We start from the raw sequence: 56,907 nt of genomic DNA on the forward strand, positions 1-56,907 counted from the left end.
GGTGAGGAGGCGGCTACCGATGCCAGACAAGGTCGAGTATCCGGTTCAATTGGTCCAGCCCGACGGTCGCCGCGTCCTCGATCGAGAGCATGCCGCGCTGGTCGCCGACGTCGGACCCGAGCAGCTACGCGCCCTATACGAGGACATGGTCGTCACCCGGCGGATCGACACCGAGGCGACCGCCCTGCAACGACAGGGCCAACTCGGGCTATGGGCCCCGCTACTGGGGCAGGAGGCCACTCAGGTCGGTTCCGCGCACGCCCTGCACCCGGACGACTACGTGTTCTGCAGCTACCGCGAGGCAGCCGTCGCGTACTGCCGCGGCGTGCATCCCACCGAGATCACCCGGCTCTGGCGCGGCGTCGCGCACTCCTGCTGGGACCCGAACGCGGTCAACATGACCAACCCGAACATCATCGTCGGCTCGCAGGGCTTGCACGCGACCGGCTACGCCTACGCCGCGCACCTGGACGGCGCCGAGATCGCGACCATCGCCTACTTCGGCGACGGCGCGAGCAGTCAGGGCGACATCGCCGAGGCGCTCGGCTTCGCCGCGAGTTGGAGCGCGCCGGTGGTGTTCCTGTGCCAGAACAATCACTGGGCGATCAGCGAACCGGTCCGGGTGCAGAGCCAGACCCCGATCGTGCGCCGGGCCTACGGCTACGGCATCCCCGGCGTGCAGGTCGACGGCAACGACGCGCTCGCGGTACTCGCCGTGACGCGGCAGGCGGTGGCGCGCGCCCGCGCCGGCGGCGGACCGTCCTTCATCGAGGCGCTCACCTACCGGATGGGCCCGCACACCACCGCCGACGACCCCACCCGCTACCGCGCGTCGGCGGAGACCGAGGAGTGGGCCCGCCGCGACCCGATCGACCGGCTACGCCGGCTGCTGGAACGGGAATCGCTGTCCGACTACGCCTTCGAGCGTCAGGTCGCCGAGCACGCCGACGAGGTCGCCCGCCAGGTGCGCACCTCCACCATCGAGATGCCGAACCCCGAACCGATGGATCTGTTCGAACACGTCTACACCACCCCGCACGCGCTCATCACCGAAGAGCGACGGGAGTACGCGGAATACCTGGCCGGCGATCCCGGCGAGGCGGCCGCGCGACCGGAAGGAGTCCCTTCATGATCACGACTTTCGCAGCAGCGCTGAATACCGGACTGCGCCGCGCGCTGGAGGACGACCCCAAGGTCATTCTCATGGGCGAGGACATCGGCCGCCTCGGCGGCGTCTTCCGGGTCACCGACACCCTGCAGAAGGACTTCGGCAACAACCGCGTCATCGACACCCCGCTCGCCGAATCCGGCATCGTGGGAACGGCTTTCGGCATGGCGCTGCGCGGATACCGGCCGGTGTGTGAGATCCAGTTCGACGGATTCGTCTATCCCGCCTTCGATCAGATCGTCTCGCATGTGGCCAAGATCCACTACCGGACGCAGGGAAAGGTGAACGCGCCCATCACGATTCGCATTCCGTTCGGTGGCGGGATCGGGTCGGTCGAGCACCATTCGGAATCGCCGGAAGCCTATTTCGCGCACACCGCCGGGCTGCGCGTGATGACGCCGAGTAATCCCGCCGACGCGTATCTGATGATCCGCCAGGCGATCGCGCTGGACGACCCGGTGATCTTCTTCGAACCCAAGCGGCGCTACTGGGACAAGGCCGACCTCGACTTCCTCGCCCTCGACCGCGACGGTGGGCTGCCGCTCGACCGGGCCAGGGTGTGCACCGTCGGTACCGATGCCACCGTGGTCGCCTACGGCGGCACCGTGGCCACCGCGCTGTCGGCCGCGAAAATCGCGGCAGAGGAAGGGCATTCGCTCGAGGTGATCGATCTGCGCAGCCTCTCGCCGATCGACTTCGACACCATCGAGGAGTCGGTCGCCAAGACCGGCAGGCTGATCGTGACCCACGAGGCGCCCGTTTTCGCCGGTCTCGGTGCGGAAATCGCCGCGCGGATCACCGAACGCTGCTTCTACCACCTGGAGGCGCCGGTGCTGCGCGTCGGCGGATTCGACATCCCCTATCCCCCCGCTAAGCTCGAAAAGTTCCACCTGCCCGACCCCGACCGCATCCTCGCCGCGGTCGATCGAACACTCGCCGCCTGACGCCGGTCGCCGTAGTGAGAGGTGCCAACGTGGAAGAACGTGCCGAGCCGGGCCGGGGCAACGTCCTGGAATTCCGGCTCCCCGACCTGGGTGAGGGGCTGGCCGACGCCGAGTTGGTGTCCTGGTCGGTCAGCGTCGGCGATGCGGTGGAGCTGAATCAGACGATCGCCGAGGTCGAGACGGCGAAGGCGGTGGTGGCGTTGCCGTCGCCGTTCGCCGGGCAGGTGGTGGAGTTGCTCGCGCAGCCGGGGGAGACCGTGCTGGTCGGAGCGCCGTTGATTCGGGTGCGCAGCGATGCGGCGCCGACCGGTCAGGCGAGTGCGACGAACGGGGCCGAGGTATCGAGTGACGCGCCCGGTTCGGGGCGGACCGCGGTTTTGGTCGGTTACGGGCCGGAGGGGGAAACGGTGTCGCGGCGACGCAGGCCCGTTGCCGCCGTATCCGTTGCTGCGGAGGCAGATTCGGGGTCCGCTGCGGCGTCGGACTCCATTGTCGACCAGAGTGAATCACCTGCTGCGCAAGCGATTTCGCCTGTCATCGCGATTCCCGAAGAGGAAGCCGCGGAACCCCTCTCGCACAACACAAGACCACCACTGACCACCACTAGAGCAGCCGCCACACCGGCTGCTCGCAGGCTTGCCCGTGAGCTGGGCATCGATCTGTGGTTCGTCGCGGGTTCCGGTCCGGATGGCGCGGTCACCGTCGAGGACGTGCGCGGCGCGGTCCCGGTCTCGCAACCACGCACCCTGGCCGGTCAACCGCAGCCCACGCAGGCAACACCCGCACCTGCCGTCGCCGATCCCGACGGCGGCGTGATCCGCCCACCGGCCCGCGAGGTTCGCACACCGATCAGCGGCATCCGTAAGCGCACCGCGGCCGCCATGCTGGCCAGTGCCCGCACCATCCCGCAGGCGAGCACCTTCGTCACCCTCGACTGCACCGCGTCGATGGAGCTGCTCGACCACCTGCGCAGCACCAAATCCTTTGCCGGACTGACCCTTACCCCGCTCGCGCTAGTGGCGCGATCAGTACTGGCGGCACTGGCCGAATACCCGGAGATCAATGTTTACTGGGACGAGGCGAACCAGGAGATCGTCACCAAGCACTACGTGAACCTCGGCGTCGCCGTGGCCACCGACCGCGGCCTGCTGGTGCCGAACATCAAGGAGGCGCAGACGCTGAACCTGCGCGACCTGACCCGCGAGATCGGCTGGCTGGCCGAGACCGCGCGCTCCGGCGGCGCGAGCCCCACCGACCTGCGCGGCGGCACCTTCACCATCACCAATGTCGGCGTGTTCGGCGTCGACACCGGCGTACCACTGGTGAACCCCGGCGAGGCGGCGATCCTGTGCCTCGGCTCGATCCGCAAGCGCCCGTGGGTCTTCCGCGACGAACTCGCGATCCGCTGGGTCACCACCCTAGGCATCAGCTTCGACCACCGCATGATCGACGGTGAACTCGCCTCCCGCTTCCTCGCCACCACCGCAAGCCTGCTCGAAGACCCGCTCACCCTGCTCAGCCGTATCTAGCGAGAGATATAGAAGTGTGATGTCACGCGGGGGAAACATTGCGGGCGCTCGATGTAAAGAAGACCGACTAGTTCTGTAGGCATGGTAGTGACAGCGCATTCAGTCGATACCCGGTTGCCCTTCGGGCGGCAGCTCACCTTCGGCATCCAGCACGTGCTGATCATGTACACCGGGTGCATCACGGTGCCGCTGGTGTTCGGCGCGGCCGCGGGGCTCGATCGGGCCACCATCGGCCTGCTGATCAGCGCGGACCTGCTGATCGCCGGGGTGATCACGCTGGTGCAGAGCCTCGGGGTGGCCAAGCTCGCGGGTGCGCGGCTGCCGATCATCTGCGGGGCCACCTTCATCGGGCTCGATCCGATGATCATGATCGCGGAGGAGTACGGGCTGGCCGCGGTCTACGGGTCGATGATGATCGGCGGTGTCGTCGGCGTCGCGCTGGCCTGGCCGTTCGCCCGCCTGGTTCGGTTCTTTCCGCCGCTGGTCACCGGGACCGTGCTCACCGTGGTCGGCGTCTCGCTGATCGGGGTGGCGGGCGGGCTGATCATCGGCACCGACCCGAAGGCGCCGACCTTCGCCGCGCCGTCCCATATCGCGCTCGCCGGAGTGGTCTTCCTCATCGCCGTCGGATTCCTGTGCCTGGGCCGCGGCATGGTCGCTCAGCTCGGGGTGCTGATCGGCCTGGTGGTCGGCATTGTCGTCGCCATCCCGATGGGCCTGATCGACACCGACGGTATTGCCGGGACGGCCTGGATCGGCCTGCCCAAGCCGTTCCACTTCGGCGCGCCGGAATTCCCGATCGCCGGGGTGGTCGCGATGAGCGTGGTGATGGCGGTGGTGTTCGCCGAGTCGACGGCGAGCATGCTGGCGATCAGCGAGATCACCGGAAAGCCCATCGGCAAGGGCGATTTGGCGCGCGGCCTGGTCGGTGACGGGCTCTCCGGCGTGCTCGGCGGGATGTTCACCGCGTTCATCGACACGATCTTCAACCAGAATGTCGGCGCGGTCGCCGCCACTCAGGTGTTCAGCCGCTACGTCACCGCGACCAGCGGTGTCATCCTGGTGCTGCTCGGGGTGGTGCCGCGCTTCGGCGCGATCGTCGCGGCGGTCCCGCAGCCGGTGGTCGGCGGTGTCGGGCTGGTGCTGTTCGCCACCATCGCCGTCGTCGGCGTCGACACCCTGCGCAAAGCGGATCTCGGCGACCGGGTCAACGCCACCATCGTCGCCACCGCCGTCGGTGTCGGCCTGCTGCCGGTGATGGCGAAGGGCATGTTCGTCCACTTCCCGTCCTCGGCCCAGATCCTGCTCACCAGTGGCATAACCCTGGGCGCGACAACAGCTTTCACCCTCAACCTGCTCGTCAACCACACCAAACTGAGCGTGCTCGCCCGAGGCGGCGCCACTACGATATCAGCGGAGCAGCCGGCCATCGCCGAACCACAAGACCACTGCGACACCGCAACCCCGCACCCAGCTCCCGCCTGACCACGCCGGTCAGTCGCGGAGAGTCAGTACCTTGCGGACTACGAGTCCCACGATGAGGGCCCAGAACGCAGCGCCGATGCCGAGGAAGCCCACGCCTGATGCGGCGATCAAGAAGGTGACGATGCCTGCCTCGCGATGCTTTTCGGAGCTGAGTGCACCGGTCAACGCCGCAGCCAGCGTGGCCAGCAGGGCAAGGCCTGCAACAGTTTCCAGAGTTCCTTTGGGCGCGGTGGCGATGAGGGTGACCAGGGCCGCCGAGCCGAGGGCGAGCACCAGGTAGCCGATGCCCGAGGTGAACGTGGCGATCCAGCGCTTCTTCGGATCGGGGTGGGCCGACGGAGCCGCCGAGAGGGCGGCGCTGATCGCGGCCAAGTTGATGGCGTGGCCGCCCGCTGGCGCGCCGAGGATGGTGCCGATGCCGGTGACCGTCATTGTCGCACGCCAAGGGACTTGGTAGCCAAAGGATTTCATGACCGCGGTGCCCGGAATGTTCTGCGATGCCATGGTGACGATGTAGAGCGGTATCGCGACGCCGATGATCGCCTGCCAATTCCAGTGCGGCACTGTCAGTTCCACCGATGGCACCATCGCGGCGAAGTCCAGGTGCCGGTGCTGCACGGCGATACTGATCGCCGAGCCGGCCGCCGCCGTGCCGAAGGCCGCGATCACCGCCCAGCGCTTGGCCACCCGCTGCAGCACCAGCCACACCAGGATCACCGGAATCACCACCGCCGGACTGGACTGCACCGCCTTCACCGGCGCCAGGCACAGCGGCAGCAGCACCCCGGCCAGCATGGCCTGCGCGATCTCCACCGGAATCGCGGCGACCAGCCGCCCGAGCCGCTGCCACAGCCCGGTTATCACGATCAACACCCCGGCGATCGCGAACGCGCCGACCGCGGCCGGCCAGCCGCCGACCACCGCGCCGGTGCTCGCCAGCAGTGCGGCGCCGGGCGTCGACCAGGCCAGCGTGATCGGCATCCGATACCGGTAACTGAGCAGCAGCATGCCGATCGCCTGCGTGACACACACCGCGAGCAGCCCCGAGGCCGCCTGCACCGCGTTCGCGCCGACCGCGTTCAGTCCGCTCAACACCACCGCGAAGGAACTGGTGAAACCCATCAGCGCGGTGACAACGCCCGCGCTGATCGGCTGCCCGAGGCCGACCGCGGGCGCAACGGTGGGTGCGGGCCCGCTGTGCTGATCGGCAGGTGCCTCGGCGGGCGGGGAAACGTTCGACATTGTGGCGATCCTGCCCGCAACTGGACTGGTCCGTCACGGGCCAGTCGACCGAAACTGGACCGAATTGCCGTTCCGGGCGGCCGGGGCGGCATAGGGTGGCAGGCACCTGCGGGCACTCGGTGCGCCGACTGCCCTTACCGGCGAGTAGCGCTGGGGTGCAGCCACATTGCCCTGTTCAGATGCGTAGTCTGGTGGGTATTCGGTGCGCGAAGGTGCGATTACTGGACTAGGAGCTGGGTTGAGCGCGGTACTGATCTCGCCGGTGGAGCTTCGGGAAGCGTTGTCGGACAAGCAGGTTCGCCTGCTGGACGTCCGATGGTCGCTGGGTGACCCGGACGGGCCGCAACACTATCTGGACGGCCACATCCCTGGCGCGGTGTTCGTCGACATGGAGACCGAGCTGGCCGCGCCGCCCTCACCCGCACGCGGCAGGCACCCGCTGCCGGACATCGCGCAGCTGGAGAGATGCGCCCGCAGCTGGGGCATCCGCAACGGCGATCCGGTGGTCGTCTACGACGCGACCGGCGGCATGGCGGCCGCCCGCGCCTGGTGGCTGCTGCGCTGGGCCGGCATCGCCGACGTGCGCATCCTCGACGGCGGACTGCCCGGCTGGACGAACGCGGGCGGCGAACTCGCCACCGGCACCGAGCCCGATCCGGAACCCGGCGACGTCGCACTGAGCCCAGGCCACCTGAAGGTCATCGATGCCGACGCGGCCGCCCGCTGGCGCGGCGTGCTGCTCGATGCCCGCGCGGGCGAGCGCTACCGCGGCGAGATCGAGCCGATCGATCCGCGCGCGGGCCACATCCCCGGCGCCATCAGCGCCCCTACTGCCGAAAACCTCGACGCCGACGGACGTTTCCGCGCCCCGGCCGAATTGCGCGACCGCTTCGCCGGATTCACCGCCGAACCGGTCGCGGTCTACTGCGGCTCCGGCGTCACCGCGGCCCACCAGGTCGCGGCCCTCGCCGTCGTCGGCATCGACGCCGCCCTTTATCCAGGTTCATGGTCGCAATGGTCGAACGACCCGAAGCGGCCTGTCGCGACCGGAAGCTGATTTCTCCTAACGGTCGCGCTGCGCTTAGTCGGGCGTTCGGTGCTCATGGGCACGTGCGCGTCACGCCTTGCAATGCGGACCTGTCGGCTTCGGTCAACGCCAGCTCGTATTGCGCGGCAACCGTGAGGTACTTGCCCGCGTAGAAGCAGTGGTTCGCGCGGGCGGGCGGTAGCCATTCGGCGGGTGTCTTGTCGCCCTTGGCCTCGTTGGTGCGGCCGTCGGTGGCGAGCAGGGTGAAGTCGAGGTCGTTGGCGAAGCGGATGCGGCGTTCGCGGGGCCAGGCGGCCGCGCCCAGGTCCCAGGCGGCGGCCAGCGGAAAGACGTGGTCGATCTGCATATCGTTGGCGTCGGCCCTCTTGAAGGGGATCCGCTTGCCAGTGTACGGGTCGTTCAACGTGCCGCCGACGACCACGCAATGGTGGGTGCCCGGCCGGAAGTTCACCCCGACGAGTTGGTTGGCCAGCACGTTGTTGCGGGTATCGCAGCCGTCGTGTCCGCCGGGCCCGTCGTTGTCGTCGGTCCAGGCCGGCCCGAACACACAGCCCTGCCCCGGCTTGCACCCTCGGTCGTAACCGCCGGGATGCGGCCGATCCGGCACCACCCGCACACCGGCGAGCAAGTTCTCCAGCTCGGCTCTGGTAGGACTACCCGGCGCGGGCGCGACCGGGGCCGCGCCGAGCTGGGCGCACCCGACGACGGACAGCGCGACGAGCGCGCCGACGAGCCAACGCCGAATGTCCATGGCACCAGATGTACTCGGCAGGACCGACATTCGTTGAACCTGAAGCACGAGCAGTTGTCAGCAGCGCGGCGACACAACCCTCACAACCAGGCTCGCGCGAGCAGGTCGTCATCGGCGACCTCGCTTGCCCTCGGCGGGAACCGGGTGGCCGAAATCGACTCGGCGTTCGCGCCGTCGTGCCCGATCAGCCACGAGCCGCCGCGTTCCTCGCATTCGGCGAGCTTGGCGAAGGTGGCGAGCAGGAAGGCGATGGCGTCGTGCGAGTCGAGGGTTCTGGCCAGGCGCTGTGATTCACCGGGGCGGGACAGGTCCAGCCACACGCCGGACTGACCGTCGAGCCGCATACCGACGATCTTCTCGGCGTTGATGAAGGTGAATTTGCGCCGTTCCCACGGCGTCGTCGGCGTGAAGCTCTGCTCGAGAACCTGGAGCAGAATCGTCATGATTGCCTCCGTTGACCAGCGGATATTCAAGTATGTTCCGCCCGGGCCCAGAAATCCAGAAAAGACCGATCGCCGTGCCCGCAGCGCTGTCGGACCCACCTGCTTGGATGGGTTGATGCTGCACGGTCTGTGGTCGCCGGGATCCGGGTTGCTGCTCTGGCACGACTCACCCCTTTCCGCGCTGCCCGACCCGTTGGGCAGCGTATTGAGCGCGTCCAAATTCCGGCATCGAGCAGACGTGCTGGTCCTCGGCCCGGATGGCACGGCGACCGAGCAGGTTCGCGCACACGCAATGGCCCCGGCGGCCGCCGCCGCGGCACTGCGGCAGCGACTTCCGGCCGAGACGGTGTCGGGTGATCTGCGCTTCCTCGCCCATGTCGCGCACGGCGTCGAGCGCTGGGTGCGGGCCGGCCGGATCGTGCCGGAGCTGCGCAGGGCGGACGGCCAATGGTGGATGCGCTGGCGACTGGTCGGCGGCGAGCGGCAGCGCGCCTGGCTGGCCGAGCTGGCCGTGGCCATGCCCGCCGCGCTGCAGGTGGCGGGCCGGCCGAACGTGCTGCTCGACGACCTGGTCACCGAACTCACCGACCCGATCGCCCGCGCACTGATCGACCCGCCGGACTCGGCGCATCCGCTGGTGGACGCGCTTGTCCGCGATGTCGCGCTGGACGCGGGCAGCTACCGGGTGGCCGAGACGCTCGAGCACTGGCGAGCCACCTTGACCGGCGACGAGCCGGAACTGGTGCTGCGCCTGCTGGAGCCGGACGGCGAGCTCGGCACCGCGGACGAATCGGTGGCGCTGTGGCGGCTGGAAGTCTGCCTGCAGGTCGACGGCGAGGCACCGAATCCCGTTCTGCTGCACGCTGATCCGAATCTGCTGCGGATCGCGGTGGAGAAACTGGGGGAGGCGCAGCGGGCGTATCCGCGCCTGCGTGACCTGCCCAGCGATCCACGCTCGATGGATCTGCTGCTGCCGACCGAGGTCGTCGTCGATCTGGTCGAGCACGGCGCGCACGCCCTACAGGCCTCCGGTGTGCGACTGCTGTTGCCGCGTGCCTGGAATGTCAGCGCCCCGACCATGCGGCTGCGGGTGGAGAGCGCGGTGCCTGCCGCCGAAAGTACCGTCGGCATGCCGGGACTCGTCTCCTATCGGTGGGAACTCGCGCTCGGTGACACCATCCTGACCAAGGCCGAGATGGCCCGCCTGGTCAGCAGCAAATCCGATCTGGTCCAGCTGCGCGGCGACTGGGTGCAGGCCGACCACAAGGTGCTGGCCGCGGCCGCCCGCTACGTCGCCGCGCACACCGACACCTCCGAGATCACCTTCGCCGACCTGATCGGCGAACTCGCGGGCGGTCGCGTCGAACAGGTGCCGGTCACCGAGGTCACCGCCACCGGCTGGGCCGCCGACATCCTGGATCGCACCCGCGAGCTCGAACCGATCACCGCGCCGGTCGGCCTGAAGGCGCAGCTGCGGCCCTATCAGGAACGCGGCCTCGCCTGGCTGGCGACCATGAGCCGGATGGGTTTCGGCGCGATCCTGGCCGACGACATGGGCCTCGGCAAGACCGTCCAGGTGCTCGCGCTGTTGGTGCACGAACGCGAGGCAGCGTTGCGTGCGGGCGCGGACTCGCCGGCGAAGAAAGGCAAGGCGGCTAGTCGTGCCGGTACGTCGTCAGACGCGAGTGTCGAAGGCGCGGTCGTGATTTCGCTCGACGAGGCACGGCTGCGCAAGACCGGCGGCGGGTCGGCGGCGAGCGTTGTCCGGCCGGACGGCCCGGAAGGTGTTCGGCCGGACGGTATGCCGGGCCCCACGCTGCTGGTGTGCCCGATGTCGGTGGTCGGCAACTGGCAACGCGAGACCGAGCGTTTCGCGCCGGACCTGCGGGTGTGGGTGCACCACGGGGTCGGCAGGCGCTCCGGCGACGAACTCGATGCCGCGGTAGCCGAAGCGGACCTGGTGATCACTACGTACTCCCTGCTTGCCCGCGACCTCGACGAGCTGAAGCGGCAGTCGTGGGACCGGATCGTGCTCGACGAGGCACAGCACATCAAGAACGCCGCGACCAGGCAGTCCCGCGCGGCGCGCAGCCTGCCCGCCCGACATCGGCTGGCGCTCACCGGAACTCCGGTGGAGAACCGGCTGGAGGAGCTGCGCGCGATCATGGATTTCGCGGTGCCGAAGGTGCTCGGCAGTCCGCAGACCTTCCGTGCCCGCTTCGCCGTGCCCATCGAACGCGAGCGCGACGAGAACGCGATCAGCAGGCTGCGGATGATCACCCAGCCGTTCGTGCTGCGCCGGGTGAAGACCGATCCCGCCGTGATCACCGATCTGCCGGACAAGCTGGAGATGACGGTGCGCGCCAACCTGACCGTCGAGCAGGCCGCGCTGTATCAGGCGGTGGTCGACGACATGCTGGCCAAGATCAAGGACGCGAAGGGCATGGCCCGCAAGGGCGCCGTACTCAGCGCGCTGACCAGGCTCAAGCAGGTGTGCAACCATCCGGCGCACTTCCTCGGCGACGGTTCGCACGTGCTGCACCGTGGCAGCCACCGCTCCGGCAAGCTCGCGCTGGTGGAGGACGTGCTCGACGCGGTGCTCGCGGACGGCGAGAAAGCGTTGCTGTTCACCCAGTTTCGCGAGTTCGGCGAGCTCATCGCGCCCTACCTGGTCGAACGCTTCGGCACGGAGGTCCCGTTCCTGCACGGCGGGGTGCCCAAGCAGCGCCGGGACAGCATGGTCACCCGGTTCCAGGAACCGGATGGCCCGCCACTGATGTTGTTGTCGCTCAAGGCCGGTGGCACCGGCCTCAACCTCACCGCCGCCAATCACGTGGTGCACCTGGATCGTTGGTGGAATCCGGCGGTGGAGAACCAGGCCACCGACCGCGCCTACCGGATCGGGCAGCAGCGCAATGTTCAGGTGCGCAAGCTGGTCTGCGTCGACACCATCGAAGAGCGGATCGACGAAATGATCAACGGCAAAAGGCAACTCGCCGATCTGGCCGTCGGCGCGGGGGAGAACTGGATCACCGAGATGAGCACCGACGACCTGCGTGAGCTGTTCACGCTGGGCGCGGAGGCGGTCGGCGAATGAGTCCCTACATCGACTACAACGAGTACGGCAAGCGCCGCCCGGTGTGCGGCGGGGTCGAGGCACGCAGTCGCCGTGGCGGTTTCGGGCGCACCTGGTGGGGCAAGGCGCTGCTCGAGGCGATCGAGCAGATGGCCGACGCCGGGCGCATGTCGCGCGGCCGCACCTACGCGCGGGCCGGGCAGGTGGTCAGCTATCGGATCGAGCCCGGCTCGGTGGTCGCGGAAGTGCAAGGCAGTCAACCTCGTCCGTTCACCGCGGTGTTCACCGTGCGGCCGCTGCGGGAGGAGGAACTCGAGCTACTCATCGAGACGATCCGGGACGCGCCGGGCATGCTCGCCGAGATCGCGTCCGGTGCGCTGCCGACCGCGCTCGGCCCGCTGCTGTTGCCGACCACGGCCGCCGACCTGGATTTCACCTGCACCTGCCCCGACCCGGGCTGGCCGTGCAAACACGTGGCCGCGGTCTGCTACCTGCTCGCCGAACGGCTGGACGAGCGTCCGCGCGAGATCCTCGCGCTGCGCGGCCTGGACCTGGACACCCTGATCGGCGGCATCGAACGTGACCTGCAGTCCACCGTCTCCGACGATCCGTACGGCGACGACACCGCGCTGCCGGACCTACCGAAGATCGAATTCCGGCCTGCCCCGGACGATCTCGACCCGCTGCTGTTGCGCAAGGCACTGCGGATGACCTCGGCCGAAGAGTCGATCGCCGCAGCTGGATTGCGCGAGCTCACCGCGCTGTATCGCCTGTTCGAGGCCTGATCGAGCTTGGTGGGCATCCGGCGTCGGGGCTTGCGGTTGTCTCCGGACTTTTCGGGGCGGGATCAGGTCCGGTGACACAGGGACCGGGACTTCCCGACACCGGATGCCTCACTCAGTCTGCGCGCACCGAACCCGCCCCGGAACTGCCCGAGGGTTGCCCAGCCGCTGCCCTTGCACCGAACTTCGGGCCGCACCCCGCACTGCCTAGTCTGGTAGACGTGGCAGGCGACAGTTCGTGGCCGGCATCCGGTCCGATGACCTTCAGCGACGATCTGGGCGTCGCCGTGCTGCTCGCGCGGCCGCCGCGGCGGGTGGTGTCGCTGGTGCCTTCGTTGACCGAGGCCGTCGCCGCGACCTGTCCCGACGTTCTGATCGCCGCCACCGATTGGTGCACGCATCCGGCCGATCTCGCGGTCGAACGCGTGCGCGGCACCAAGAACCCGCATGTGCGCCGCATCGTCGAACTCGCGCCCGATCTGGTGCTGTGCAACATGGAGGAGAACCGCCGCATCGATGTCGACCGCCTCCGCGCGGCCGGCATTCCGGTGTGGGTCACCAGAATCGAAACGGTGGACGAGGCGCTCACCTCGCTGAAGCGCCTCTGCACCGTCGCCCTCGGCACCGACATTCCGCCGTGGCTCACCGAGGCTGAATCCGTCTGGGCGCCCCCACCTCCGCCACCGCGCAACGCGGTGATCCCGATCTGGCGCAACCCGTGGATGGTGGTCGGCCGCAACACCTTCACCGGCGACTTGGCCGCCCGCCTCGGCCTGCACCTCGTGCACGCAGACCGTCCGGATCGCTACCCACGCCTCACCGAGCATGAACTGACCACCGGAATCGACCTCGCTGTCCTCCCCGACGAGCCTTACGTTTTCACCAGAACCGATGGGCCCGAAGTCTTTCCGGAAACACCGGTCGCGCTGGTCGAGGGCCGCAGCCTCACCTGGTACGGCCCGTCCTTGACCACCGCCCGGCAAACCCTCACCCGGCAGCTGGCAGCTGCCTTCCTGCCCTGAGCTCAGTCGAGCTCGTAGTCGAACCAGATGTGGTGGCTACCGGCCTCATCCACGCTGAGGCCGCCGGTTCCGGTGATACCGGCCAAGGCGCCGGTACCGCTGGCCGGGACGATGACGAAGTACTCGGCGGTGCGGTCGGTGCCCGAGGTCGTCGCCGAATGGGCGAAGTTGAAGCTGCCGGCATCGCCGTTCAGTGCGCCCTCGAACGACTCCATCGCGACATAGGTCCCGGTCCCGGTGGCCTGGTCGAAGGCCGCCGTGAACAAGGTCGACGAGCGACCGGTGACCTCGCCGTCGAACTCCTTTACGAGGTGTGCGACGCCGACCGGGAGCGCGGTGTCGATGGGTGGGTCGGGAACCACCTGGGTCGGGATGAACGAGAGGACGGAGAAGGTGCCGATAGCTTTCATACGCCGGATCGTAACGACGGGCACCGACACCTTCGCGGCGGTTACGCCGACGTCGCGAACCGGTAGTCGGACAGGTCGAAATGCCCGCTGCGCCAGGCCGCCTCGACCGTGGTCGACGGCCGCAACGGCACGTCGCCGTGCTTGTCGAAGTAGTAGCTGTTCGACACCGAGCAGCTGTCCTGCCAGAACACCTGGCCGCCGCGGCGGTCGAGCATCTCCTGGAAGAAGCGGTCGTTGGCCTCGCGGGTCACCTCGACGACGGTGGCCTTGCCTGCGCGGGCGTGCCGCAGGCAGCGCAGGATGTGCCTGGTCTGGTTCTCGATCAGCGCGAAGTAGGACGAGCCGTTGTAGCCGTACGGGCCGATGATCGAGAAGAAGTTCGGGAAGCCGGGCACGCTGACGCCCTCGTAGGCTTGCAGCCGGTTCTCGTCCCACCACTTCTCCAGGTCGAGACCGCCGATGCCGCGCAGGTCGTAGGTCGGCATGTTGCCGGATTCCATCACCTTGAAGCCGGTCGCCAGAATCAGGATGTCGACCGGATATTCGGTGCCGCTGGCGGTGCGCACGCCGGTGCTGGTGATCTGCTCGATCGGGTCGGTCTCCAGCACGACATTGTCGCGGTTGAACGTGGCCAGGTAGTCGTTCGAGAAGCTGGGCCGTTTGCAGCCCAAAGCGTAACGGGGCGTGAGCTTTTCCCGGATCGCCGGATCGTGCACCTGGCTGCGCAGATGCGCGTGACCGGCCCGCTCGCCGAGCGCGGCGGTCGGCAGACTCGTGTGATAGTGCGCGGCGATCGGGAAGGTGATCTCCACATACGTCTGGCTGATCAGCCGGGTCAGCGACCGCGCGCCGGGTATCCGCAGTGCCCACTGCACCGGCTTGGGCAGCGGCAGATCCAGCCGGGGCAGGCACCAGATCGGCGTGCGCTGGAAGACGACGAGTTGCTCGACCTCGGGCGCGGTCTCCGGAATCACCTGCACCGCAGACGCTCCCGTGCCGATGATCGCGACCCGCTTGCCGCGCAGATCCTGCTGATGGTCCCAGCGCGAGGTGTGCATGGTGACCCCGGTGAAGTCCTCGACGCCGGGGATCTCGGGCAGCTTGGGCCGGGTGAGCACGCCGGTGGCGCTGATGACGAAGCGCGCCGTGAGCTCGCCGCCGTCGGCGGTGTGCAGCCGCCAGCGGCAGCCGTCCTCGTCGAACTCGGCCTCGGTGATGTTGGTGTTGAACCGGATTCGCGGCCGCAGCTGGTATTTGTCCACGCACGATTCGGCGTACGCCTTCAATTCCCGGCCCGGCGCGTAGGTTCGGGACCAGCTGGCGCGCTGTTCGAAGGAGAACTGATAGCTGAACGACGGAATGTCAACGGCGATACCGGGATAGGTGTTCCAGTGCCAGGTGCCGCCGACGCCGTCAGCCTCGTCGACGATCAGGAAATCGTCGAATCCGGCCTCCTGCAGTTTGATCGCGGCCCCGATGCCGGAGAACCCCGCCCCGACGATGATCACCTCATGATCGATGCCGTTGCTACTCATGCCACCTCCCGAATCCGGTGCGCTGCGTCGCGCCACCGCCCGTGCGTCATGGGCCGTGTCCGCGGCGTGGACGGCGGAGTCGACCCGGTGCTGAGCGCCGCCAATCGGTAATTGGCCGCACATGCCACCAATTAGGCGCGCGGTGGGGTACTTTGTCAACCATGAGCCTGCGTGTACCGGCCCGGACCTGGGGCGGCCGCACCACCGAGGAGCGGCGCGCCGAACGCCGCGCGCGGCTGATCGACGCGGCCCTCGACTGCTGGATCGAGAACGGCTGGGCGGCCGTGACCATGCGCGGTGTCTGCCAGCGCACCGCACTCAACGACCGCTACTTCTATGAGCACTTCGCCGACCGCGACGCACTGCTCGGCGCGGCCTGGGACGCGGTCTGCACCGAGGTGTTCGCCGATCTGGCCGCGATCTTCACCGACAACCTCGAGCGGCCCCCGCTGGAGATCTTGCGTACGGCGGTGACCCGCGTGGTGCGCCTGCAATCCGACGATCACGGGCGGGCCCGCATCCTGCTGGCCGACCACGCGGGCAGCGCCGTGCTCGAGCAGCGCCGCAAGTCGATGCTCACCGACGCCACCGACCTGCTCGTCGTCACGTCCCGGCCGTACCTGCGCCCGGACGCCGACGAGCTCGAGTTCCGGATGAGCACCCTCGTCGGCATCGGCGGCTTCATCGAACTGCTCACTGCGTGGCGCACCGGCGCGATGGACATCGACGGCGACCGCATCATCGAACACACCTGCCGCCTCGGCGCACTGCTCGCCACCCAATACCTGCCGCTGGCGATCATTATCCCTGCGGGATAATGGGTTTCGTGTCGATCCGATACACCCGCCGGGCGGTATCCCGGAAGATGTGCGCGAGCTCGGCCTGCCCGCCACCATGTGCGGTGACCGAGGTGGCGACCGCCTCGATGCTGCCGGCAATGGTGGTAATCGGTTTGTCCACCGGGAAATTCGAGCCCCAGATCAAGCGGTCCGCCCCGAACACGTCGAGAGCATGGTCGATGAGCGGGTGAATCCGGTCCACCAGCACCGGAACTGGCGTGGATGTGCCGCGTGGCGGCACCGGATGGCCGAGGACCGGCATCATCAGACCGCTCACCTTCGCGACCACATTCGGGCGTTCGGCGAGTGCGGACAGGTCGTCGCGCCAGCGCAGGAACAGCGCGCGCCGCAGGCTCGGATCGGTGCCGGTGTGCTTGCCGATCGGGCCGAAAATGCCTGCGGGAGTAGCGAGATGGTTGAGCACGATCGGTACCTCCGGATACCGCTCGGCGAGCGCCGTCACATCGGGCAGGGCATGCGAGTACACCCACGCCTCGAACGAGAGGTCCCGCCCGGCCAGCTCCCCGAAGCCGTTCAGGAACTCCTTCGTGGCGAGCGCGCCCGGGTGGTCGGCGTACGGCCGGACACCCGGATCGGGATGATGCGCCACATGCGCGCGAATGCCGCGCAGCAGTGGCGCGGCGGCGAGGTGCGCGTCGAGCAGTGCGGCGAAGTCGGGTGCCGCGGGATTCGCGTTGCCGAGGATCGCACCGAGCTCGGGATTGTCGCCGCCGAACGGCAATCGGGCCACCCAGGCCGTCTCATCGGCCTCGGCCAGCGCTTCCTTCCCGGCCCAGCTGACCTCGATATGCACGATCGTGTCGATCGGCTCGTCCCCGGCATCCGCCCGATAGTCCGCGGGCAGGTAGGGACGACTGAAAGCCGTAGGGTCCCCGGTGAATTCCCGATCCCGACGCGGCGCCAGCCGTTTGACCAGATCCATCGGCAGCGGCACCGCCCGGAGCAACTTCGCCGTCCCGCTGAATTCCCGGGGAGTGGTGAACGGATCCCACTGATGAATATGTGCGTCGATGATCCGAATACCCGATAGATCCATGTCCGCCGTCCCAACGCGCCGATGGCCTTGACCCGGCGATTGTCACACGGCGATGGTGCGCCGGGTCAGCATTCAGCCGGATCCGAACGCGGCCAGGAAAGTATGGACGGCCGCGTCGGCGATCCGCCGGAGCTCGGCGTCGGAGACCGGGCGAGTGCCGAGCCGGGAACGGGCTTCCAGCGGCGCGGTGAGCAGCGCGAGCAATTGCTCGGCGGCCTGCGCCGGGTCGGTGATCCGCAGGCTGCCGGACAGGGCGAGTCGCGCCAGCCGGTCGGCCAGCGCCTCCGCGATCTGCTGCGAAGTGCGTTCCAGCACAACGTCGGTGAGGTCGGGGAAGGCCGCGAGCTGTGCGTAGGTCAGTGCGCGGAGCGCGCGGGCCCGTTCACCAGCGCACACCCGGAGCAGGTCGGTGGCCACGTCTGTCAGTGCCGCACGCAGATCGTCGTCGGGGCTCCTGAGCCGATCGGCGATCGCGAGGGTTTCGGCCACGAGACGACGGACGAGCAGAAGGCCGAGGTGCTCGCGACGATGCGGCGCACGGCGTCGATGGAGTCCGTCTCGTTCTCGACTGTCGGTCAGAACCTCGGCGATGCCTCCGAAGGCCTGACCCATGCCTACTGCGTGGGCATCGAGGACCTGGCGGCGCTGGAGCGGTACATGCACGACCCGGTGCACCTCGACGGCGATCCGAGGATCATTCCGCATGTCGCGAAAATCGCGATCGGGCCTGACGTTTCGGACGAGCCGGATCCCGGCCTGCGCGACAAGATCATGGCGCTGCACGAGGCGAAGCTGGCGAAATACCCGGAGTGGGCGCAGCTGATGCAGACCGTCCCCGAGGTGCGGATCTTCTGAGCCGCTACCTCACACGTTGCGGCGGTATTGGCCGCCTACGGTGAAGAAGGTGTCGGTGATCTGTTGGAGGGTGCAGACGCGGGCGGCGTCCATCAGGACCTCGAAGATGTTGTCGTCGGTGCGGGCGACGGCTTCCAGGCGGGTCAGGGCGTCGTGGGCGGGATCGCGGTGCCGGTGCTGGAATTCGCGGACCCTGGTGAGTTGGGACTGCTTTTCCGCCTCGGTGCCGCGGGCCAATTCGATGTCGTGCTTTGGTTCGCCGTGCGGGTTGCGGAAGGTGTTGACGCCGACGATGGGCAGCGAGCCGTCGTGCTTGCGGTGCTCGTAGCGGATGGACTCGTCCTGGATCTTGCCGCGCTGGTACCCGGTCTCCATCGCGCCGAGCACGCCGCCGCGTTCGCTGATCCGGTCGAACTCGGCCAGCACCGCCTCCTCCACCAGGTCGGTGAGTTCATCGATGAGAAAGCTGCCCTGCAACGGGTTTTCGTTCATCGCCAGGCCCCACTCGCGGTTGATGATCAGCTGGATGGCCAGCGCGCGGCGCACCGATTCCTCGGTGGGGGTGGTCACCGCCTCGTCGTAGGCGTTGGTGTGCAGGCTGTTGCAGTTGTCGTAGATGGCGATGAGCGCCTGCAGCGTGGTGCGAATGTCGTTGAAGTTCATCTCCTGCGCGTGCAGCGAGCGACCGGAGGTCTGCACGTGGTACTTCAGCTTCTGCGAACGGTCGTTGGCGCCGTAGCGATCTCGCATGGCGACGGCCCAGATCCGCCGGGCCACCCGGCCGATCACCGAGTATTCGGGGTCCATGCCGTTGGAGAAGAAGAACGACAGGTTCGGCGCGAAGTCATCGATCCGCATCCCACGCGCGAGATAGGCCTCCACATAGGTGAATCCGTTGCTGAGGGTGAAGGCGAGCTGGCTGATCGGGTTCGCGCCGGCCTCGGCGATGTGATAGCCGGAAATCGAGACCGAGTAGAAATTGCGAACGCTGTTGCGCACGAACCATTCCTGGATATCGGCCATCATGCGCAGGCTGAATTCGGTGGAGAAGATGCAGGTGTTCTGGCCCTGGTCCTCCTTGAGGATGTCGGCCTGCACCGTGCCGCGCACCGTTGCCAAGGTCTGCGCGCGGATATCGGCGGCCTCGCCGGCGGTCGGCGCCCGTCCCTCGACGGCCGAGAAACGTTCCAGCGCTTGGTCGATCGCGGTATTCAGGAAATAGGCCAGGATGGTGGGAGCCGGGCCGTTGATCGTCATCGATACCGAGGTGGTCGGCGCGGTCAGGTCGAATCCGTCGTAGAGCGCCTTCATGTCGTCGAGCGAGGCGATCGAAACGCCCGAGGTGCCGACCTTGCCGTAGATATCCGGGCGTTCGGCGGGATCGTGACCGTAGAGCGTCACCGAATCGAACGCGGTGGACAGCCTTTTCGCGTCGGCGTATTCGCTGAGCACCTTGAAGCGCCGGTTGGTGCGGAACGGGTCGCCCTCGCCCGCGAACATCCTGGCCGGATCCTCGTTGTCCCGCTTGAACGGGAAGACACCCGCAGTGAACGGGAAGCGGCCGGGCAGGTTCTCCGCGCGCAGAAAGCGAAGCAGCTCACCGTGATCGGTGAACCGGGGCAGCGCGACCCGCGGAATCGAGTTGCCGGACAGCGTTTCCCGGCGCAGCGGCGTGCGGATCTCGCGGTCACGTATCCGCACCACCTGCTCGTCACCGCGGTAGGTTTCGGCCAGCGCGGGCCATTCGGCGAGCAGCGCCGCGTTCTCGGCGGTCAGCGCGGCCCTGGCTTTCGTGGCGAGCTCGGCTACCGCCTGGTCCGCGGGCAGTTCCGCGGCGACCTGTTCGACCCGCTGTACCCGTTGTGCGGCGACGATTTGCGCGGCCGTGGCCGCGTGATAGTCACGCACGGTCTCGGCGATCTCGGCCAGGTAGCGCACCCGCGCGGGCGGAATGATCTGCGCGAATCTCGTTGACGCGCGGGTGTTCACCCTGGGCAGCGCGCCTTCTTCCAGCCGCAGGCCACGCTTGGCCAGCAGTCCGGCCAGGTGCTGATACAGCGCGGTGACGCCGTCGTCGTTGAAAGTCGCCGCACTCGTGCCGAATACGGGCATGTCCTCCGGCGACGCGGTGAACTCCTCCCGATTACGGATCAGCTGACGCGACACATCCCGCAACGCGTCGGCGGCACCGCGGCGTTCGAACTTGTTGATCGCCACCACATCCGCGAAATCCAGCATGTCGATCTTCTCCAGCTGGGAGGCGGCGCCGAACTCCGGTGTCATCACATACATGGACACATCGACGTGGTCGGTGACCGCGGCGTCGCCCTGGCCGATGCCCGGCGTCTCCAGGATCACCAGGTCGTAACCCGCTGCCTTGCAGGCGGTCACGATCAGCTCGATATTGTTCGGCAGTTCACGGCCGCCCCTGGTGGCCAGTGACCGGAAGAAGATGTGGTGGCCGTCGAGGGCGTTCATCCGGATGCGGTCGCCGAGCAGCGCACCGCCGCCGCGGCGCCGGGTCGGGTCCACCGCGAGAATGGCGACGCGCAGCTTGTCCTGCTGGTCCGATCGCAGCCTGCGCACCAATTCGTCGGTGAGTGAGGACTTTCCGGAGCCGCCCGTGCCGGTGATGCCGAGCACCGGGACGGTCCGCGCGGCGGCCGCTTGCAGCAACGTCTGCCGGTCGCCGTCGGACAGCGCGGCCTGCTGAATGCAGGTGATGGCGCGGGCCAGGGCGGGACGTTCACCGGCGAGGATCGCCTCCAGCACCGGCGGTTCGGTGGCGAGGTCGACGTCGCAGGCGCGAATCAGCTGATTGATCATGCCGGGCAACCCGAGTCGCTGGCCGTCCTCGGGGGAGAAGATGGTGACACCGGATTCGGCGAGCCGCGCGATTTCCTCGGCGACGATGACGCCGCCGCCACCGCCGAATATCCGAACATGCTCCGCCCCGGCCTTTTTCAGCGCGTCGGCGAGATATTCGAAGTACTCGACATGCCCGCCCTGATACGAACTGACCGCAACGCCCTGCGCGTCCTCGGTGAGCACCGCGTCGACCACCTCGCTGACCGAGCGATTGTGGCCGAGGTGGATCACCTCCGCGCCCTGCGCCTGCAGGATGCGCCGCATGATGTTGATCGCCGCGTCGTGCCCGTCGAACAGGGCCGCGGAGGTCACGAAGCGAACGGGGTTGATCGGCGTGTGCAGCGCGCTGTTGTCGGCCACGGTGTCCTCCGGCGATATCCAGTTGGCGCCCGATACTAGGACGTCAAACTAATCGTACGGTGATGCCGATCACAGCGCCAGGTGACACACGCCCGGTCAATTCAGGAATGTCCGCTATCGGGGTTCCGCTCACCGTGAATGCAAATGGCGACAACCGGTCCGGGCTCGAGTTCCGATGGGACGCGATGCCCTAAATCCGATATCCATCCGCACAAATCCACCAAAAGGACGATCCATGGGACGGAACTCTTATCGGCTCACCGCCGCGGTAGCCGCCCTCGGCCTGTCGGCGTTCGCCGCGCCGTTCGCACACGCCGAACCCGCGCCGCTGAACGGTCTGTTCGCACTGGCGCCCGGCGTCTGCTCCGGCGGTGCGGTGACCGGCAGCTTCTTCCGGATGATCCTGCCGACCGGTGACGCGGGCGGCCCCTACCTGGCGAACAGCGACTCGGCCTGCAGCGATCAGACGGTCACCACACTGTCCGCGGGCAGCGACGGTGGCCTGGTCAGCGGCAGTTATCAACCGCAGCCCGCCGCGGCCTTCGACGGCGCGGGCAATGCGCGGTCGGGCCGGGTCACCACGCCGGTCCGCTTCTACGGCGTCGATTTCGCGACCGCGACCAATCCGACCGATCCGCAGACCGGCGGCGGCACCTCGGTGCCCGAGGTGTACTCCGACGGTGGGCAGCTGTCCGGCGATCTGAGCAGCCTCGGGGTCACCTGGAACAACCAGGTGTTCAACCAGGGCGCGCCGAAACCGGGCGGCGGGCTGCCCGGCAAGACCAGTCCGGTGCGCGGCTCCATCGACGGCTCGGGCAACTTCGTGATCGAGTGGACGAGTCAGATCGTCGGCGGTCCGTTCAACAACTTCACCGGGCTGTGGCATCTGGCCGGTCGGTACCAGGGTGGCGGCGTTACCCAGGCCGCGCCTGCGGCCGCGCCGATCGCCGCCCCACCCGCCGCGCCCGCGGCGGCACCCGCGCCCGGCGCTCCGGCTCCGGCCGCGCCTGCGCCTGCCGCTCCGGCGGCACCCGCCCCCGGTGCCCCGGCGGCTGCCGTGCCCGCCGCCGTGCCGGTAGCGCAGAGTCAGCCCGTACGCACCGATCCGGTGCTCGCGTCCAAGACGGTCGAGGTCCCGCGTGGCAGGCACACCCCGGCGTGGGTGGTGCCGACGCTGCTCGTCGTCGCGGTCGCCGCGGCCGGCGTGTTCTTCAACGCGGACCGGATCGTCCGTCGGCAACGGCAGTGACAGCCGTGTCGGGGCTGCCCACCTATTCGGAGTTCGTCTCGAATCCGGAACCCGCACCGCCGCGGCCCTTGAAGCGCTGGCCGTTCGTGCTGATCATCGGGATCGGCGCACTGCTGGTGCTCGCGCCGATCGTGACCGGCATGTTTCCCCGAGCGGTCAAGGGGGAGGCGATGATCGACGCGTTCGAGCCGTATATGACGCGGTCGAGCATCGATGGGTATCGGCACGATCTGCAAGTGCTCGACGACGCGCGGACGAACGTGCTCACGTTGCAGCGCAACGGACAGCAGCCGGGCAGTTTCGACCGCGTCGATCAGTTCGTCCGCGATTACCCGGAGATCAACTATCACATGTCCGGGATGATCGGCGCGATCGACGACAATCGGCAGAATTACGAAAAGCTGGCTGCGGTACCGCCTTTCGGCACCTTGCCATGGTTGTTCGCGCTGCCCGGCGTGATTCTCGTCGGTGCCGGGGTATTGGGCTATCGGCGCGCGCGGGAAGGCAGGCAGGCGGTGGTCTGGCGGTCGGTCGCCGGGCTGGCCGCGCTCGGGCTGATCGCGGTGCCGCTGCTCGGCGGGTTGTTCCCGGCCTCGCCCGCGGCACAACCGCTGATCGATGACCTGCGCCCGATCCTCACCCACGACGAGGTCCGAAAACTGCAGGGCTACTTCGTCACTCTTGTCGCGGCCGACGGTGAACTCAACAGCCGGTACACCGCCGCCGTCCGCACCACCCATCCGGAGGCCGATCTCACCGGCATCACCACGCTCGAAACCCGTTGGCAGCCGATGACTTCCCGCTTCGCCGCGCTGATCGGTGCGATGAACGACAACGTGCGCAACTTCGATGCCGTTGTCGCGTTGAACGATTCGACGCGCCCGCTCGGCTTCGGTGCGTTTCGCGGTCTCGGCTTCTTCTATCTGGTGCCGGGCATCTTCGTCCTGGCCGCCACGGTGGAGGGCCTTCGATTGCCGAGTCGGGTGCTGGCGCGCGGCGCTGCCTTACGCGGCGCGAAATCGCCTGGCGGAGTAAGGAAATGACACGTAGCCGAACGACACGTCGGGCCGGACGTAGTAGGAGGGGATCCGGGATGAGCGGACGGAAGATGATCGCGGCCACCGTCTTGGCGGCGCTGGCGCTGGCCGTGTCCGGCTGTTCCAGCGGCGACGACGCGCCCGCCTCGACCGGGCCGGAGCCGCTGGTCGGCTTGCTGCGTTTCACGCCGGGTTCGGTGTCGGGCGACAGTGTCGCGGGCACCTGGTTCCGGATGGTGCAGCCGGGCGGCACGCCGGAGAAGGGCCCCTACATGCCCAACGGCGATTCCCCCGCGCAGGGCGGTTCGACCACCTTGCTCGAGCCGGGTACGGCGGGCGGCCTGCGCATCGGCGGATATCAGAGCGAACCGAACCCCGGTTTCGCGCAAGGGAATTCGCTGTCCGCGTCGATCACCAAGCCGACCAAGTTCTTCGCCGTCGAGTTCGGCATCTCCACCAATCCGGTGGACCCGCAGACCCAGCGGCGGGTGCCGCCGCCCGCGGTGACGAACGACGGCGGCAAGTTGACCGCCGACGTGTCGTCCTGGGCGGCCTCCTGGAACGACCAGGAGTTCAACCAGGGCGCGCCGAAGCCGCCGGAGAAGCAGGACGCCCAGGTGGCCGGTGCCGAACAGGTGCAGAAGGTCTGGGACTGGGTGGCCAAGCAGTGGTTCGACAAGCCGACCGCCGATGCCGCCCAAGGGCCTTCGGCCACCGGCACTTACGACTCGAAGACGCACAAGTTCACCCTGCAGTGGACCAGCCTGATCGTCGGCGGGCCGTTCAACGGCTTCACCGGCGTCTGGCACCTGGAGGGCTTATTCGAACCAGCCGCCGCCGCGCCGAATTCGCCTGCGGCCCCGGTCAAATAGACATCAGAAGGAGTATGGTCCGATGAGTTCTCGCACGACGACCCGGCCTGCGCTCGCCAGTGCCATCCGCGCGGTGGCCGCGCTGACGGTCATCGGCAGCGCCGTCGCGGTCACCGCGTTGACGGTGCGTCAGGACGACGACGTCACCAGCGTGGTGATCACCCAGGAGCAGCCTGCCGCCGCCGCACGGCCCGCCGCGCCGGTGGCACCGGCCGAAACCCCGGTGGCACCGCCCGCACCCGTTGCCGCCGCGCCTGCCCCCGCTCCCGGCGGCGGTCCGGCCCCGGCTGCCTCGGTTCCGCTCGGCTCGGGCGGTGCCCCTGCCGTCGTCGCCATCAACCCGGGTACGGGCGCCGCGCCGAACGCCGGTGCGCCCAGCGGTTCGGTGCCGCTGGGCGCGGGCGCGCCGAACAGCTCGGTCCCGCTCGGTGGCGGTGCGCCGAACAGCTCCGTGCCGCTCGGCGGCGCGGGCGGGGCCAATCCGTTCGCCGCCGCCCCGCTCGCGGCGCAGCCCGCGTGCCCGATCGGCTGGCCCGCGCCGAAGCAGCAGGGCGGTCTCGCCTCGCTGATCGGGCTGGCCCCACTGGCGGGCCCGTTCTCCTCGGAGGCCTTCGCGCTCGGCTCGGTCTACCAGCCCATCCTGCAGCTCGCGGGTCCGGTGCTGGCCGAGATCGCCCCGGTGCTCGCGCAGTACCAGCCCGCGATCGACCCGTTCATCACCCAGGTCCAGGGTGTCGAAGCCGTTGTCCTGCAAGCGATCCTGCCCTATTACGGACCGTACCGGGGTCAGCTGATCGCGGCCGAGGGCGAGCTCGCCAAGGTGCTGGCCCCGATCCTCACCAACGCCTACAACAGTGAGGCCGCCTCCTGCTTCGTCGCCTGGCAGGGCCAGATCATCGACCAGGCCAAGGGTGGCCGCATCACCGTCGCCTCCCTCGCGCACCCCGGCACCGTGGTGGAACTCGGCCCCGAGTCCTGACCCCGCGCACCTCCTGTCGCCCCGCGCACGGATGTACCTGACATTCCGTGCGCGGGGCAACAAAAACCGCGCAGCGACGGTCGCCGTGTCGGCGGCGGCGTTGACCCACTCGGGAGTGGAATGGGTCACACTGCGTATATACATGGACGTCCAACTATAGGATGACCGCATACCGCGCTGCGGTGTCATGGTCGGCTATCAGGACGGGACTGGGATGGTTCGCGAACTCACTCACTTCATCGGCGGGCAACACGTCGCGGGCGCCTCCGGCAACTTCGGCGACGTCTTCGACCCGAATCTCGGTCAGGTGCAGGCGCGCGTGCCGCTGGCCAGTAAGGCCGAGGTCGAGGCCGTCATCGCCAATGCCGAAGCGGCGCAGCCGGTGTGGGCCGCGTTCAACCCGCAGAAGCGGGCGCGGGTGCTGATGCGCTTCCTCACGCTGGTGCAGGACGAGATGGATTCGCTTGCGGCGCTGCTGTCCTCGGAGCACGGCAAGACCATCGCCGACGCGAAGGGCGATATCCAGCGCGGCCTCGAGGTGATCGAGTTCGCCGTCGGCGCACCGCACCTGCTCAAGGGGGAGTACACCGAGAGCGCGGGCACCGGCATCGACGTCTACTCGATGCGCCAGCCGCTCGGCGTGGTCGCGGGCATCACCCCGTTCAACTTCCCGGCGATGATTCCGCTGTGGAAGGCGGGCCCGGCGCTGGCCACCGGAAACGCGTTCGTGCTCAAGCCATCCGAGCGTGACCCGTCGGTGCCGCTGCGCCTGGCCGAACTGTTCCTCGAGGCGGGCCTGCCGCCGGGTGTGTTCAACGTCGTCAACGGCGACAAGGTGGCCGTCGACGCGCTGCTGCACGACCCGAGGATCAAGGCCGTCGGCTTCGTCGGCTCCACCCCGATCGCCCAGTACATCTACGAGACCGCGACCGCGAACGGCAAGCGCGCCCAGTGCTTCGGCGGCGCGAAGAACCACGCGATCGTCATGCCCGACGCCGACCTCGACGACGTCGCCGACCAATTGATCGGCGCCGGTTACGGTTCCGCGGGCGAGCGCTGCATGGCCATCTCGGTGGCGGTGCCGGTCGGCGAGGAGACGGCAGATCGCCTGCTGGCCAAGCTCACCGAGCGGGTGGAGAAGCTCAACATCGGCCGCTCCGACGATCCCGGCGCCGACTACGGCCCGCTCGTCGGCCAGGACGGCGTGGACCGGGTGAACAAGTACGTCCAGATCGGCATCGATGAGGGGGCCGAGCTGGTGATCGACGGTCGCGGCGTGACCGTGCCCGGCGGCGAGGACGGATACTTCGTCGGCGCAACGCTTTTCGACAAGGTCACCCCGGAAATGCGGATCTATCAGGAAGAGATCTTCGGTCCGGTGCTGACCGTGGTGCGCGCCAAGGACTACGAAGAGGGCCTGCGCCTGGCCAACGAGCACGAATACGGCAACGGCGTCGCGATTTTCACCCGCGACGGCGATACCGCCCGCGACTTCGCGGCTCGCGTGCAGGTCGGCATGGTCGGCATCAACGTGCCGATCCCGGTGCCGATCGCGTACTACACCTTCGGCGGCTGGAAGCGTTCCGGCTTCGGCGACCTGAACCAGCACGGCCCGGACTCGTTCCGCTTCTACACCAAGACCAAGACCGTCACGCAGCGCTGGCCTTCCGGTCTGAAGGAAAGCAATGCCTTCGTCATTCCGACCATGGACTGACGGATGTTCAACCTCGACGAAGACGAGAAGGCGATCCGCGACACCGCGCGCGGCTTCGCCGACGAGTTCCTCGCCCCGAATGCCCTGGAATGGGATGAGCAGAAACACTTTCCGGTCGACGTGCTGCGCAAGGCAGGCCCGCTCGGCCTCGGCGGCATCTACGTCCAGGAGGACGTAGGCGGTTCGGGCCTGCGCAGGCTCGACGCCGTGCGCATCTTCGAGCAGCTCGCCACCGGCTGCCCGGCCATCGCGGCCTACATCTCCATCCACAACATGGCGACCTGGATGATCGACAGCTACGGCGATGCCGCACAGCGCTCGCGCTGGCTGCCGAAGCTGACGGCGATGGAGCTGCTGGCGAGTTACGCGCTGACCGAGCCCGGGGTCGGCTCGGACGCGGCGGCGTTGAGCACCAAGGCCGTTCGCGACGGTGACGACTACATCTTCAACGGCACAAAGCAATTCATCTCCGGCGCGGGCGCCACCGACGTGTACGTGGTGATGGCGCGCACCGGAGCGGACGGCGCCCGCGGCGTCTCGGCGTTCATCGTGTCCGCCGATACGCCGGGAGTCTCGTTCGGCGCCAACGAAAGAAAGATGGGCTGGCACGCGCAGCCGACCCGTCAGGTGATCTTCGAGGACGCCAGGGTGCCCGCGGCAAACCTGCTCGGCGCGGAGGGTGACGGCTTCCGCATCGCCATGAACGGACTCAACGGCGGTCGGTTGAACATCGCCGCCTGCTCGGTCGGCGGCGCGCAGGCGGCGCTGGACAAGACCGTGCCCTATCTGGCGGAGCGTCAGGCCTTCGGCAAGCCGTTGTTGACGAACGAGGCCCTGCGGTTCCAACTCGCCGACATGCGAACGGAATTGGAGGCCGCCCGCACCCTGCTGTGGCGGGCCGCGGCGGCGCTCGACGCCGACGCGCCGGACAAGGTCGAGTTGTGCGCCATGGCAAAGCGATTCGCGACCGACGCGGGCTTCGAGGTCGCGAACAAGGCGCTGCAACTGCACGGCGGCTACGGTTACCTGGCCGAATACGGCCTGGAGAAGATCGTCCGGGATCTGCGGGTGCACCAGATCCTGGAGGGCACCAACGAGATCATGCGGGTGGTTGTCGCCCGCGCGGTGGTAGGAGCGGCATGACGGAACCGGAAGTTCTGATCGACAAGCGCGATGGGCTCGGGCTCATCACGTTGAACCGGCCCAAGGCCATCAACGCGCTGAATCACGCGATGACACTTGCCATTACCGACGCACTGCGCGCCTGGGCGGACGACGACGAGGTACGCACCGTCGTCGTCACCGGTGCGGGGGAGCGCGGCCTGTGCGCGGGCGGCGACATCGTCGCGATCCACACCGACGCGACCGGCGGTGCCACCGGCGCGGATTCGCCGACCGGCCGCTTCTGGCGCGACGAGTACGTGCTCAACGCGCTGATCGGCCGCTACCCGAAGCCCTACCTGGTGGTGATGGACGGCATCGTGATGGGCGGCGGCGTCGGCCTGTCCGGGCACGGCAGCCACCGGATCGTCACCGAGCGGTCCAAGATCGGCATGCCCGAGGTCGGCATCGGCTTCGTCCCGGATGTCGGCGGCACCTACCTGCTCGCGCGCAGCCCCGGCGAGCTCGGCGCGCACGTCGCGCTGACCACCGCCAGGATGACCGCGGGCGACGCCATCGCGGCCGGCTTCGCCGACTACTTCGTTGCCACCGAACACCTTCCGGGACTGCTGGACACGCTGCGCACCGAGTCGGTCGAGGTCGCGATCGCCAAGTTCGCCACGGACGCACCGCAATCCGGTCTGCTCGGCCAGCGGGTGTGGATCGATGAGTGCTATGGCGCGGACACCGTGGAGGAGATCGTCGCCCGGCTGCAGGCGCACGAGGCGCCGGAGGCCGCCAAGGCCGCCGCCGACATTCTGACGAAATCGCCTGTCGCGCTGAAGGTGGCGCTACGGTCGTTGCGTTCGGCGCGCACCGCGCCGGACCTGGAGACGGTGCTGAACGAGGAATACCGGGTCTCCATCGCGGCGCTGTCCTCGCCCGATCTGGTGGAAGGCATCCGCGCGCAAGTTATCGATAAGGACCGCAATCCGCAGTGGTCACCGGCGACCCTCGCCGAGGTCACCACCGCGCAGGTCGACGCATACTTCGCCGAATTGGGCGATCAGGAACTGGGTTTGGTGAGCAATGACTGAGAAGATCGGATTCCTCGGACTCGGCCACATGGGAGCGCCGATGGCGGCGAACCTTGTCAAGGCCGGATATGAAGTGCTGGCCTACGATCCGGTGCCCGCCGCGCAGGAGCAGGCCATCAAAGACGGTGCCACCGTGGTGAGCACGGCCGTCGAAGCGGCCGACGCCGGTGTCGTGATCACCATGCTGCCCAACGGAAAACTCGTTCTCGACGTGTACGCCGAACTGCTGCCCGCCGCCAAGCCGGGCACCCTGTTCATCGACTGCTCCACCATCGACGTCGCCGACGCCAAGTCGGCCGCAGTGCTCGCCATCGGCGCGGGCCACCGCGCGCTGGACGCACCGGTCTCCGGCGGTGTCGCGGGCGCGGCGGCGGGCACGCTGACCTTCATGGTCGGCGGCGGCGCCGAGGATTTCGCCGACGCGCTGCCGCTGCTCGAGGTGATGGGCGGCAAGGTGGTGCACTGCGGCGGCTCCGGCGTCGGCCAGGCCGCCAAGATCTGCAACAACATGCTGCTCGGCATCTCGATGATCGGCCTCTCCGAGGCCCTGGTTCTCGGCGAAAAGCTCGGGCTGACCCACCAGTCGTTCTTCGACGTGGTCTCCACGGCCTCCGGCCAGAGCTGGGCGTTGACCAGCTACTGTCCGGTCCCCGGCCCGGTGCCGACCAGCCCGGCGAACAACGACTACCAGCCCGGTTTCGCTACCGCCTTGATGAACAAGGATCTGGGTCTGGCCGCAAATGCGTTGCGCGAGAATGGTATCGACGGCCAACTCGGCCTGCTCGCGGCGGAGATCTATAACCGGTTCAACGAGTCGTCCGGCGGACGGGATTTCTCGGCCATCGTCACCGAGATCCGGGACCGGAGCGATCGCCCCGGCCCGGGCGCCTGACCGCGGCACAATAAAATGATGACACGTCTCGAACATGCGTTCGACTCGAGGTATGTTCGAGTCGTGTCTCCACTCTCCCGCCAGGACTGGGCCAGGATGAACCTCGAACAGGTCCGTGACCAACTGCTCGACGCGGCCGCGTTCGGCAAGTACCTGCCGCCCGAGCAACTCGAGAATGCGGCCGGGAAGATTGCCGAGGGGTTGCGGGTCTATACGGAATTGACCCGTGATCGAGGCGACGTCGGCTAGGGATTTATCCAATCCTGTTGTGTCATAACCGCTTTAGTATGTTGTTCGGACGTTGTAGCGGGGGACGTAAACCCACCTCCTGTATCGTCACCGATATTCCTGACCCTCCCGACCTAGAAGGTGCCGAGTGACCGAATTCGAGACGATTCTGCTGGAGCGCAAGGGCCGGGTCGGCTGGATCACGCTGAACCGCCCGAAGGCGCTCAACGCACTCAACGCCCAGGTCCTCGACGACGTCATCGCCGCGCTCGACGAGCTGGAACGCGATGACGAGGTCGGCGCCGTGGTCATCACCGGATCGGAGCGGGCCTTCGCGGCCGGGGCCGACATCAAGGAGATGCAGCCGAAGTCGTACATGGACATGTTCCTCAACGACTACTTCGCGCGCTGGGACCGGCTCGCCCAGTTCCGCAAGCCGACCATTGCCGCGGTGGCCGGATACGCCCTCGGCGGCGGCTGTGAGCTGGCGATGATCTGCGACATCCTGATCGCGGCGGACACCGCGAAGTTCGGCCAGCCGGAGATCAAGCTCGGCGTCATCCCCGGCATCGGCGGCTCGCAGCGGCTCACCCGCGCGGTCGGCAAGGCCAAGGCGATGGACCTGGTGCTCACCGGTCGCAACATGGACGCCGAGGAGGCCGAGCGCGCCGGACTGGTCTCGCGCATCGTGCCCGCCGCCGAGCTGCTCGATACCGCACTCGAGGTCGCCGACACCATCGCGTCGATGTCGTTGCCGGTCACCATGATTGCGAAGGAATCGGTGAACCGCTCCTTCGAAACCACCCTCGCCGAGGGCCTGCGTTTCGAACGCCGAGTGTTCCACTCGCTCTTCGCGATCGACGATCAAAAGGAAGGCATGACCGCCTTCGTGGAGAAGCGTCCCGCGAAATTCACCAACCGCTGATCCTGCCGACGCGAGTTCCCCGGCAGAATACCTATCCACTTAGCCGGGGAAGGCCGCGCTAGCCGAAATGCGCGGGCGACGGTCCGACGATCTCCACCGGTGTCGACGGGTTGCCGTGGCTCGGTTCGGCCGAAGGCCGGTCCATCGCAAGGATTCCCGCGATGGTCGCGCCAAGGGCCGCGGTCACCGCGACGGCGGCGATGAGCTTGCGGCGGTCGACCGGGCCGTGCACCAGCGACGCGGACAGCGCCGCGCCCGCCCGTGCGCGGTGCATCCGCACGTCACCGCCGTGCCGTTCGGCCGCGAGCAGCACCGCGCCGCGCGCCGAGACGTAGTCCGGTTCCGGGTCGTAGATGATCGGCAGGTCGATCAATTCCGCGAGCTCGTCGCGGATGCTCGGGTTGCGGGTACAGCCGCCGAGCAGCACCAGCGCCTCGGGTCGCACGCCGCTCTCCTCGATGAGCTGACGCACGAACGACGCCGAGTGATGGATGCTCGCGGCACACAATTCCGCCAGGTCGCTGCGGGTGACCACCTCGCGGCCGCCGGAGATGGGGTCGATCGCGGTGACCACCCGCTCGCTGCTCAACGCCTCGCGATGCTTGCGGCTGGTCAGCTTGTCGGTCAGCACGCCGCCGCGCGCGAGCTGCCAGCGCAGCAGCGCGTCGTAGCCGTCGCCGCCGAGCACCGTGCTGCGTTTGCCCGCCAGGATGGTGTCGTTGCGGCAGTCGGCGTGCGTGATGGTCAGGCCGGAGGTGCCGAGGTCGTAGAGCAGTACCGAGCCGTCGTCGGGGAGCTGCCCGGTGAAACGGAGATAGCGCAGCTGGGCCAGCGGCTCGTCGACGATGGTGAGGCGGTTGCGGCCCGCGACGGTCCGGATGGCGTCGGCGTGCATGGTGCAGCGGCAGGTGACCGCGGTTCCGGTGACCAGTTCGTCGCGCCGATCGGCGGCGCCGCGCATCTGGCGGATGGCCTCGAAAACAGGTTCCTCGATCCCGCCGCCGGCGCGCCGAGGCACCTGGCAACGATCGATCGGCGGAAGGTGTGGCTGATCGGAATGAGTCAGCATCGCGCGTGCGCCACCAGCGCCCGCCGATACCCCCAAGACCAGCACCATGGTTTACATGGTGGACCCTTTTGGGCCCGCTGCCAAGACAACGGGCCGGAAAATTCGCTAGTTGGATGCCGGACCGTTACCCCGTGGTCAATCCGCGGGTGTAGGGAACCGTCCAGTACGGTCGTCTCGTGTTGGCTAGGTCGCGGACCAGCGCGCCTGTTCGTCGCCGGTGTCGAAGTCGCCTGCCGCGTGTCGGAATTCCGCGAGTAGCTGTAGCAGCGTGTGCAGTCGATCCGGCGCGAGGCCGGGCAGCGCGAAGACCTTCGTGTTGAGTTCCTCGGTGGCCCGCGCGACCAATTCCCTTCCGGCATCGGTGATCTCGATCAATGTCGCGCGGCGATCGGTGGGATGCGGCACCCGCGCGACCAACTGCGCCGCTTCGAGTCGGTCGACGGTGTTGGTCACGCTGGTCGGGTGCACCTGCAGCCGGGCGCTGGCCTTCGCCATCGGTAGCGCGCCGGTCTTGCTGAAGCTCAACAGCATGAGCAGTTCGTACCGGGAGAAGGTCAAACCGGTCGGTTTCAGTGCCTCGTCCACCCGGGCCATCACGATTTGCTGGGCGCGCACCAGCGAGGTCACCGCGGCCATGCCGTCGGCCACCGCGCCCCAGCCGTGGCCGACCCATTGGCGATGGGCCTCCTCGATCGGGTCGAGCGGAAGTGGGCGTGGCCGAGACATGTTCCGATCATTCCATGCGGGCGGGCGCGGTTCGGGGACATCCAGGGCGGCTTCGGATCACAGCGCGCTCGACCGCTTCGAATCAGAGTGAGCGCAAGGGTGTGTCGAGGCCGCCGAACGCGGCACTATCAATCGCGAGGCGGGCGTGGCTGAGTGGTTGAGGCAACGGTCTGCAAAGCCGTTTACGCGGGTTCAATTCCCGCCGCTCGCTCCAACAGGGTTCGAGGGTCGCCTCCGGCGGCAACGCTCGGTTCGGCATACGCCACGGCCGGACCGAGCACCTCGAGCCATTCGCGTCGGCTGGTGCGGCGCGCCGGGACCGGTCAGCCGAGTCCCGAGAAATCACGCAGCACAACGTGATTGCGATCCGCGGTGGTGCCGAGAGTGTAATCCGGGAGTAGGCCGAAGTATTCGGCTCTGGTGGTCGCGCTCCAGCGGCGGGCGGCGTCGGTGCGGGTCTTGTAGAAGTTGAGCATGTAGCCGCCTTCGTACAGGCGAAGCAGGCTGTAACCGCCTGGATATTCTTTCACCGCAGCGACTTCCAGGAATTCGACGGCGCAGGCGGTATCGGGGCGGGTGCGGCGATTGCGGTGGGTATGGCCGCTGTGGTGCAGGAAGACGCCGGGGGAGCGCTCGTACAGTGATTGCAGTTCGGCGCTGTCGCGGCCGTTGAGGACGAAGCCCGGGCCCGCGAGATTGGTCAGGCCCGATTCGATGGTGACCGGGTGGTGGCCGAAGACCAGGGTCGGGCGGTCCGGGTCGGCGCGTAGTCGTTCGGTGAAGAGGTCGAATTGCGGGCGGTCGATGGTGCCGCCGGAACCGTCGAGTTCGCTGGTGTCCAGGCCGAGCAGGCGCAGGCCGGCGGACGCTGATTCGACCAGTTGCTGGCGTGGGAGGAATGCCTCGGCCCAGCAGTCGTGGTGGTCGGCGGGCGCGGGTTGGCAGGCCGCGTAGTCGGGGCCGACGTGCGGGCGATCGTGGTTGCCGCGCACGACGAGGTAGTCGCTGCCCAGCGTGCCCCAAGCGTCGAGTTGCGAGCGGACGGCGCGCGAATCCGCAAGGGACGCTTCGCTGATGAGGTCGCCCGCGATGAGTAGTCGGTCCACAGCGCGGTCCGGGCGGCGGAGGTCGTCCAGCAGGGCGGCCAGCATCACCTCGGGATACGGCGGCACGTCCTGGCGGACACCGGGTGGCAGGTTGGCGACGATCAAGCCGCTGACCTCTTCGCCGTAGTGCACGTCGTTGGCGAGGGCGAGGGTCTGCAGCGGACGGCCGGGCGGTGGCACCAATGTGCTGAATTGGCCGGTGCATTCGGGTGTGCCGGGGCTGAGCGTGGTCAGCGAGAGCGCGGGGATCGCGCGTACGCCGTTGGACCAGGCCTCGAAACGGTAGGTGCGGCCGGGTTCGAGGTCGTCGATCTCGGCGTAGTGGAACGGGGTCGGCTGTGCGTCGGCGTACACCGGAACCGGCGCGCGAGCCGAATCCGCCGGGGCCAGGCGCAGTTCCGCGTCGGCGTCCACCGGCACCAGCCGCCCGGCCGGATCCGGTGTCACCGTTGTCCAGGTCACGATCACCGACCGATCGGTGATCGTGACCACCTCCAGATCGGTCGCGATCAGCGGATTCGGTTGTGCCCGAGCGGAACCCGGCCGTGCCAACGGCAGCAGGGTGGCAAGGCCGATGGCGCCGAGCACGGTGCGCCGGGTCGGCCCGCAGCACGACTTACCGTTGGCTTCCTGGTTCATGCGTGCTGGTGCGGCGTCAATTCTTGCCCGAGCCCGCGGAGCAGACCTTCCACTGACCGTCTTCCTTCTTCAGGTGTTCGGTGGTGCTGGTGTCGGTGTCGGGTGCCTGACCCGGTACTTCGAGGGTGAGCTTGCCGACGATGTGCGCGGTCGCGGTTTCGCCGGTGACCACGATGTTTTCGATCTTATCGATGGTCACCGCGACCGTCGCCGACTCGAATTCCTGCTTCTGTTCCTCGGGCAATGCCTCGAACTCGGCGCGATCCGCCGCGCACGCCTTGGCCGCGGCCGCCCGGAATCCCTTGGACTCCAGCGTGTCGTAGAAGTCGTGCACCGCCACCTCGATCCGCTTGCCGTCGGAGGCGAGCGGTCCCTTCCCGTGCGCGGTCAATACGGCACCGAGCACCACGACGCCGCCGAGCGCGAGCAGCACCACGACCACCAGCCCGACGATGAGGCCGGCCTTGCTCTTGCGCGACGGCTGACGCCCGGGTGGTGGCGGTGGATAGCCGCCCTGCGGATAGCCCGTCGGCGGCGGATATTCGGTGGGCTGCTGCGGATACTGCGGTCCTTGCTGCGGCGGCTGCCCGCCCGGCGGAAAAGTCATCGTCTCGTCCTCCGTCAGCCCCCCTCGGCTCACTCGAAGGTTACGGCAACCGCGCCGCCGAGCGAGCGGAAAACGGCCCCGGCCGCGGCGACGGCCGCGCCGGTCACCGGGTGCACGGCGACGTTCCGCCGGCGGACGCCTATATTGGCCGGGTGCGGGATCACCGCCCATCTTCATTCGTGCAGAAGGAGATTCGGATGCGCAGACTATTCGTCATGTCCGTCCTCGGCGTCGGACTACTGGCGATCGCGCAGGGCGCGGGTACCGCGGGAGCCGACCCGGCCCCCGCCGGGCAGGGAACGCTGCGGGTGCAGGCCGCGACCACCGGGTCCGAGTCGTCGGCTGTCGCGGGCGTCCAGGTCGGCATCACCACCTGCGCGGCAGGCCCGATGCTCACCACCCTGACCACCGGCCCGGACGGCACCGCCACCACAAACCTGGCCCCCGGCTGCTACCTGGCCCAGTTCACTTCGGCATCCGGCTGCGAGCCGAAGAGCACGACCTCGGTCAAGCTGGACGTCATCCCCGCCGCCACCCAGACCGCCGCCTTCCAGGTCAGCTGCGCCTGAGAACCGTTGCGGTTGAACAAAAGAGGCCCCGACCAGCTGGTCGGGGCCTCTTTCGGTGGTGCCCTCGGCAGGATTCGAACCTGCGGCCTTCTGCTCCGGAGGCAGACGCTCTATCCCCTGAGCTACGAGGGCGGGATAGGACTCGAGCGGGGGCGGGGAGCCGCCGATCGGGCGGGGAAAGCGTATCGCATCGGTCGCCGGGAGCCAAAAAGGGTTGTCGGGGGCGGCGGTTGGGGGTCAGTTCGGCGGGAGGGGGGTGGCGCCGCGGGCGGTGAGCATGGTGGTGATGAGGTCGGCTTCGCCGCGTTGGGTTTTGTCCATGGTGTCGGCGAGGGTGCGCACGGCGGTGGTTTCGGCGTGCTGGGCCGCGTATTGGATCATCGAGAGGCCGCCCTGGTGGTGGCGCAGCATGAGTTGCAGGAAGAGGGTGTCGAGCTGCGGGCCGGTGGCCTGGCGCAGCGCGGCCAGCTCGGCGGGGGTGGCCATGCCCGGCATGGTCTGCATCGGGCCGGACATGGTCTGGGTCGCGCCGGCGTGCCCGTGGCCGCCGGGCTGGTCGTTCATCCAGCCCATGTAACCGTCGACGCTCTGCGCGGGCTTGCCCCACAGCTGCAGCCAGCCCTGCATCCGGCCGACCTGGTTCTGCTGGGTGGTCATGATGTCGTAGGCGAGGCGGCGCACGTCGGTGTCGGTGGAGCGGACCAGCACCACGCCCGCCATCTCGACGGCCTGCGCGTGGTGGGCCGACATGTCCTGGGTGAAGCCGACGTCCACCGCGCCGGGATCCGGTTCGGACGAGTTGTTCAGCGGCAGCCGGATCAGCGTGCCGATGGCGACGCCGATCAGGATGGCGCCGAGCACGCCGAGGACCAGCAGCGCGGTGCGCTGGCGGCGGACCTGGGCGCCGAGGCCGGATTCCGTGGAATCCGGCTCGACCTCGGTGGTCACTACTGGCTCGGCTGCGGCTGGCCCGGCGCGGGCTTAGCCGGATTCGGCGCGGGCCGCGGTGCGGGCTGGTTCGGGACCGGCGCGCCGGGCAGACCGGGCAGGCCGGGAACCCCGGGCACGCCCGGCAGACCGCCGGGCATTCCGCCGACCTCGCCCTGATCCTGCTGCAGGCCCTTGCCGTCCATCGGCACCGCGTTCGGTCCGGGCGGCGTCGGGTCGAACGGCGGCGGGTTGTCGGTGTCGAACGCGATCGTCGAGCAGTCCGCGCCGACCTCGGGGTAGGTGTAGTTGTTCAGGCGCAGCGCCGTGATGAACTGGCCGACACGATTGTCGTCGGCGCTGTCCAGCTTCAGCTGATGCCCCCACGACTGCAGCGAAACCGCGTGGTCCAAACCGGGATACGGCGACATCAACGAGTACGGCTTGCCCTGCACCTTGCTCTTCAGCGAGGCGATGCCCGCGGCATCCACCTTGTCCGGGTTGTAGGCGATCCACACCGCGCCGTGCTCGAGCGAGTGCACCGCGTTCTCCATCCGGATCGGCTTGTCGTAGACGACACCGGTGCAGGTCGCCCAGGAAGCGTCGTGCGGTCCGCCGAACGCGGGGCTCTGGTCGTAGGCCACCCGCTGGGTCGGCCCGATGTGCAGCCCGGCCGGGTATTCCTTCTTGACCACGCCGGGGATCGCATCGGAGGGATCCTTGCGTTCCGCGCTCGGCGTGAACTTCTCCAAGTCCGCCTTCTCCTGGTACTTGGGTACCAGGCTGTAGGCGAGGGCGCCGATCAGTGCGATGATGACTACGGCCGCGCCGATGGCCAGCCAGGGGATCTGACGATTCTTCTTGGGAAGTTGGCCGCGCCCGCCCCCTTTGCGGGACCCGGACAACTTGGCGGCGGCCTTGGCCGATTTGGCGCTGGGACTACTCGGCATCGCTCGTTGTGCTCTCTCGAAGTGATGGATCCGCACGTGCTGTGGATTGCGGACGGTTCCGGCGCAGTGCCCACTCGAGGTGTACACCCGCCAAGACCATAGGATAGAGACTCGTGACTCCAGCTGACCTTGCAGATCTCCTTCGCGCCACTGCGGCGAAGGTGCTTGTCGAACGCGGACTGGACCCCGCGGTCCTGCCCGACGAGGTCACTGTCGAGCGCCCCCGCAACCCTGAACACGGTGACTATGCCACGAATGTGGCGATGAAGGTCGCGAAAAAGGCAGGCGCGAATCCGCGTGATCTGGCGACCTGGCTCGCCGAGGCGCTCAGCGCCGCCGACGAGGTGGCCTCGGCCGAGGTGGCCGGGCCCGGCTTCCTGAACATCCGGCTCGCCGCGTCCGCGCAGGGCGCGATCCTGGAGCAGGTGCTCGCCGCCGGCACGGCGTACGGCAGCTCGGAGACGCTGAAGGGCACCAGGATCAACCTGGAGTTCGTTTCCGCCAACCCGACCGGGCCGGTGCATCTCGGCGGCACCCGGTGGGCCGCGGCGGGCGACGCGCTCGGCCGGATCCTGGCCGCGCAGGGCGCCGACGTGGTGCGCGAGTACTACTTCAACGATCACGGCGCGCAGATCGAACGGTTCGCCAGGTCGCTGGTCGCGGCGGCCACCGGCGCGCCGACCCCGGACGACGGCTACGCGGGCGCCTACATCGGCGAGATCGCGGCCACCATCGTGGCCGCGCACCCGGAGGCCCCCTCGCTGCCCGAGGACGAACGGCAGGAACTGTTCCGCGCCGAGGGCGTCGAGCTGATGTTCGCGCAGATCCGGCAGTCGCTGCACGAGTTCGGCACCGACTTCGACGTGTTCTTCAACGAGAGCTCGCTGTTCGAGTCCGGCGCGGTGGAGCAGGCCGTCGCGAAGCTGAAGGATTCCGGCGACCTTTATGAAAAGGACGGCGCCTGGTGGATCGCGAGTTCGGAATACGGTGACGATCAGGATCGCGTTGTCATCAAAAGCGACGGCAAACCCGCTTATGTCGCGGGCGATATCGCCTACTTCCAGAACAAGCGGGATCGCGGTTTCGATCTGTGCATTTACATGCTCGGCGCCGACCACCACGGCTATATCGGTCGATTGAAGGCGATCGCGTCGGTTTCCGGGGATGATCCGGCCACCGTCGAGGTGCTGATCGGGCAGATGGTGAATCTGCTCAAAGACGGCGTCGCCGTGAAAATGAGCAAGCGTGCGGGCACCGTGGTCACGCTCGAGGATTTGGTCGAGGCGATCGGCGTCGACGCGGGCCGGTATGTACTGGTTCGTTCCTCGGTGAATTCGAGCATCGATATCGACCTCGACCTCTGGACCAGTCAGAGCAGCGAAAACCCGGTCTACTACGTGCAATACGCGCACGCGCGGACCGCGTCGATCGCGCGCAATGCCGCCGAGCTCGAATACGACAAGGTGACACCGGATCTCGCGCTGCTGACCTCCGACGAGGAGGGCGAACTCATCCGCACCCTCGGCGAGTACCCCAGGGTGGTGAGCAGTGCCGCCGCCCTGCGCGAGCCGCACCGGGTGGCCCGCTACCTGGAGGAACTGGCCGGTACCTACCACCGCTTCCAGACCAACAAGAACCTGCGCGTGCTGCCCCTCGGGGACGAGCCGGTCAGCCCGACCAATGCCGCGCGCTTGGTGATGGTCAACGCGACCCGTCAGGTTCTCGCGAACGGACTCGCCCTGCTCGGCGTCAGCGCACCGGAGCGCATGTGAACGGGCACAAGACTTTTCAGACGAGCGTCAGAGAGGACCTACTATGAGTGCGCACCCGGCTGGGCCTCGGCACGCTGAAATTCCGCACGCCCCCAATCTGCCGGAGCGCCCCCGTGACCCGCAGCAGATGATCGATCTGCCCGCGAATGTCTGGCCGCGCAACGCGTCCCGTGACGCCGACGGCGTGGTGCGGCTGGCCGGTGTGCCGGTGCACGAATTGGCCGCCGAGTTCGGTACCCCGCTGTTCGTGATCGACGAGGACGACTTCCGTTCCCGCTGCCGCGACATGGTGCGCGCGTTCGGCCCGAACGCCCGAGTGCACTACGCGTCCAAGGCTTTCCTGTGCGGCGAGATCGCCCGCTGGATCCGCGACGAGGGCCTCTCGCTGGATGTGTGCTCCGGCGGCGAGCTCGCGGTGGCGCTGCACGCCGATTTCCCGGCCGAGCGAATTGCGTTGCACGGCAACAACAAATCGGCGACCGAGCTGGAAGCGGCCGTCGCGGCCGGGGTCGGCCACGTGGTGGTCGACTCGCTGATCGAGATCGAGCGTCTCGAGGCCATCGCGGGCCGCGCCGGTGTCGTGCAGGACGTGCTGGTCCGCGTCACCGTCGGCGTGGAAGCCCATACGCACGAATACATTTCGACCGCGCACGAGGATCAGAAGTTCGGCTTCTCGATCGCCGGCGGCGACGCGATGGAGGCGCTCGCGCGCGTCTTCGACGCGGACAACCTGCGCCTGGTTGGCCTGCACAGCCACATCGGCTCGCAGATCTTCGAGATCGACGGCTTCGAGATCGCCGCGCGCCGCATGCTGCGGTTGCTGCACGACGCCATCGAGAAGTTCGGCGTCGACCGCACCGCGCAGATCTCCACGCTGGATCTCGGTGGCGGACTTGGTATTTCGTACCTGCCGAACGATGACCCGCCGCCGCTGGACGACTTCGCCGCGAAGGTGCGTGACCTGGTCGCCGCGGAGGCGGCCGCCATCGGCCTGCCGCAGCCGAAGATCGCGGTCGAGCCCGGCCGCGCCATCGCCGGACCCGGCACGGTCACGCTGTACGAGGTCGGCACCATCAAGGACGTCTCCCTCGACGGCGGCCTGCGCAGGCGCTACGTCAGCGTCGACGGCGGCATGAGCGACAACATCCGCCCGGCGCTGTATCAGGCGGACTACGACTGCCGCCTGGTCTCCCGCTCGTCCGAGGCCGCTGCCGTGGTCGCGCGGGTCGTCGGAAAGCATTGCGAGAGTGGCGATATCGTCATCCGCGACACCTGGATGCCCGAGGACGTCGGCCCCGGCGACCTCGTCGCCGTCGCCGCGACCGGCGCGTACTGCTATTCGATGTCCAGCCGATACAACCAGCTGACCCGCCCCGCGGTGGTCGCGGTGCGCGACGGACAACCGCGTCTCATTCTGCGCCGGGAAACGGTGGCGGATCTGCTCAGCTTGGAGGTTGAATCATGACAAATCCCGCTCAGAACACCTGGGGGAGAGATCAGCCGATCGGTGTAGCGGTCCTCGGTATGGGCAATGTCGGCACCGAGGTCGTGCGGATTCTGCGCGATCATTCCGAAGATCTGCGTTCGCGCGTGGGTGCGCCGCTGGTGTTGCGCGGCGTCGCGGTTCGCAATCTCGACAACGATCGCGGCCTGCCGCCGCATCTGCTGACCACCGACGCGGACGCCCTGGTCGCCCGCGACGACGTCGACCTGGTGGTCGAGGTGATCGGCGGCATCGACCCGCCGCGCCGCCTGATCCTGGCCGCGCTGAACGCGGGCAAATCCGTGGTGACCGCGAACAAGGCGCTGCTGGCCGATTACACCGGCGAACTCGCGGCGGCGGCCGAACGCAACCGCGCCGACCTGTACTTCGAGGCCGCGGTGGCCGGCGCCATCCCGGTGGTCCGCCCGCTCATCCAGTCGCTGGCCGGTGACCGGGTCAACCGGGTGGTCGGCATCGTCAACGGCACCACCAACTTCATCCTCTCCGCGATGGACGAGACCGGCGCCGACTACGAGGTCACCCTGAAGGAGGCCACCCGCCTCGGCTACGCGGAGGCCGATCCGACCGCCGACGTGGAGGGCTACGACGCCGCCGCCAAGGCCGCGATCCTCGCCTCGCTCGCGTTCCACACCAGGGTCACCGCGGCCGACGTGTACCGCGAGGGCATCTCCAAGATCAGCTCCGAGGACCTGGAGACCGCGTCCGCGCTGAACTGCACGGTCAAGCTGCTCGCCATCTGCGAGCGGGTGCCCGCCGGACCGGGCGAGCCGACCGTGGCCGAGGGCGGCAAGGACCGCGTTTCGGTGCGCGTCTACCCGGCGCTGGTGCCGCGCAAGCATCCGCTGGCCGCCGTGAGCGGCGCGTTCAACGCGGTGGTCGTCGAGGCGGAGAACGCCGGACGGCTGATGTTCTACGGACAGGGCGCCGGTGGCGCGCCGACCGCGTCCGCGGTGCTCGGCGATCTGGTGATGGCCGCGCGCAACAAGTTCTACGGTGGCCGTGCGCCCGGCGAATCGGTTTATGCTGAGCTACCGATCGCGCCGATCGGCGATACGCCCACCCGCTACCACGTGAACCTGCAGGTGGCAGACCGTCCCGGGGTTCTTGCCGCGGTAGCGGGCGAATTCGCCAAGCACGAGGTGAGCATTTCGACCGTCCGCCAAGAGGGGCACGGCACGGGTGCTCGCTTGGTCGTGGTCACCCACCACGCCGTGGAATCAGCGCTCGCGGACACCGTCGCCGCCCTCGGCGAGATGGAATCCGTCACATCAATCACCAGCGTTCTTAGATTGGAAGGCACCGAAGAATGAGTAGGACTGGCGTGGCGCCGCAGGCAGGAGTGCACTCCCGCTGGCCCGGTCTGATCGCGGCCTACCGCGATCGGATCGCGGGTGCGGCGGAATGGGAGCCGGTCACCCTGTACGAGGGCGGAACGCCGCTGGTGCCCGCACCGCATCTGTCCGAATTGACCGGATGTGATGTTTATCTCAAGGTCGAGGGCCTGAACCCGACCGGCTCGTTCAAGGACCGCGGCATGACGGTCGCGATCACCGACGCCAAGTACCAGGGCCAGCAGGCGGTGCTCTGCGCGTCCACCGGCAACACCTCGGCATCCGCCGCGGCCTACGCCACCCGCGCGGGCATGACCTGCGCCGTGCTGATCCCGCAGGGCAAGATCGCGATGGGCAAGCTGGCCCAGGCGGTCATGTTGGGCGCCAAGATCATTCAGGTGGACGGCAACTTCGACGACTGTCTGGAGCTGGCCCGCAAGGTCACCTCGGACTTTCCCAGCATCGGCCTGGTCAACTCGGTGAACCCGGCCCGCATCGAGGGCCAGAAGACCGCGTCGTTCGAGATCTGCGACGTGCTCGGCAAGGCCCCCGATGTGCACGCGCTGCCGGTGGGCAACGCGGGCAACATCACCGCGTACTGGCGCGGCTACCGCGAGTACTACGCCGACGGCATCACCACCCAGCTGCCGCGCATGCTCGGCGTGCAGGCCGCCGGGGCCGCGCCGCTGGTCAACGGTGCGCCGGTGAGCAACCCGGAGACCATCGCGACGGCCATCCGGATCGGCGCGCCCGCGTCCTGGAACGGCGCGATGGCGGCGAAAGAAGAGTCCGGTGGTGCGTTCCGCGCGGCCACCGACGACGAGATCCTGGCGGCGTACCGCCTGGTCGCCGCCCGCGAGGGCGTGTTCGTCGAGCCCGCGTCGGCGGCCAGCGTCGCCGGTCTGCTCGCCGCGCACCAGGAGGGCTGGCTGGACTCGGGCCTGACCGTCGTGTGCACCGTCACCGGCAACGGGCTCAAGGACCCCGACACCGCGCTGCTGGGAATGCCGCAGGTACAGGCGATTCCGGTCGACCCGGTCGCGGTCGCTCACGAACTAGAGCTGGCCTGAGGTGAGTCCGCGCGAAGGCCAGTTGTCGGTGCGCACGCGCAACACGAGCGTGAATCGCACGCTGCCCGCAGGCCTTTCGGTAACCGCGCGGGTGCCCGCGTCCACCGCGAACCTCGGTCCCGGGTTCGATTCGCTCGGAATGGCATTGGCCCTCTACGACGAGATCGAGGTGCGCACTACCGATTCCGGGCTCACCATCCGGGTCGAGGGTGAGGGCGCCGACGACGTCCCCTGGGGCCCTTCGCATCTCGTGGTGCGCGCGATCGAGCGCGGACTCGAATCGGCGGGTGTCTGGGCCGACGGCCTCGATGTGGTGTGCCGCAACGTGATTCCGCATTCGCGCGGGCTCGGTTCGTCGGCCTCGGCCGTCGTCGGCGGGCTGGCCGCAGGCTGTGCCATCGCGGCGAAATTCGATCCGGCGCTGGCCGGCTCCACCGACCAATTGGTGCAGCTGGCAGCGGAATTCGAGGGCCACCCGGACAATGCGGCGGCCAGCGTGCTCGGCGGCATCGTGGTGTCCTGGACCGAGACCGACCGGGCCGCCGATATCGGCCAGGACGGCGTTCCGATGGCCGAGCACCACGGCCGGGTCTACCGGGCCGTGCGGCTCGACCCGCATCCGTCGCTGCGGCCCTTCGTGCTCATTCCGGAGGAACGCTCGGCCACCGCGCACACCAGGGGTTTGCTGCCCGAGGTGGTGCCGCACGGCGACGCCGCGTTCAACGTCAGCCGGGCCGCGCTCGCGGTGGTGGCGCTGACCCAGCGCCCCGACCTGCTGATGCCCGCGACGGCCGACCGGCTGCACCAGGCCCAGCGTGCGCCCGCGCTACCGCTGACCACCACCTGGATTTCCCGGCTGCGCGCGGCGGGCATCGCGGCCACCGTCTCGGGTGCCGGTCCCACCGTATTGGCCTTGAGTACCGGCGAATTCCCCGCCGAACTCCGTGAACTCGCGGCCATGGATGGGTTGCGAGTGGTCGAACCCGGATTGGCCGATGGAGTACTGACCGACTGACGGCGAGTCTGGCTTGCCGAGATTCGCAATGGGCAGCTATCCTGAGCGAGTCCGTACATCGTGCGCATCAGACGCCGGTGCTTCATCAGGGCAATCGCTCCAGCACGCTCCAGGCTCGAGCCTCCAGGCCATGGGGGTGCTGCGTAGCTGCGCAACTGGAATGATCACTCCCCACCTCACACCACCGGTGGCGAAGCGGACGGACGCATCCGAGTCCGGCAGAATGCCCGGACTGCGGGACGAACCCTCGAAACAGCACACGGCAATCGGGGGAAGGAAAGGATTTCCGTGACAGATACGGACCTGCTCGCAACACCCGGGGTGGATTCCAACCCAACATCTCCGGGGGACCGCGAAAGTGACTCCGGACAGATTTCGAAGATGAGCGAACAAACCGACGTCGCACGATCGGGGCTGACTGGAATGTTGTTGCCGCAGTTGCGCGCGCTCGCGGGGGAGCTCGGTATCCGAGGCACCTCCGGAATGCGCAAAGGCGATTTGATCGCCGCTATCAAGGAAAATCAGTCCGGGAAACCGGCCAAGGGTGAAAAGCCCGAAGGGGGACAGGCCAAGTCTGCGGTTTCCGCCAAGGCCGATACACCTGCCAGCACGGAAGCGCCGACGACTCGCTCGGCGCCCGCTCGGGCAGAACAGGGGACCCTCGATGTGGATCCCACCCCGGCAAAGGAAGCTCCCGTCGTCGAGGCTGCTGCCCCGGCGAAGGAATCCGCTCCCGTGAACTCGGCGCCGGCCGAGGCCACCGCGGCCAACACGACCGAATCCGGCGAGGATTCCGGTCGTGATGGCGGTCAGCGTGGTCGTGGTCGGCAGCGGCGCGGCCGTGACCAGGCGCGATCCGGCGGCGGCGAGACCGCTTCGGCCGATGCGCGTGGTGACGAGCCGAAGCAGGACACCGAGCAGGGCGAGCGTCGTCAGCGGAACCAGTCGGGCGAGCGGAATCAGTCCGAGCGCAATCAGTCCGGCGAGCGCAATCAGGGCGAGCGCAACCAATCCGGTGACCGTGCGCAGTCGGGTGAGCGCAATCAGTCCGGCGAGCGCGGCCAGTCGGGTGAGCGCGGCCAGTCCGGTGAGCGCAACAACCAGAACGGCAACGGCGGCGGCAACGCCAACGGCGGCCGGAACAACGACCGCAACAACGCCCGCAACAACCAGGACGACGACGAAGGAGACGGTCGCGGCCGGCGGGGACGCCGATTCCGCGAGCGGCGTCGTGGTCGTGACCGCGAGCCGGGCACCGGTGGCGGCGAGGCGCGCGAGCTGGAGATCCGCGAAGACGACGTGTTGCAGCCGGTCGCGGGCATCCTCGACGTGCTGGACAACTACGCCTTCGTCCGGACCTCGGGCTACCTGGCCGGGCCGAACGACGTCTACGTCTCGATGAACCTGGTCCGCAAGAACGGCCTGCGCCGCGGTGACGCGATCACCGGTGCGGTGCGTGCCCCGCGCGACGGTGAGCAGAGCAACCAGCGGCAGAAGTTCGATCCGCTGGTCCGGCTGGACACGGTCAACGGTGGTGAGGTCGAGGCGGCCAAGCGGCGTCCCGAGTTCAGCAAGCTCACCCCGCTGTACCCGAATCAGCGTCTGCGCCTGGAGACTCAGCCGAACAAGCTGACCACCCGCGTCATCGACCTGATCATGCCGATCGGTAAGGGCCAGCGCGCCCTGATCGTCTCGCCGCCCAAGGCCGGTAAGACGACGATCATGCAGGACATCGCGAACGCCATCGCCATCAACAATCCCGAGGTCTACCTCATGGTCGTGCTGGTCGACGAGCGTCCGGAAGAGGTCACCGACATGCAGCGTTCGGTGAAGGGTGAGGTCATCGCCTCCACCTTCGACCGCCCGCCGTCAGACCACACCTCGGTCGCCGAGCTCGCCATCGAGCGGGCCAAGCGACTGGTGGAAATGGGCAAAGACGTTGTCGTGCTGCTCGACTCGATCACTCGACTGGGTCGTGCGTACAACAACTCCTCCCCCGCTTCCGGCCGAATCCTGTCCGGTGGTGTCGATTCCACCGCGCTGTACCCGCCCAAGCGGTTCCTCGGCGCGGCGCGCAACATCGAGAACGGCGGCTCGCTCACCATCATCGCGACCGCGATGGTGGAGACCGGTTCCACCGGTGACACGGTCATCTTCGAGGAATTCAAGGGCACCGGTAACGCGGAGCTCAAGCTGGACCGCAAGATCGCGGAACGGCGCGTGTTCCCCGCGGTGGACGTCAACCCGTCCGGCACTCGTAAGGACGAGCTACTGCTCAACCCCGACGAGGCCGCGGTGCTGCACAAGCTGCGCCGCGTACTGTCCGGCCTGGACTCGCATCAGGCGATCGATCTGCTGATCGACCGTCTGAAGAAGTCCAAGAACAACCTCGAGTTCCTGATGCAGGTGAGCAAGACCGCGCCTGGCGCGCTGGACGAGTAAGTTCGCAGGTTGTATCGCCGAGAGGGCTCCGCATTCGCGGGGCCCTTTCGGCGTGCTGGGGCAGAAGAACATGAGACCGATGATGGCCGCGCCGCCGATCAGGAAACCGAGAATGATCGCCGAGCTTGCCACTGCACTCCCCTCCGGAGCGGTGGTCGAAGCCTGGACGTACACGGCGGTTCCCGGAGCTGCCGTGGTCGCGGTGTCCGGCAGAGCACACCAGGCGACCGCGACAGCGAGGGTCAACAGACCGAAGATCGCCGACGCGACTCGGATGTTCACAAGTTCTCCCTTCGCTGGTCACGGCACGCCGTTGTGCAAGGTCTCAAACTCTATGAACGAAACTGTTCGCATTCCTGAGTAGCCAACTACCCGTCTTCAGGGTTCCCGAGACACCGGCGGCGCGCGTGCCCGAACTTCCTGGGGCGGTGGCGATGGGGGGAGTACCTAGGGCGGGAACAAACCACTTGCCGGGGGTGTTTTGGGAGCGTAGGGACTGTTCTGGCATACTGAACGGTCGTTGCGTCTGCTCTGTTTCGAGCAGACCTCCCGCCTAAGTCGGCTCCGGTTCACGTTCCCGCGATTCGCGCGTGAGCGACCCGGCGGCCAATATCGAGAGGACACCCATGAAGGCAGGAATCCACCCCACGTATGTCGAGACCACGGTCGTCTGTGGTTGCGGCAATACGTTCCAGACTCGCAGCACCAAGGAGTCGGGACACATCAACGTCGAGGTCTGCTCGCAGTGCCACCCGTTCTACACCGGCAAGCAGAAGATCCTCGACACCGGTGGCCGTGTGGCCCGCTTCGAGGCTCGCTACGGCAAGCGCGCGGGCAAGAAGGCCGACGCGGACGACGCCGCAGCCAAGTAGCTTCCTCGCCGACGCCCGGTCCTGCTCCGCAGGCCGGGCGTCGGTGTTTTGTATGACGTCCTTTCACCAGGAAATCAGAAAGAGGAAGCACACGTGACGCAACCGTCCGCGATCGACGACATTCTGGCCGAGCACGCCGGCCTGGAGACGCAGCTGTCCGATCCGGCGCTGCACAATGATCCGGGCGCCGCGCGCCGGGTCGGCAAGCGATTCGCCGAGCTCGCGCCGATCATGGCCACCTACACCAAGCTGAAGTCCGCGCGCGACGATCTGGCCGCCGCGCAGGAGCTGGGCGCCGACGACGCGACCTTCGCCGCCGAGGTGCCCGACCTGGAACGTCAGGTCGCCGAGCTGGAGCAGACCCTCGCGGACCTGCTCGCCCCGCGCGACCCGCACGACGGTGACGACGTGGTGCTCGAGGTGAAATCCGGTGAGGGCGGCGAGGAATCGGCGCTGTTCGCCGCCGACCTGGCCCGCATGTACGTCCGCTATGCGGAACGGCACGGCTGGAAGGTCGAGATCCTCGACGTCACCGTGTCCGATCTCGGCGGGTACAAGGACGCGACGCTGTCGATCAAGAGCCGCGACGCCGCTCGCGACGGTGTCTGGTCACGCTTCAAGTTCGAGGGCGGCGTGCACCGGGTGCAGCGCGTTCCGGTGACCGAGTCGCAGGGCCGCATCCACACCTCGGCCGCGGGCGTGCTGATCTACCCGGAACCCGACGAGGTGGAGGCGGTGCAGATCGACGAAACCGACCTGCGCATCGACGTTTACCGCTCCTCGGGCAAGGGCGGCCAGGGCGTCAACACCACCGACTCCGCCGTCCGCATCACCCACCTGCCCTCCGGCATCGTGGTGACCTGCCAGAACGAGCGTTCGCAGCTGCAGAACAAGGCTCGCGCCATGCAGGTGCTCGCCGCCCGGCTGCAGGCCCTCGCCGAGGAACAGGCCGACCAGGAGGCGGCGGCGGGCCGGGCCAGCCAGATCCGCACCGTGGACCGCTCCGAGCGCATCCGCACCTACAACTTTCCGGAGAACCGCATCGCCGACCACCGCATCGGTTTCAAGGCGCACAACCTGGATGCCGTGCTCGACGGTGAGTTGGATCCGCTGCTCGACGCCCTGGGCAAAGCCGACCGCGAAGCTCGAATGGCCGCAGAGTAAACACCTTTCGGGAAGAGTTGCTGTCATGTCCGTGACCCGGGTACCCCTGCGCCCTGCCATCAACGAAGCCGTCGAGACGCTCCGCCAGGCGGGGGTGCACAGTCCGCAGGCCGATGCGGAGCAGTTGGCCGCGCATGTGCTCGGGGTCGAGCGCAGCAGGCTCATGCTGACCCCGCTCGTCGCGCCCGGCCAACTGGCCGACTACCGGGCGCTGGTGGACCAGCGGGCGCAGCGAATTCCGTTGCAGCACTTGACCGGAACTGTGGCGATGGGGGAGATCGACCTGGCGGTCGGACCCGGGGTGTTCATTCCGCGACCGGAGACCGAGTTGCTGTTCGCCTGGGCGCTGGCGCAACTCGAGGCGCTGCCGCACGATCACCAGCCGGTCGTCGTCGACCTGTGCACCGGCTCCGGTGCGCTGGCGCTGGCCATCGCGCACGCGCGCCCCGACGCCGATGTGCATGCGGTAGAACTCGATTCGGCGGCACTGCAGTGGGCGCGGCGCAATGCCGACCGGTGCATCGCCGACGGTGACACCCCGATCACCCTGCACGCCGACGATGTCACCGACCCGAACCTGCTGACCGAACTCGACGGCCGAGTCGACCTCGTGGTGTCCAATCCGCCCTACATCCCCGAAGGCGCGCAACTGGATCCCGAAGTCGCCGACCACGATCCGCATCTGGCCCTCTTCAGTGGTCCAGACGGCCTCGACGTCATCCGCGCGATGATCCCCACCATCACCCGCCTACTGCGCGCAGGCGGTGCCACGGCCATCGAACACGACGACTCCAACGGCTCCGACCTCGCCGCTCTGCTCGGCAAACAAGGTGACTTCACCGACATCGTCGAACACCCCGACCTCGCAGGCAAGCCCCGCTTCGTCGCTGCGATCCGTTCCTGACCGCGCAATGTCCGGATTGGGGCATTCGCTGGGACCGTGGGCCGGGGGATGGTGGTGTCTTCGCGTGCCCGTGACAAGATGATGCCCGTGAGTACCGTCTATGACTGCGCGGATCCCGACACCCGCGCTGCCGGACTGACCGCAGCGACCAGCGCCCTGAAATCCGGGCGACTCGTCGTGCTGCCTACCGACACGCTGTACGGGCTGGCCGCGGACGCTTTCGACTCCACCGCGGTGAGCTCGCTGCTCGCCGCCAAGCGGCGCGGCCGCGACATGCCGGTGCCGGTGCTGGTCGGTTCCTGGCACACCATCGACGGCCTGGTCTTCTCGGTCCGCCCGCAGGCCCGCGAGCTGATCCGGGCGTTCTGGCCCGGCGGCCTGAGTCTCGTTGTGCAGCAAGCGCCTTCGCTCGCCTGGGATCTCGGCGACACGCGCGGCACGGTGATGCTGCGGATGCCGCTGCACCCGGTCACCCTGGAACTGCTCCGCGAGGTCGGCCCGCTGGCCGTGTCCAGCGCCAACGTCTCCGGTCAGCCGCCCGCCAAGACCTCCGACGAGGCCCGTGATCAACTGGGCGACCTGGTCAACGTCTATCTCGACGGCGGTCCGGCCGACCATGCCGTCGCGTCCACCATCGTCGACCTCACCGCCGACCAGCCGCGCATCCTGCGCGAGGGCGCGGTACCCATCGCCGATATCGCCGAGGTGCTCGGTATGTCGCCGGAGGCGCTGACCAGCGCCGCCATCCGATGATCGGTGGGTACCGCGGATGACCGGTTCGGGTGCCGTCGTCCCGCTGCGCGAACTATTGCTCGTCCTGCTCATCTCCGCGGTGGTGACCTTCCTCGCCACCGGCGGAATCCGGGTGCTCGCCATCGGATTCGGCGCCGTGGCGGTGCCGCGCGAACGTGACGTGCACGTCAAGCCGATCCCCAGGATGGGCGGTGTCGGCATCTACGTCGGCGTGGTCGCGGCGATGCTGTTCGCGTACCGGCTGCCCGCGCTGCGCCGCGGCTTCGACTACACCCCGAATATTCCGCTCGCGGTGCTGGTGGCGAGCACTATCATCGTCGCGGTCGGCATCGTCGACGACCGGTGGGGCCTGGACGCGCTGACCAAGTTCGCCGGACAGGTGACCGCGGCGGGCGTCATGGCCGTGATGGGTTTGAGCTGGTACAGCATCTACAACCCGTTCAACAACACCACGGTGTTCCTGGACGCGCTGCAGGGCGGCCTCGTCACGGTGGCGGTCACCGTGACCCTGGTCAACGCGATGAACTTCGTCGACGGGCTCGATGGGCTCGCGGCCGGACTCGGATTGATCGCTGCGGTCGCGGTTTTCGTGTTCGCGATCGGTTTGATGAACGAGCAGGGCGGTTCGGTCGACACGTACCCGCCCGCGTTGCTCGCCGCCGCGCTGGCCGGCGCCTGCCTCGGCTTCCTGCCGCACAATTTCCAGCCCGCCCGGATATTCATGGGCGACTCGGGCTCGATGCTGATCGGCCTCGTCCTCGCCGCCGTCTCCACCAGCGCGTCCGGTCGCATCCCGCTGCAGGGCTTCGGCACCCGCGACATCGTCGGTCTGCTCTCGCCGTTGCTGCTGGTCGGCGCGGTGATGTTCATTCCGGTGCTCGATCTGGTGCTCGCGATCATCCGGCGGGTGCGCGCGGGTGTGAGCTTCTCCACTCCGGACAAGATGCACCTGCATCACCGGTTGCTGCAGATCGGGCATTCGCACCGGCGGGTGGTGCTGCTCATCTACTTATGGGTCGGGATCCTCGCGTTCGGTGCCGTCGGCACCGCGTTGATGAACCTCACACTCGTTGTCCTGCTGGTGGCGGGCGGGCTGGTCTTCGCCCTCGTCGTCACGGCCATTCCCGGGCTGCGCCGCGGGGAGGCAGCGGGGGACCGGCCGCCGTCCGGGTAAGGTTCGCGAATGTGAACTTCACTCCCACCCCGGTCCCCGGTCCCGACGCCCCGCTCAAGGCGGCGTTGCGCTACGGCTTGATCGGTTTGGGCGTGCTGGTGGTGTTGTCCGTCGCCATCGGCGCCGCGGCTGCGGGCACGCCCGGCCTGTGGGGTGCGCTGATCGGCTCGGCCATCGGCGGCGGCTTCATTCTGACCACCGCCGCGGTGGTGTTGTTCGGCGCGAAATTGCCGCCGTCCACGGCGGGCATGGTGATGCTGGCCAGTTGGGTCGGTAAAATGCTGGTTGCGCTTTTGGTCATAGCAATACTGAATCAATTCGACTTTTATGACCGAATGGTCCTTTTCTTGACCGTGATCGGCGCGCTGTTCATCGTGCTCGGCGCGGAGACGTATGGCGTTGTCAGACAGAAGGTTCCGTACGTAACCGTGCCGGACGCGACGCCGGATTCGCCCGCTCGGGAAGATTGATCCCCACCCACCTACACGCTGTCGTAGATAACTTGGTAAAGTGTTGGTAAGCAAGCAACCAAGCGAGGGGGGATCGTCAAGATCCCTCCGAGTGCCGCTATGCTTACTGCCGTGCCGGGCTCTGAGGGTTCCGGTTCTGCATGTCGACGATGTCGCCGACACACGTACAGACGCCAGGTGGAATCAAAACCCGCCGCACAGCTGCTGACGAACTTCGAGCCGACCTGAGTCGACCCAAATTGATCGTCAATGTCCGATCGAACCGTGGGATCAACCGAACCCACGGCCCGAACACGGGAGAGAACGCTGAGCGTCACCACTTTGGCGGGCGAGTTCCACGCGCCATCGCTGTCCGACTTCTTCCCTCCAGCGCTGCTGTTCGAGGGTACGCCGTTCGAACTCGATCGCCTGATGCTGATCAGGCTGATCATGTCGGCGGTCCTGATTGTCGTGATGATGCTCGCATTCCGGAATCCCCGTCTCGTCCCGCGCGGACTGCAGAACGTCGCCGAAACCGGTCTGGTGTTCGTCAAGGAGCAGATTTGCGACGAGATCCTGGGTAAGGAATCCGGCCGCAAGTACTTTCCGCTCATCGCGACAATCTTCTTCTCGGTGCTCTTTCTGAACTTCTCCGGCATCATTCCGGGTTTGAACATCTCGTCGAACGCCCGAATCGGCTTTCCGCTGGTGCTGGCCCTGATCGCCTACGTCACATTCAACTACGTGGGAATCAAGAAGTACGGGTTCTTCACCTACATGCGCGCCAGCATCGTGGTTCCGAACGTACCGCCCGCGCTGCACGTGTTGCTGATTCCGATCGAGTTCGTCTCGACGTTCATCCTGCGGCCGTTCACGCTGACCGTCCGACTCATGGCCAACATGCTGGCCGGGCACATCATGCTGGTGCTTTTCTTCAGCGCCACCTGGTTCTTCTTGTTCGATGCCGTCTCGTGGATGAAGGTGTTCTCGCCGTTCTCGCTGCTCGCGGGTCTCGGATTCACCCTCTTCGAGCTGCTGGTCATCTTCTTGCAGGCCTACGTTTTCTCCCTGCTGACCGCGGTCTACATCGGACTCGCCCAGCACGCAGATTCGCACTGACCCACAACTACCGGATACCTGCTACACACGCCGACCGGCGGGTGAGCAACAGAAAGGGAAATGGAACCTCATGAGCCTCGCGTACCTGGCCCAGGAAGCCGCTTCGAACTCTGACAAGATCAAGGGATACGGCGCTATCGGCTACGGTCTCGCCGCCATCGGCCCCGGCATCGGTGTAGGCATCGTCGTCGGTAAGGCGATCGAGGGCATTGCCCGTCAGCCCGAGCTCCAGGGCACGATCCGTACCAACATGTTCCTCGGCATCGCGTTCACCGAGGCCCTCGCCCTGATCGGCCTTGTGGCCGGCTTCATCTTCTGATTGCCATGAACGGGCTTTCTGTGTTCGCCGCGGATGCTGGGGAAGACATCAACCCCCTCATCCCCGAGACATACGACATCGTGTGGTCGGTGGTCTGCATTGCGATCATCGGCGTCGTTTTCTACAAATATGTGATCCCGCGCGTGCTCAAGGTGCTCGACGAGCGCAGCGATAAGATCGAGGGCGGCATCGCTCGGGCCGAGGCCGCGCAGGAACAGGCCCAGCTCACACTGCAGCAGTACCAGCAGCAGCTGGCCGAAGCGCGGCTCGAGGCATCGCGTATCCGTGAGGACGCGCGCACCCAGGGCCAGCAGATTCTCGCGCAGATGCGCGCGGACGCGCAGGCCGAAAGTGACCGCATCGTTGCCGCGGGCCACAGCCAGCTGGAAGCACAGCGCCAGCAAATCCTTACCGAACTGCGCTCCGAACTCGGCCATACCGCCGTAGATTTGGCCGAAAAGATTATCGGGCAGTCGGTTTCGGACGAAGCTAAGCAGGCGGCCTCGATCGAGCGGTTCCTGACCGAGCTCGACGACGAGTCGAAAGCCGGCATCGGGGTCGGAAGGTAGCGACACGAAAGTGAGAAGCATGTACGCAGCGAGCCGCGAGGCCTGCGCCCGGTCGCGGGAGGCGCTCAGGGCCGCTCTGACCGGAAGCGACAGTGTCGCGGCCACAACGGGTTCCGAACTGTTCGCCGTTGTCGCCGTGCTGGACGACCAGCGTTCGCTGCGTGTTGCGCTCGCGGACGTGTCGGTGCCCGGCTCGGTCCGGGCCGAGCTCAGTGAGCGGGTCTTCGGCGGAAAGGTCAACCCGGCCACGCAGGCCGTGTTGACCACCGCCGTGGCCCAGGACTGGTCCCGGACCGCCGACCTGGTCGACACCCTGGTGTTGCTCGGGCAAGAGGCGTTGCTGGAATCGGCGGCCGACAGCGGCCGGCTCGACGCGGTCGAGGACGAGCTGTTCCGGCTCGGCCGGATCATCAGCGACAACCCCGACCTCGAGCAGGCCCTTTCCGATCGGACCAAGCCGGCCGAGGCGAAGCGGGAGCTGATCGATCGCCTGCTCACCGGCAAGACCGAATCCATCACGCTAACCCTGGCTGAGCAGGTGGTGACCAGGCAGAAGACGGCAGTCGGGGTGGCATTCGACGAACTGTCCGACCTGGCTGCGGCCCGTCGCGACCAGATCGTGGCGCATGTGCGCGCGGCGATCGAGCTGTCGGCGCAGCAGCGCGAGCGGCTCGCCGCCTCGCTGCATCGCATCTACGACAAGCCGATCCAGGTACACGTACAGGTCGACCCGAGTCTGCTGAGCGGGCTGGTCGTACACGTCGGCGACGACGTGATCGACGGCAGCGCCATCGGCCGGCTCGAACGGCTGCGCCGGTCCTTGACCTGACGCCCCTCATCCCCCCGACATTCGACACAGCGAGAGCAGGAAGAACATGGCGGAGCTGACGATCTCCTCCGACGAGATCCGTAGCGCGATCGAGAGCTACACGCAGAGCTACACCCCCGAGACCTCCATCGAAGAAGTCGGTGTTGTCACCGACACGGCCGACGGCATCGCGCATGTCAGCGGCCTGCCTTCGGCAATGGCCAATGAGCTGCTGGAGTTCCCGGGTGGCGTGCTCGGCGTGGCGCTGAACCTCGAAGACCGCTCGATCGGTGCGGTCATCCTCGGCGAATACGCCGACCTCGAAGAGGGCCAGCAGGTCCGCCGGACCGGCGACGTGCTCTCGGTTCCGGTGGGCGACAACTTCCTCGGCCGCGTGGTCGATCCGCTCGGTCACCCGATCGACGGTCTCGGCGAGATCGAGGCCGAAGAGCAGCGCGTGCTCGAGCTGCAGGCGGCCTCCGTGCTGGAGCGTCAGCCCGTCGAGGAGCCGCTGGCCACCGGCATCACCGCCATCGACGCCCTCACCGCGATCGGCCGTGGCCAGCGTCAGCTGATCATCGGCGACCGCAAGACCGGCAAGACCGCGGTCTGCATCGACGCCATCCTGGCGCAGAAGGCGAACTGGGACTCCGGCGATCCGGCGAAGCAGGTGCGCTGCATCTACGTCGCCGTCGGCCAGAAGGGTTCCACCATCGCGGGCGTCAAGTCCGCGCTGGAGGCCCGTGGCGCGCTGGAGTACACCACCATCGTCGCGGCCCCCGCGTCCGACTCGGCCGGCTTCAAATGGCTTGCGCCGTACACCGGTTCGGCCCTCGGCCAGCACTGGATGTACCAGGGCAAGCACGTCCTCATCGTGTTCGACGACCTGACCAAGCAGGCCGAGGCGTACCGCGCCATCTCGCTGCTGCTGCGTCGCCCGCCGGGCCGCGAGGCGTACCCGGGTGACGTCTTCTACCTGCACTCCCGTCTGCTGGAGCGTTGCGCGAAGCTGTCCGACGAGCTGGGCGCCGGCTCGATGACCGGCCTGCCGATCATCGAGACCAAGGCCAACGACATCTCGGCGTTCATCCCGACCAACGTCATCTCGATCACCGACGGCCAGGTCTTCCTCGAGTCCGACCTGTTCAACAAGGGCGTGCGCCCGGCGATCAACGTCGGTACCTCGGTCTCCCGTGTCGGTGGCGCGGCCCAGACCAAGGGCATGAAGAAGGTCGCGGGCTCGCTGCGTCTGGAAATGGCGCAGTTCCGTGAGCTGGAGGCGTTCTCCGCGTTCGCGTCCGACCTCGATGCCGCGTCGCTGGCGCAGCTCGAGCGTGGCGCCCGCTGGGTCGAGCTGCTCAAGCAGGACCAGTACTCGCCGGTCGCCGTCGAGGACCAGATCGTCTCGATCTTCCTGGTCGACGACGGCCGCTTCGACTCGGTCCCGGTCGCCGACATCCGTCGCTTCAACGGCGAACTGCTCGAGCACCTGCACCGTGCCGCGGCCGACGCCTTCAAGTCGATCGAGGGTGGCAAGGTCC

At 67.8% G+C, this 56,907-nt stretch carries 52 protein-coding genes and 2 tRNA genes (1 of these 54 only partly in view); 39 read left to right on the forward strand and 15 right to left on the reverse strand.

Annotated elements, in window-relative coordinates; all coding sequences use genetic code 11:
• Nucleotides 1-19: 19 nt before the first annotated feature.
• The 4 genes from pdhA (at nt 20) to ACFWF1_RS24220 (ending at nt 5,126) form a co-directional block, all read left to right on the forward strand.
• Nucleotides 20-1,132 carry a pyruvate dehydrogenase (acetyl-transferring) E1 component subunit alpha gene (pdhA, locus tag ACFWF1_RS24205; RefSeq protein ID WP_379286366.1) on the forward strand — a complete coding sequence of 371 codons (1,113 nt, stop codon included), beginning with the start codon at nt 20-22 and terminating at the stop codon, nt 1,130-1,132.
• Nucleotides 1,129-2,112, forward strand: coding sequence for an alpha-ketoacid dehydrogenase subunit beta (locus ACFWF1_RS24210; RefSeq protein WP_379286364.1), 984 nt, complete (start codon nt 1,129-1,131; stop codon nt 2,110-2,112). Before pdhA ends, ACFWF1_RS24210 begins: the two co-directional genes overlap by 4 nt.
• Before the next feature lie 65 nt (nt 2,113-2,177).
• Nucleotides 2,178-3,641 carry a dihydrolipoamide acetyltransferase family protein gene (locus ACFWF1_RS24215; protein ID WP_379286607.1) on the forward strand — a complete coding sequence of 488 codons (1,464 nt, stop codon included), beginning with the start codon at nt 2,178-2,180 and terminating at the stop codon, nt 3,639-3,641.
• An 87-nt stretch (nt 3,642-3,728) separates the two neighbouring features.
• Nucleotides 3,729-5,126 carry a uracil-xanthine permease family protein gene (locus tag ACFWF1_RS24220; protein WP_379286363.1) on the forward strand — a complete coding sequence of 466 codons (1,398 nt, stop codon included), beginning with the start codon at nt 3,729-3,731 and terminating at the stop codon, nt 5,124-5,126.
• 9 nt (nt 5,127-5,135) lie between these two features.
• Here ACFWF1_RS24220 and ACFWF1_RS24225 read toward each other — a convergent pair whose 3' ends face one another.
• Nucleotides 5,136-6,368, reverse strand: coding sequence for a benzoate/H(+) symporter BenE family transporter (locus ACFWF1_RS24225; RefSeq protein ID WP_379286361.1), 1,233 nt, complete (start codon nt 6,366-6,368; stop codon nt 5,136-5,138).
• A gap of 238 nt (nt 6,369-6,606) precedes the next feature.
• On the opposite strand from ACFWF1_RS24225, the gene ACFWF1_RS24230 reads away from it, so the two are divergent.
• The gene (locus tag ACFWF1_RS24230; RefSeq protein WP_379286359.1) at nt 6,607-7,425 is read left to right on the forward strand and encodes a sulfurtransferase; all 819 of its coding nucleotides are present in this window, start codon (nt 6,607-6,609) and stop codon (nt 7,423-7,425) included.
• Between the two features lie 43 nt (nt 7,426-7,468).
• Here ACFWF1_RS24230 and ACFWF1_RS24235 read toward each other — a convergent pair whose 3' ends face one another.
• Together ACFWF1_RS24235 and ACFWF1_RS24240 are read right to left on the reverse strand one after the other, a co-directional pair.
• Nucleotides 7,469-8,167, reverse strand: a complete 699-nt coding sequence (locus tag ACFWF1_RS24235; protein WP_379286357.1) for an HNH endonuclease family protein — start codon at nt 8,165-8,167, stop codon at nt 7,469-7,471.
• Between the two features lie 80 nt (nt 8,168-8,247).
• Nucleotides 8,248-8,610 carry a hypothetical protein gene (locus ACFWF1_RS24240; protein ID WP_379286355.1) on the reverse strand — a complete coding sequence of 121 codons (363 nt, stop codon included), beginning with the start codon at nt 8,608-8,610 and terminating at the stop codon, nt 8,248-8,250.
• 115 nt (nt 8,611-8,725) lie between these two features.
• Between ACFWF1_RS24240 and ACFWF1_RS24245 the strand changes: the two genes are divergently transcribed.
• The 3 genes from ACFWF1_RS24245 (at nt 8,726) to ACFWF1_RS24255 (ending at nt 13,490) form a co-directional block, all read left to right on the forward strand.
• Nucleotides 8,726-11,707, forward strand: a complete 2,982-nt coding sequence (locus ACFWF1_RS24245) for a DEAD/DEAH box helicase (RefSeq protein ID WP_379286354.1) — start codon at nt 8,726-8,728, stop codon at nt 11,705-11,707.
• Complete coding sequence (locus ACFWF1_RS24250) at nt 11,704-12,471, forward strand: SWIM zinc finger family protein (protein ID WP_379286352.1); 768 nt, start codon at nt 11,704-11,706, stop codon at nt 12,469-12,471. The genes ACFWF1_RS24245 and ACFWF1_RS24250 overlap by 4 nt, the downstream gene beginning before the upstream one ends.
• 218 nt (nt 12,472-12,689) lie before the next feature.
• Nucleotides 12,690-13,490, forward strand: coding sequence for a helical backbone metal receptor (locus tag ACFWF1_RS24255; protein ID WP_379286350.1), 801 nt, complete (start codon nt 12,690-12,692; stop codon nt 13,488-13,490).
• Nucleotides 13,491-13,492: 2 nt separating this feature from the next.
• On the opposite strand, the gene ACFWF1_RS24260 is transcribed toward ACFWF1_RS24255, so the two are convergent.
• Together ACFWF1_RS24260 and ACFWF1_RS24265 are read right to left on the reverse strand one after the other, a co-directional pair.
• A complete protein-coding gene (locus tag ACFWF1_RS24260; protein WP_379286348.1) occupies nt 13,493-13,900 on the reverse strand; it encodes a DUF3224 domain-containing protein in 408 nt (135 codons plus the stop codon).
• A 41-nt stretch (nt 13,901-13,941) separates the two neighbouring features.
• A complete protein-coding gene (locus ACFWF1_RS24265; RefSeq protein ID WP_379286347.1) occupies nt 13,942-15,435 on the reverse strand; it encodes a flavin-containing monooxygenase in 1,494 nt (497 codons plus the stop codon).
• 161 nt (nt 15,436-15,596) lie between these two features.
• Between ACFWF1_RS24265 and ACFWF1_RS24270 the strand changes: the two genes are divergently transcribed.
• Nucleotides 15,597-16,253, forward strand: coding sequence for a TetR/AcrR family transcriptional regulator (locus ACFWF1_RS24270; RefSeq protein WP_379286345.1), 657 nt, complete (start codon nt 15,597-15,599; stop codon nt 16,251-16,253).
• On the opposite strand, the gene ACFWF1_RS24275 is transcribed toward ACFWF1_RS24270, so the two are convergent.
• The gene (locus tag ACFWF1_RS24275; protein ID WP_379286343.1) at nt 16,237-17,331 is read right to left on the reverse strand and encodes an amidohydrolase family protein; all 1,095 of its coding nucleotides are present in this window, start codon (nt 17,329-17,331) and stop codon (nt 16,237-16,239) included. The genes ACFWF1_RS24270 and ACFWF1_RS24275 overlap by 17 nt on opposite strands.
• Nucleotides 17,332-17,403: 72 nt before the next feature.
• Entirely contained in the window at nt 17,404-17,820 is a 417-nt protein-coding gene (locus ACFWF1_RS24280) for a TetR/AcrR family transcriptional regulator C-terminal domain-containing protein (protein WP_379286341.1), read from the reverse strand.
• A 39-nt stretch (nt 17,821-17,859) separates the two neighbouring features.
• Here ACFWF1_RS24280 and ACFWF1_RS24285 point away from each other — a divergent pair, with 39 nt between their 5' ends.
• Nucleotides 17,860-18,186, forward strand: a complete 327-nt coding sequence (locus ACFWF1_RS24285; RefSeq protein WP_379286339.1) for a Dabb family protein — start codon at nt 17,860-17,862, stop codon at nt 18,184-18,186.
• A gap of 9 nt (nt 18,187-18,195) precedes the next feature.
• On the opposite strand, the gene icmF is transcribed toward ACFWF1_RS24285, so the two are convergent.
• A complete protein-coding gene (icmF, locus tag ACFWF1_RS24290) occupies nt 18,196-21,414 on the reverse strand; it encodes a fused isobutyryl-CoA mutase/GTPase IcmF (protein WP_379286337.1) in 3,219 nt (1,072 codons plus the stop codon).
• A gap of 235 nt (nt 21,415-21,649) precedes the next feature.
• On the opposite strand from icmF, the gene ACFWF1_RS24295 reads away from it, so the two are divergent.
• From ACFWF1_RS24295 to ACFWF1_RS24340, 10 genes are all read left to right on the forward strand, one after another.
• Nucleotides 21,650-22,663 (forward strand): hypothetical protein, encoded by a 1,014-nt coding sequence (locus tag ACFWF1_RS24295; protein ID WP_379286336.1) that lies wholly within the window; start codon nt 21,650-21,652, stop codon nt 22,661-22,663.
• A complete protein-coding gene (locus ACFWF1_RS24300; protein WP_379286335.1) occupies nt 22,660-23,706 on the forward strand; it encodes a hypothetical protein in 1,047 nt (348 codons plus the stop codon). Before ACFWF1_RS24295 ends, ACFWF1_RS24300 begins: the two co-directional genes overlap by 4 nt.
• Nucleotides 23,707-23,756: 50 nt before the next feature.
• The gene (locus ACFWF1_RS24305; protein ID WP_379286334.1) at nt 23,757-24,572 is read left to right on the forward strand and encodes a hypothetical protein; all 816 of its coding nucleotides are present in this window, start codon (nt 23,757-23,759) and stop codon (nt 24,570-24,572) included.
• Nucleotides 24,573-24,594: 22 nt separating this feature from the next.
• Nucleotides 24,595-25,551, forward strand: a complete 957-nt coding sequence (locus ACFWF1_RS24310) for a hypothetical protein (protein ID WP_379286332.1) — start codon at nt 24,595-24,597, stop codon at nt 25,549-25,551.
• 214 nt (nt 25,552-25,765) lie between these two features.
• Nucleotides 25,766-27,265 (forward strand): CoA-acylating methylmalonate-semialdehyde dehydrogenase, encoded by a 1,500-nt coding sequence (locus ACFWF1_RS24315; RefSeq protein ID WP_379286330.1) that lies wholly within the window; start codon nt 25,766-25,768, stop codon nt 27,263-27,265.
• A 3-nt stretch (nt 27,266-27,268) separates the two neighbouring features.
• The gene (locus ACFWF1_RS24320) at nt 27,269-28,408 is read left to right on the forward strand and encodes an acyl-CoA dehydrogenase family protein (protein WP_379286328.1); all 1,140 of its coding nucleotides are present in this window, start codon (nt 27,269-27,271) and stop codon (nt 28,406-28,408) included.
• Nucleotides 28,405-29,463 carry an enoyl-CoA hydratase/isomerase family protein gene (locus ACFWF1_RS24325; RefSeq protein ID WP_379286327.1) on the forward strand — a complete coding sequence of 353 codons (1,059 nt, stop codon included), beginning with the start codon at nt 28,405-28,407 and terminating at the stop codon, nt 29,461-29,463. Before ACFWF1_RS24320 ends, ACFWF1_RS24325 begins: the two co-directional genes overlap by 4 nt.
• Nucleotides 29,456-30,355 carry a 3-hydroxyisobutyrate dehydrogenase gene (gene mmsB / locus ACFWF1_RS24330; RefSeq protein ID WP_379286325.1) on the forward strand — a complete coding sequence of 300 codons (900 nt, stop codon included), beginning with the start codon at nt 29,456-29,458 and terminating at the stop codon, nt 30,353-30,355. Before ACFWF1_RS24325 ends, mmsB begins: the two co-directional genes overlap by 8 nt.
• Nucleotides 30,356-30,418: 63 nt before the next feature.
• Complete coding sequence (locus ACFWF1_RS24335) at nt 30,419-30,604, forward strand: DUF6374 family protein (RefSeq protein WP_357386744.1); 186 nt, start codon at nt 30,419-30,421, stop codon at nt 30,602-30,604.
• Between the two features lie 127 nt (nt 30,605-30,731).
• The gene (locus tag ACFWF1_RS24340; protein ID WP_357386746.1) at nt 30,732-31,508 is read left to right on the forward strand and encodes an enoyl-CoA hydratase; all 777 of its coding nucleotides are present in this window, start codon (nt 30,732-30,734) and stop codon (nt 31,506-31,508) included.
• Nucleotides 31,509-31,566: 58 nt separating this feature from the next.
• Here ACFWF1_RS24340 and ACFWF1_RS24345 read toward each other — a convergent pair whose 3' ends face one another.
• Both ACFWF1_RS24345 and ACFWF1_RS24350 read right to left on the reverse strand, forming a co-directional pair.
• Nucleotides 31,567-32,526 (reverse strand): Hsp70 family protein, encoded by a 960-nt coding sequence (locus ACFWF1_RS24345; protein ID WP_379286322.1) that lies wholly within the window; start codon nt 32,524-32,526, stop codon nt 31,567-31,569.
• A 234-nt stretch (nt 32,527-32,760) separates the two neighbouring features.
• Nucleotides 32,761-33,303 carry a MarR family winged helix-turn-helix transcriptional regulator gene (locus ACFWF1_RS24350; protein WP_379286321.1) on the reverse strand — a complete coding sequence of 181 codons (543 nt, stop codon included), beginning with the start codon at nt 33,301-33,303 and terminating at the stop codon, nt 32,761-32,763.
• 139 nt (nt 33,304-33,442) lie between these two features.
• On the opposite strand from ACFWF1_RS24350, the gene ACFWF1_RS24355 reads away from it, so the two are divergent.
• A tRNA-Cys gene (locus tag ACFWF1_RS24355) sits at nt 33,443-33,517 on the forward strand.
• Nucleotides 33,518-33,626: 109 nt separating this feature from the next.
• Here the strand turns inward: ACFWF1_RS24355 and ACFWF1_RS24360 are convergent.
• Together ACFWF1_RS24360 and ACFWF1_RS24365 are read right to left on the reverse strand one after the other, a co-directional pair.
• A complete protein-coding gene (locus ACFWF1_RS24360) occupies nt 33,627-35,048 on the reverse strand; it encodes a metallophosphoesterase (protein WP_379286319.1) in 1,422 nt (473 codons plus the stop codon).
• A gap of 16 nt (nt 35,049-35,064) precedes the next feature.
• Nucleotides 35,065-35,655: a hypothetical protein gene (locus ACFWF1_RS24365; RefSeq protein WP_379286317.1), complete on the reverse strand. Its 591-nt coding sequence runs from the start codon at nt 35,653-35,655 to the stop codon at nt 35,065-35,067.
• A 197-nt stretch (nt 35,656-35,852) separates the two neighbouring features.
• Between ACFWF1_RS24365 and ACFWF1_RS24370 the strand changes: the two genes are divergently transcribed.
• A complete protein-coding gene (locus tag ACFWF1_RS24370; RefSeq protein WP_379286315.1) occupies nt 35,853-36,224 on the forward strand; it encodes a hypothetical protein in 372 nt (123 codons plus the stop codon).
• Between the two features lie 56 nt (nt 36,225-36,280).
• On the opposite strand, the gene ACFWF1_RS24375 is transcribed toward ACFWF1_RS24370, so the two are convergent.
• From ACFWF1_RS24375 to ACFWF1_RS24385, 3 genes are all read right to left on the reverse strand, one after another.
• Nucleotides 36,281-36,356: transfer RNA gene (locus ACFWF1_RS24375), tRNA-Arg, on the reverse strand.
• Between the two features lie 105 nt (nt 36,357-36,461).
• Nucleotides 36,462-37,172 (reverse strand): DUF305 domain-containing protein, encoded by a 711-nt coding sequence (locus tag ACFWF1_RS24380; RefSeq protein WP_379286314.1) that lies wholly within the window; start codon nt 37,170-37,172, stop codon nt 36,462-36,464.
• The gene (locus ACFWF1_RS24385) at nt 37,172-38,101 is read right to left on the reverse strand and encodes a DUF3105 domain-containing protein (RefSeq protein ID WP_379286312.1); all 930 of its coding nucleotides are present in this window, start codon (nt 38,099-38,101) and stop codon (nt 37,172-37,174) included. The genes ACFWF1_RS24380 and ACFWF1_RS24385 overlap by 1 nt, the downstream gene beginning before the upstream one ends.
• 113 nt (nt 38,102-38,214) lie before the next feature.
• Between ACFWF1_RS24385 and argS the strand changes: the two genes are divergently transcribed.
• From argS to atpA, 17 genes are all read left to right on the forward strand, one after another.
• A complete protein-coding gene (gene argS / locus ACFWF1_RS24390; protein WP_379286310.1) occupies nt 38,215-39,873 on the forward strand; it encodes an arginine--tRNA ligase in 1,659 nt (552 codons plus the stop codon).
• 43 nt (nt 39,874-39,916) lie between these two features.
• Nucleotides 39,917-41,338 carry a diaminopimelate decarboxylase gene (gene lysA / locus ACFWF1_RS24395; protein WP_379286308.1) on the forward strand — a complete coding sequence of 474 codons (1,422 nt, stop codon included), beginning with the start codon at nt 39,917-39,919 and terminating at the stop codon, nt 41,336-41,338.
• Nucleotides 41,335-42,687, forward strand: coding sequence for a homoserine dehydrogenase (locus ACFWF1_RS24400; protein ID WP_357386771.1), 1,353 nt, complete (start codon nt 41,335-41,337; stop codon nt 42,685-42,687). Before lysA ends, ACFWF1_RS24400 begins: the two co-directional genes overlap by 4 nt.
• Nucleotides 42,684-43,778 (forward strand): threonine synthase, encoded by a 1,095-nt coding sequence (gene thrC, locus ACFWF1_RS24405; protein WP_379286306.1) that lies wholly within the window; start codon nt 42,684-42,686, stop codon nt 43,776-43,778. The genes ACFWF1_RS24400 and thrC overlap by 4 nt, the downstream gene beginning before the upstream one ends.
• A gap of 49 nt (nt 43,779-43,827) precedes the next feature.
• Nucleotides 43,828-44,793, forward strand: coding sequence for a homoserine kinase (thrB, locus tag ACFWF1_RS24410; RefSeq protein WP_379286606.1), 966 nt, complete (start codon nt 43,828-43,830; stop codon nt 44,791-44,793).
• A 288-nt stretch (nt 44,794-45,081) separates the two neighbouring features.
• Nucleotides 45,082-47,235, forward strand: a complete 2,154-nt coding sequence (rho, locus tag ACFWF1_RS24415; RefSeq protein ID WP_379286305.1) for a transcription termination factor Rho — start codon at nt 45,082-45,084, stop codon at nt 47,233-47,235.
• Between the two features lie 626 nt (nt 47,236-47,861).
• The gene (gene rpmE, locus ACFWF1_RS24420) at nt 47,862-48,107 is read left to right on the forward strand and encodes a 50S ribosomal protein L31 (RefSeq protein ID WP_150407940.1); all 246 of its coding nucleotides are present in this window, start codon (nt 47,862-47,864) and stop codon (nt 48,105-48,107) included.
• A 93-nt stretch (nt 48,108-48,200) separates the two neighbouring features.
• On the forward strand, nt 48,201-49,271 hold the full coding sequence (gene prfA, locus ACFWF1_RS24425) for a peptide chain release factor 1 (RefSeq protein ID WP_357386777.1): 1,071 nt from the start codon (nt 48,201-48,203) through the stop codon (nt 49,269-49,271).
• A 31-nt stretch (nt 49,272-49,302) separates the two neighbouring features.
• Nucleotides 49,303-50,175, forward strand: coding sequence for a peptide chain release factor N(5)-glutamine methyltransferase (gene prmC / locus ACFWF1_RS24430; protein ID WP_379286604.1), 873 nt, complete (start codon nt 49,303-49,305; stop codon nt 50,173-50,175).
• Nucleotides 50,176-50,262: 87 nt separating this feature from the next.
• Nucleotides 50,263-50,928: an L-threonylcarbamoyladenylate synthase gene (locus tag ACFWF1_RS24435; protein ID WP_379286302.1), complete on the forward strand. Its 666-nt coding sequence runs from the start codon at nt 50,263-50,265 to the stop codon at nt 50,926-50,928.
• A 16-nt stretch (nt 50,929-50,944) separates the two neighbouring features.
• Nucleotides 50,945-52,102 carry an MraY family glycosyltransferase gene (locus ACFWF1_RS24440; RefSeq protein ID WP_357386781.1) on the forward strand — a complete coding sequence of 386 codons (1,158 nt, stop codon included), beginning with the start codon at nt 50,945-50,947 and terminating at the stop codon, nt 52,100-52,102.
• An 11-nt stretch (nt 52,103-52,113) separates the two neighbouring features.
• On the forward strand, nt 52,114-52,572 hold the full coding sequence (locus ACFWF1_RS24445) for a hypothetical protein (protein ID WP_379286301.1): 459 nt from the start codon (nt 52,114-52,116) through the stop codon (nt 52,570-52,572).
• A gap of 249 nt (nt 52,573-52,821) precedes the next feature.
• Nucleotides 52,822-53,670, forward strand: a complete 849-nt coding sequence (gene atpB / locus ACFWF1_RS24450; protein ID WP_379286299.1) for a F0F1 ATP synthase subunit A — start codon at nt 52,822-52,824, stop codon at nt 53,668-53,670.
• 70 nt (nt 53,671-53,740) lie between these two features.
• Nucleotides 53,741-53,989, forward strand: a complete 249-nt coding sequence (locus tag ACFWF1_RS24455) for an ATP synthase F0 subunit C (RefSeq protein WP_150407935.1) — start codon at nt 53,741-53,743, stop codon at nt 53,987-53,989.
• 5 nt (nt 53,990-53,994) lie between these two features.
• A complete protein-coding gene (locus ACFWF1_RS24460) occupies nt 53,995-54,558 on the forward strand; it encodes a F0F1 ATP synthase subunit B (RefSeq protein WP_379286297.1) in 564 nt (187 codons plus the stop codon).
• A 19-nt stretch (nt 54,559-54,577) separates the two neighbouring features.
• Complete coding sequence (locus tag ACFWF1_RS24465; protein WP_379286296.1) at nt 54,578-55,387, forward strand: F0F1 ATP synthase subunit delta; 810 nt, start codon at nt 54,578-54,580, stop codon at nt 55,385-55,387.
• A 46-nt stretch (nt 55,388-55,433) separates the two neighbouring features.
• Nucleotides 55,434-56,907: the 5' portion of a F0F1 ATP synthase subunit alpha gene (gene atpA, locus ACFWF1_RS24470; RefSeq protein ID WP_379286294.1), read on the forward strand. 164 nt of this gene lie beyond the right edge of the window; 1,474 of the gene's 1,638 nt are visible here — the first part of the coding sequence; the start codon lies at nt 55,434-55,436; the stop codon falls past the right edge of the window.

The organism is Nocardia sp. NPDC060255 (assembly GCF_042727395.1).
In the GTDB taxonomy this organism is placed as follows: domain Bacteria; phylum Actinomycetota; class Actinomycetes; order Mycobacteriales; family Mycobacteriaceae; genus Nocardia.

Excerpts from the sequence above, each read along its gene's own strand:
- ACFWF1_RS24460 (WP_379286297.1), top strand. The coding sequence starts at position 53,995 with ATGAACGGGCTTTCTGTGTTCGCCGCGGATGCTGGGGAAGACATCAAC.
- ACFWF1_RS24455 (WP_150407935.1), top strand. The coding sequence starts at position 53,741 with ATGAGCCTCGCGTACCTGGCCCAGGAAGCCGCTTCGAACTCTGACAAG.
- rpmE (WP_150407940.1), top strand. The coding sequence starts at position 47,862 with ATGAAGGCAGGAATCCACCCCACGTATGTCGAGACCACGGTCGTCTGT.
- ACFWF1_RS24305 (WP_379286334.1), top strand. The coding sequence starts at position 23,757 with ATGAGCGGACGGAAGATGATCGCGGCCACCGTCTTGGCGGCGCTGGCG.
- ACFWF1_RS24295 (WP_379286336.1), top strand. The coding sequence starts at position 21,650 with ATGGGACGGAACTCTTATCGGCTCACCGCCGCGGTAGCCGCCCTCGGC.
- ACFWF1_RS24365 (WP_379286317.1), bottom strand. The coding sequence starts at position 35,655 with ATGACTTTTCCGCCGGGCGGGCAGCCGCCGCAGCAAGGACCGCAGTAT.
- mmsB (WP_379286325.1), top strand. The coding sequence starts at position 29,456 with ATGACTGAGAAGATCGGATTCCTCGGACTCGGCCACATGGGAGCGCCG.
- ACFWF1_RS24225 (WP_379286361.1), bottom strand. The coding sequence starts at position 6,368 with ATGTCGAACGTTTCCCCGCCCGCCGAGGCACCTGCCGATCAGCACAGC.
- ACFWF1_RS24235 (WP_379286357.1), bottom strand. The coding sequence starts at position 8,167 with ATGGACATTCGGCGTTGGCTCGTCGGCGCGCTCGTCGCGCTGTCCGTC.
- ACFWF1_RS24285 (WP_379286339.1), top strand. The coding sequence starts at position 17,860 with ATGCGGCGCACGGCGTCGATGGAGTCCGTCTCGTTCTCGACTGTCGGT.
- ACFWF1_RS24465 (WP_379286296.1), top strand. The coding sequence starts at position 54,578 with ATGTACGCAGCGAGCCGCGAGGCCTGCGCCCGGTCGCGGGAGGCGCTC.
- ACFWF1_RS24260 (WP_379286348.1), bottom strand. The coding sequence starts at position 13,900 with ATGAAAGCTATCGGCACCTTCTCCGTCCTCTCGTTCATCCCGACCCAG.
- ACFWF1_RS24270 (WP_379286345.1), top strand. The coding sequence starts at position 15,597 with ATGAGCCTGCGTGTACCGGCCCGGACCTGGGGCGGCCGCACCACCGAG.
- ACFWF1_RS24360 (WP_379286319.1), bottom strand. The coding sequence starts at position 35,048 with ATGAACCAGGAAGCCAACGGTAAGTCGTGCTGCGGGCCGACCCGGCGC.
- ACFWF1_RS24400 (WP_357386771.1), top strand. The coding sequence starts at position 41,335 with ATGACAAATCCCGCTCAGAACACCTGGGGGAGAGATCAGCCGATCGGT.
- lysA (WP_379286308.1), top strand. The coding sequence starts at position 39,917 with ATGAGTGCGCACCCGGCTGGGCCTCGGCACGCTGAAATTCCGCACGCC.
- ACFWF1_RS24325 (WP_379286327.1), top strand. The coding sequence starts at position 28,405 with ATGACGGAACCGGAAGTTCTGATCGACAAGCGCGATGGGCTCGGGCTC.
- ACFWF1_RS24240 (WP_379286355.1), bottom strand. The coding sequence starts at position 8,610 with ATGACGATTCTGCTCCAGGTTCTCGAGCAGAGCTTCACGCCGACGACG.
- ACFWF1_RS24315 (WP_379286330.1), top strand. The coding sequence starts at position 25,766 with ATGGTTCGCGAACTCACTCACTTCATCGGCGGGCAACACGTCGCGGGC.
- pdhA (WP_379286366.1), top strand. The coding sequence starts at position 20 with ATGCCAGACAAGGTCGAGTATCCGGTTCAATTGGTCCAGCCCGACGGT.
- ACFWF1_RS24440 (WP_357386781.1), top strand. The coding sequence starts at position 50,945 with ATGACCGGTTCGGGTGCCGTCGTCCCGCTGCGCGAACTATTGCTCGTC.
- thrC (WP_379286306.1), top strand. The coding sequence starts at position 42,684 with ATGAGTAGGACTGGCGTGGCGCCGCAGGCAGGAGTGCACTCCCGCTGG.
- ACFWF1_RS24250 (WP_379286352.1), top strand. The coding sequence starts at position 11,704 with ATGAGTCCCTACATCGACTACAACGAGTACGGCAAGCGCCGCCCGGTG.
- ACFWF1_RS24385 (WP_379286312.1), bottom strand. The coding sequence starts at position 38,101 with ATGCCGAGTAGTCCCAGCGCCAAATCGGCCAAGGCCGCCGCCAAGTTG.
- ACFWF1_RS24320 (WP_379286328.1), top strand. The coding sequence starts at position 27,269 with ATGTTCAACCTCGACGAAGACGAGAAGGCGATCCGCGACACCGCGCGC.
- ACFWF1_RS24370 (WP_379286315.1), top strand. The coding sequence starts at position 35,853 with ATGCGCAGACTATTCGTCATGTCCGTCCTCGGCGTCGGACTACTGGCG.
- ACFWF1_RS24275 (WP_379286343.1), bottom strand. The coding sequence starts at position 17,331 with ATGGATCTATCGGGTATTCGGATCATCGACGCACATATTCATCAGTGG.
- ACFWF1_RS24210 (WP_379286364.1), top strand. The coding sequence starts at position 1,129 with ATGATCACGACTTTCGCAGCAGCGCTGAATACCGGACTGCGCCGCGCG.
- ACFWF1_RS24265 (WP_379286347.1), bottom strand. The coding sequence starts at position 15,435 with ATGAGTAGCAACGGCATCGATCATGAGGTGATCATCGTCGGGGCGGGG.
- atpB (WP_379286299.1), top strand. The coding sequence starts at position 52,822 with ATGTCCGATCGAACCGTGGGATCAACCGAACCCACGGCCCGAACACGG.
- ACFWF1_RS24310 (WP_379286332.1), top strand. The coding sequence starts at position 24,595 with ATGAGTTCTCGCACGACGACCCGGCCTGCGCTCGCCAGTGCCATCCGC.
- ACFWF1_RS24245 (WP_379286354.1), top strand. The coding sequence starts at position 8,726 with ATGCTGCACGGTCTGTGGTCGCCGGGATCCGGGTTGCTGCTCTGGCAC.
- ACFWF1_RS24350 (WP_379286321.1), bottom strand. The coding sequence starts at position 33,303 with ATGTCTCGGCCACGCCCACTTCCGCTCGACCCGATCGAGGAGGCCCAT.